Raw genomic sequence first — 57,671 nt, forward strand, 5'->3', positions numbered from 1 at the left:
TGAAGAAGAAGGCCGTGATGTTTTTATCTAGATGGTCAAACACCTTCAAAAGAACGCGTCGAAAAGGTTAACCGGTTTAATGACGGTGAAAAAGAAATTTTCCTTATATCTCTTAAAGCCGGTGGTACCGGGCTGAACTTAACAGGAGCTGACACCGTCATCCTGTATGATCTATGGTGGAATCCTGCTGTTGAAGAGCAAGCTGCTGGACGTGCGCACCGAATCGGTCAGAAAAACGTTGTCCAAGTGCACCGTTTAATTACGAAGGGCACGATTGAGGAAAAAATCTATTCCTTACAACAACGAAAACGAGAATTGATTGAAAACGTGATTAAACCAGGTGAAACGATGTTTAGTAGTCTGAATGAAGATGAGATTAGGGAGTTGTTAAGCATTTAGAGGCAATATCGACCCTTATTTGGAATTTATCGACCCCATTTTTAAAAATATCAGCCACGAATTCTGTCGACGAAGTAAAAAATTGTTAATTTATCGAACCCAAAATGAATTTTATCGAACCTTTTATATGATAAAAAGCTATTGCGAACACGTCGCAATAGCTTTTTTAGTTAAATCTTAAACTTAGCAGCTGTCTCTTGCAGTTCCACTGCCATTTCAGCGAGCACAGAGCTTGCTGATGTCACTTCTTCAACAGATGCTGTCTGCTCTTCTGCCGCACTTGCGACTTCTTGAGCTAAGCCTGATGTATTTTCTGTATAATTATTAAGTTCTTCCATAGTTTGAACTAATGACTCATTACGTTCTTCTATGTTGCTAATCGACTCATTAACTTCTTTCATTCTAGATGAAACTTGGGTCACGGCAGCTGATATTTCGTTAAAGGACTGTCCCGCTTGATTGACCAGTGTTCGCCCTTCATCCACCGTAATAACCCCTTTCTCAACAGACTCAACTGCCTGTGTCGTTTGAGTACGAATTTCATTAATAATTCTAGAAATCTCAACCGTAGAATTCGTAGATTGTTCAGCTAACTTCCTTACCTCATCCGCAACAACGGCAAAGCCTTTACCATGCTCACCGGCACGCGCAGCTTCAATCGCAGCATTGAGTGCTAGAAGGTTAGTTTGTTCAGAAATATCATTGATCATTTTAATAATGTCTTCAATTTCATTTGAACGTTGATCAAGTTCTTTAATCACACCGCCTATATTTGAAACATTTGAACTGATGCTTTCCATTTGATTGACAGCTTGATTAATGACTTGTTCACCTTCCGCTGCTTTATTCGATGTCTCAACGGAAGATTGTGTCACGCGCTCTGTCCGTTCTGAAATTTCGTTAATATTATTTGAAATCTCACCAACAAAGTTCCTTGAACGATTGACATTCTCAACTGTTTTCTCGTTACCATTTGAAACTTCCTGAATCGAACTTGAAATCTGCTCTGAAGCTGTAGTCGTTTCATCTGCATTGGCGCTTAATTCTTCTGATGATGCTGCCACTTGCTCAGACGTTTCAATCACGTTAGAGATCAAGTTCCGCATATTCTCCACCATTTGATTATAACTATCGGCAAGCTGGCCTAATTCGTCCTTACTATCTACATCAACTGGCTGAGTAAGGTCGCCATTTGCGACATTTGATAACCCTTCTTGAACTGCGTATAACTTTTTCGTAATTAAACGAACAAGAAAATAACCGCAAGTGTACCGATTACGATTGCAATAGCAGAAATAATAATGGTTGTAAGTAACGTCTGATTTCGCAATTCGGTTGCGAGTGCTCCCATCTTAAAATCAATTCCATAAACACCAACCACATCACCACTTGAATCCGTAACAGTTGTTGCTAGTGTAATGACTGACCCACCTGTCACTGCATCAAAATATGGTTCAGTCCAAATAACCTCTCCCTGCTGGTCCATTGCACCCTGATACCAGCTTCTTGTTGTTGCATCAAATTCCGATAAATCAGATTCACTTGATGGTACAGATGAAAAATAAATAGCTCCTTCAGGTGTTGCTAAATATGAATTTAATATGTATTCATGATCAGAAACTTGTTCAGATAAATACCCTTCGTAAAACTCAACCAACTCAGGTTCATTTGCTCCTGGTAAATGGCTATAAGTTTCACTCGTTTCAACACCTGCCTGATCTTCATGCTGCAATTCTTCAGACTGAGCGATTTGTTGTAAAATGCCTTCATACTCATCAAACGTTTGTTTGAAATCGTTGTCTGTTTGTTCTAAGACATTTTTAGGAATAATTGACTTCTCTAGAACGGCTGTCTGGCTATAGTTAATGAACCCTACAATGACTAAAGGGATAATTAACAATACCAACATCATAATAATTAATTTGGCTTTAATTGAATGAAAGATTTTCACCCTGACACCTCTCCCCCTTGATGGTCTCTATATAAATAAATATCGGTTAGAAATGAAGATCATTTAGTGAAAAAACGTAAATTGTTGTCGAAATTTAATAAACGAAATAAAAAAGAGCCCAATAATTGGATAACCGGTTCCGTTCAGGGGTGCAAACAGACAGAAACACATACTAATTCGCACGTGAATTCGCATTTGAATTTATGTGTATTATTTTGCTGTAATATCAGGGTTTTATAGGGTTTTACTATTATAATCGCACTCTAAAACACACAGCTATTCACAAGGGCTGAAATAAATATTGTAGTAGGTGTGAATCGGTTGTGATTTTGGCGTGAATTGTATTTTATATCCAGGTTAAATAGAAAATTATGTTAAAATAGATATCAGAATATAAAAAGTTTGTGAAGGATTGTACTTAAAGTAACGGGGCAGGAAAGTTTAAGAAGCTCTTAGGGAGAATAGTTTAAATTTTTAAGGGGATATCCGAATGAAAAATACTTTATTTTTAGTATTATTTTCTATATATCTAAGTGCTTGTTCTTCTTCTGTGAATGAAGATGTAGTTCCTTTTCAAGAACAAGTAAATGATACGTTTGATACAGATGTATATATTCCGCACTTGCAAGATTACTCCATTACATCAGCAATAATTGAAACAGGACCGTTTGGGAAACATAAAGATTTAATTATCGAATATTCGAAACAATTAGGGAATAAAAAAGACGAGGAATATATAGAAAAATATGAGGAAAATATGGGTTCTGAAGTTTTATATGGTATTTATGGTGGAGAACCTCTAGTCTTTAAATTAACGTTTAATGACGGGAAACAAAGTAGTTCGCCTAGTAACACAAAATGATTAATGATACTGAAGTAGAGTACCATAAAATAGAAAATAAAAACGTGCTTTTGTTATATTTAATCTGGATAGTGGTACTTATTCTGGGGAGTTTCGCTTAACAGAAATTTCTGAAGAAAGAGCTTACGAAATTGTAGAACAAATAATTAGAGTAGCAAAATAAAATTAATTTTAACAACAATTCCTTCTTCAACAAACGCGGACGTTAGTTGAAGAAGGAAAATCCATGCTAAAAAGGGCTTAGAATTTTTTCTAAGTCCTTTTTTGTGTGATTTCTAATGTGATTTGCATTGCGGTTTTAACTGCGATTTGACGTTTTACACCCCACAACGGAACCCGTTAATAATTGGACTCTCACTTAAAGTAATTCATTTGCTAATAATCGATAGACATTCAAACGCTTTTCCTGTGAATGAGGGATACTCACAATCATCGCTTCATCAAATCCGTACATCTCTTTTTCATCTCGAAGTTGTTGAGCGACGTCTTTCGCTGAACCGACTAAATGCAGCTTGCGAGCTTCTTGAATACGCATGCGATCCATCTCAGTTAGCGGGTACTCCTGCGCTTCTTCTGGTGTGATATTTTGGGTAATCTCACCTTTCATAAGCTTAAGTCTGGAAATATCTTGTGGTCCTGCTTGAAATTCAGCTTCTTCTTCCGTCTCAGCCACTGTCACCATATACGATACATTAATCTCAGGTTTGTCCATAAATTCAGTTGGAATAAAATTAATACGATAAGTATCTAAAATTTCTTTCGATAGCTCACCATTAAAAAATTGAGCAAACGAATAACCAACTCCCATCTCACCAGCTTTCATCGCACTATTCCCACTAGAACCTAGCAGCCACGCTTCAGGTAGCTTGATTCCTGATGGTGTTGCCATCGTTCGGCTATACAGTTCCTCTGTCGGAACTTGGTCACTAATGTATTGGAGAGCCGTTTCGAATTTCTCATACATATTATTTAACATCGGCTGGCGCCCTTCAGACATCGCATACATACTAAAGTGATCGCCACCTGGTGCTCGCCCTACTCCGAAATCAATTCTGCCAGGTGCAAATGCGCTAAGCGTTTTTAAATACTTCAGCAAGTTTAAGTGGTGAATAATGCATCATCATAACGCCGCCAGTCCCCAGTCGGATGCGACTCGTCTTAGCAGCCATATGTGCCGTTGTAATTTCAGGAGCTGAACTTGCGAGTGCGTTGGTTCCATGATGCTCTGCCATCCACATTCTATGATAGCCTAGCTCTTCTCCTAAAATCGCCAGTTCTTCTGCATTCTTTAATGCTTGCTCTGCTGTATTCCCTTTTGTCACAGGTGCTTGGTCTAATATGCTTAATCTCATATATATATCTCCTTACTTTATATTTACTCATTACTTTTTTATAGTAAAACAAATCTAAACGTTTCGTCTAATCATGAGTTTTATTTGTTTAATTTTGACATGAAATAAGATATAGTAAATAACGTTGAATATTATAGAAACAGAGGTTTACGTATGACAGAACAACAATCATTAACACCACTCAAAACCTTATTATTTGCATTTCATGCGACGAATACGATTATTATCAGCTATTTACCTGTATATCTTGAAGGAAAAGGATTAACGGGCGCTCAAATTGGCTGGGTTTTAGCCGTAGGTCCACTTGCTTCTATTATCGCTCAACCATTTGGGGATATTTAAGTGATAAATATAAAACCGTCAAAAAAATTCTTCTAATATGCGTGTTTGGCTTAATTATCTTCAGTTCGATTTTCTTAAGTATGTCTCATTTTCTATGGATTATGTTCGTAGGATTTTTCTTTTACTTTTTCGCAACACCAGTGGGGGCACTTGGAGATAGTTTAGCTCAAAGGCGGGCTGATGATTTAGGCGTATCGTTTGGAACCATCAGAACTTGGGGTTCTATCGGGTTTGCGACATCCTCCCTTGCGATCGGCCTCGTTTTAACCTTAACAGGTGTCGAATATATGATTTGGCCTTATTTAGCATTTGCATTTATCGCTTTATTTGTAACGTTTAGAGTAAAGGATGTTGAAGTCTCGAAAGAACCAGTTAGTTTTGCAGACTTTAAACGACTTTTGCAAAACAAACCATTTGTGATTTTCTTATTTTTTATGATGTTCTTAACCATTTCGCACCGTGCGAATGATAGTTTTATTGGCCTTTACATTAATCAGCTGGGCGGGACAAACTTTGTGATTGGTTCGGCATGGTTTATTGGAGTCATCAGTGAAGCCATTGTATTTGCAACAGCAGGTTATTGGTTTAAAAAATATCACACGCTAATCTTTGTCATTTTAGCAGGTGTGATCTATAGTTTCCGTTGGTTCTTATTTGCTTCAGCAGATTCTTACTGGGTCGTACTTGCCCTGCAATTCACACATGGTCTAACATTCGGAGTGCTATATTTAGCCTCACTTGATTACGTCACTCGACTCATCCCTAGCTAACGCAATCAACTGGACACTTGCTGTTCTATGCAGTGTTCTTCGGAATTTCGGGGATTATTGGATCGTTAATCGGAGGAGCACTAATCGATGTCTATGGCGGAGGTACATTATATTTTGTGATGGGACTAATCGCCGTAGCAGGTACCATCTTTATGACGCTTTATCACATTCTTCCGTATGGTAAAAAAGCTTAAATATATTAAAAATCGTGGGGTATCCCCACGATTTTTATTTTGTTGTAGACGTTTTAACGCTGTCCTACGTTTTGGTTCAACCTTCTGGTGTCCTAATGCCTTGGCCATTCCATAGATTGGCATGTTGCCATAGATATTTTCATATTGCCCTGGATTTAGCACAAACGTTTCATGGAAAATGCCTACATCCTTTGTATGACCAATCTTTTGATTAAACTTCCTCCAAGCTTCTAGGTGCAGATCACCTTTGGAGTACGCCAATAGTTCGTCCAATGATCGCCAATACTGAACAAGTTTAATCGTACGCGTCCCCATGGACATTTCATGCGAATAAAAACCTAATTCATCCTGATGCTCGTACAACTCTTTTAACATCTTCGGCATCGCACGAAATACCGGCCACCACTTATGTATTTTTCGGTACTTATTAATTCGCATTCCAATTGTAAAAACAACGATTTCTTCAGTATTTTCGGTTGTAAATCTCCCCGTATAGATCCGTTCCCCCATCAGACACCCTCCTCTATCACTAATATATAAACACAGGCGAGTTATTAGAATAATTTTTTTCTAGTAGAATGGTGAAAACAATTCTGATGAGCCTTTTCTTTTAAGGAATGGTCCTTTTTTGGTAGACAATGATTCCAAATTTCTCACGAATAGACTTAGTATGCTATTATATGGAACCAAAAACGCATTAATGGTTCTTTAAATAGAAAAAAGGAGTAAGGCACTTCCTTACCCCTACCAATGATAGAAATAACAACAGACTTTTTTAGTTTTTTTCTTGTGGCACTTATGGCATCCGCATCCATAATGATCATACTCTTCAATACAACAAACCTTTTTAACGTGCTTCTTCTTGTGACAAGAACATGTGCCATGTTTATAACCTAACAATAAATCAAGGTAATAATTATGATGATGATCTTTCTTTTTCTTACAATAATCACACATAGAGCATTTCCTTTCTACTAAGGATTATATTAATAATCTATGAATGCTCTATTAAATGGTAACGGCTTCCTACCTATACTCTATCCTATTCAACCTTCCTTAATCCATTACCATCTATAATGTCTTGAACACCTTCCTCGCAAACTCCATATGTACGCCAAGAACATGTATCGCAGATGGATGATAGATCAGACGGCACTACGTTCTCTTTAATCTGATTTTCTACCTCTGTCCAAGGTACAACTTGTCCTACCTCAAAACCTAATTTTTCTAATATGGTGGCATCCCGGTCATAAATGTGCTGATCCTCACAATGATAGTCTCCCGAATTGGGGTACTTTTCACATAGACAATCCGGACCTTTTACAAACTTTACTAGAGTCTTAGGTTCTTGTCTTAGCTGTTGGTGTAATTGAGTCATGTTTTCTACATATTCTTTTGAGTAGCCCATCCCTCTATATCCAAGTAAGCAAAAAAGATGATGACCTCTAAGTAAATACATGATAACGCCCCTCTATTGTTAACTTGATTTATTTTTCGGTTAACATTTATTCTAAGCATATAAAAAGGGACTTGGATTTTCAAGCCCCTAAGTAATTAGTGATTTTCTTCTGCTTCCATTGCATCTTGCTTTGTCTCATGCACGGTTCCAAATGGATGTTCAGGTGGTGCATAAATAGAATATAGTTTAAGAGGTGTGTTACCTGTGTTAATTAAATTATGGTATTTTCCAGCAGGAATCATGATCGCATCATCGGCATATACAGGCTGTCTGAAATCTAGTCGATTTTCGCTATCACCCATCATCGTCAAACCTTGCCCTTCTTCAATTCGTAAAATTGATCGGTGTCAGGATGAACCTCCAGTCCGATATCTTCTCCCACACCAATACTCATTAGTGTTACCTGTAAGTACTCTCCAGTCCATAACGCACGTCTAAAATAATCATTATTTGTCGTTGCCTTTTCCATATCAACGACAAATGGATTTCCACCAAAATCCTCTCGGCCGCTTATTAAGTGCTGTTGATTCATTTGATTAGGCATTTGTTGATTCGGCATCATGTTCCACGAAGCTTGATTCCAGTTATTAGGCCCCCAATTATTCGGTCTCGCTTGGTACCACGGGTTATATCCACCAGGGTAGTGATACATATTGTTTTCTCCTTTCTAATTCCATTATTCCACTTTATCCTATGCGAAGGCCTAATAAATGTGTAAGAATCATCCATGTGTTTCTTTAATACATGAAAAAATCACTGAAGTGAACATTCAAGAATTTATCGATCAACTGATGGAAACCTTTATGATGAGGAGAGCAACCAGTCTCCTTTTGAATTGTCTAGTATTAAGAAAAATCTTCTAGTAAAATCGCGAAATTGTCTAGTAAATGTTTAATTTTGTCTAGTAAATTTTTATTTTTGTCTAGTATTTGGATCAAATTGTCTAGTAACCGAGAGAATTGTCTAGTAAATATGTTGTTATTTTCACGTTATACTTATCAGTAAGCGAGCGGGACATGGTCACACATGCAGTAAGTCGCTATTGATTGTAAGTTTAAACGGGGTGACTAACCTATCCCCTTGTCTATTAAAAAATAGCTCAACTGAAATCCAGTTGAGCTACCTTTAACCTATCCGTTCGCTTGTTCACGAGCTTGATCAAATTCCTCTTGTATTTCTTGACTAGGCGCTTGACCTAGTAAGCTAACGATAATCGCAACAGCACCTGCTAAAAAGAATCCAGGCACTAATTCATATAGGTCACTTTTAACGAATTCAGACCACACCACAACGGTTACGGCACCTGTGATAATACCGAGCAGTGCCCCGTTTCGTGTCATGCGCTTCCAGAATAACGAAAGCAAGATAATTGGCCCGAACGCTGCTCCAAATCCTGCCCAAGCATAGGCTACTAGTTCTAACACTAGCTTCTCATTCGCTGAAGCGATCCAAACCGCTAATAGCGCAATTACAATAACCGATATACGAGCTACCCATACAAGTTCTTTATTTGAAGCATTTTTTCTAATAAAACCTTTGTAAAAGTCCTCAGCTACAGCAGAAGACGATACTAATAGCTGTGAGTCTACGGTACTCATAATCGCCGCTAATATAGCAGCTAGCAAAATACCCGCTACAATTGGGTGAGTTAATAATTGTGTTAAAGCTATGAATACAGTCTCTTCGTCAGCTAATACGCCACCAGATACTTCAATCCCTCTTTCTGCTAAGGCTGCAGATACATCATTTGTTGCGATATACGCATAACCTGCAATCCCTACAAAAACGGCACCGAATAACGATAATACCATCCATGTCATACCAATAAATCTAGCTTTCGGAACGTCTTTCGTTGATCGAATCGCCATAAATCTTACCAAGATATGAGGTTGACCAAAATAACCCAGGCCCCAAGCAAGCGATGAAATAATTCCAATCGTTGAGACACCTTTAACCATCTCTAAATTTTGACCATCAGTTAAATTTCCTACGACATTAACGGCTTCATTCCAGCCACCAGCATTTTGAATAGCCAGAATTGGTAATACTATAAGAGCTAAAAACATTAATAAACCTTGAATAAAATCAGTCCAGCTAACGGCAATAAATCCACCGAGAAATGTATAACCAATAATTACAATACTTCCAATAATAAGTGCATTCGTCATAGATAAACCGAAACTACTACTAAATAATTTCGCTCCGCCTACAAGACCAGAAGCAGTATAAAAACGTAAAGAATAAAAGAATAACTGATGCAGACGCAAGTCTCAGTGCACGAGAACGATCTCGAAAACGCTGTTCAAAAAAGTCAGGAATTGTAATCGCATTGTTTGATACTTCAGTATAAAACGCGTAATCGCTTCGCAACGAACTGCCAGTTTAAATAAGCACCAATCGTTAAACCTACTGCGATCCAAGCTTCTGCTAAACCAGAGAGATAAATCGCACCTGGTAAACCAAGAAGCAGCCAACTACTCATATCCGAGGCGCCTGCACTTAAAGCGGCAACACCTGGGCCAAGCTTACGGCCACCTAGAAAATAATCCGATAAGTTACTAGTTAATTTATACCCAACAATTCCTAGTAACAACATTCCAACTATGTAAATGATAAATGTTATTAAAGTCGCTGAATCCATTATTGTTTGTCACGCCCTCTCAACAAAGATATGAAAGAAAAATAACGACAATAGACATAGGCACAAAAAGCCAAAACCATGTCCAAAATGATAGACTGTACTCCTCCATTAATCCTTCCTCCTCCTTTTTGATTGTGTTAATATTCTACACTAAAATTCGGAAGATTCAAATTTTAGTCCTAGTATAAACTATTCATTAAAACCTTCGGACATACCTGTCATAAAATAACTACAACAGTTTAACACTCCAATTCTCACCTGACTGATCATAGAAAAATTCACTGATCTCATTAGAATCAAATACTTTGTACATGATTTCGAAATCATTTGCTAGTTGATAATCTTTAAGTTCATTTTTATGAATCCAAAATACCTCACCTTCATCCGATGCCTTTAATTCACCCTTATACTGATTCGTCTTATAAAATAGAACCATATAGCGCTCACCATTTTTCGTATAAAATTGTTTAACGCCGCAAATCTCTGGATTAAAAATCGTAAGACCCGTTTCCTCATAAACCTCTCTAATGACTGAATCAACAAAAGATTCCCTGGTTCAACATGACCACCAGGGAATGTGATACCTGGCCACGATTTTCCGACACGATCTTGTACTAAGATTTGTTCATCATCATAAACCATGCACATATTCGTTAAAATAACTTGTTCACTTTTTCCCATATCAAAAACCCCTTGTCATTAGCTCTTATAAACATATTATCATATAATATATGTATCTATTAAATTGACAGAAGACTAGAAGGAATCAAATTAGGGTGATAAAAATGAAAAAAACGCTTAAAAATAATATTAGTTATCCTGATATTCATAATCTTGGCAGGTTACGGTATTAATGAACTATCAAAATCACGAACCTTTCAATTAATCGGGGATCCAGTGACTCAAATTGAAACTGAAGATAAGGTTGTCGCTCTTACATTTGATGATGGGCCTGGGCCAAACGCGGATGAAATCCTATCTATACTAGATGAACACAATGTTAAAGGAACGTTTTATTTAGTAGGAGAGGCAATAGAGCAGAACAAAGAGGCAGCAAGAAACATTGTTGATGCTGGTCATGAAATTGGAAATCATTCTTACACTCATAAAAGAATGATCTTCAAATCTTATTCTTTTGTTGAAGAGGAAATTGAGAAAACAGATGGCTTGATTCGTGAAATAGGTTACGAAGAAGAGATTACGTTTAGACCACCATATGGAAGAAAACTAGTGACACTTCCGCTGTACCTATCGAATCATGACCGACAAGCAATTATGTGGAATTTAGAACCAGATTTTATGCCCGACATCTCTGATGACCCCGAGGCAATCGCCAATTATGTCTCTGAGAACATTGAACCTGGTTCTATTGTATTGTTGCATGTCATGTATGAACACAGAGATGCTTCTTTAAATTCCGTCGATGGTATGATTACACAGCTTAAGAAGAAGGGATATAAATTTGTGACGGTTAGTGAATTAAAGGAGAAAAGAGATAGAAGAAAATAAGAAACCTTAACTATTAGAAGAAGATGCTGCAGCAGTGGCAGCAACAACGGCTTTACTGTGAGCGTTGATTTTCATAATGTGTTTAATGTGTTTTTGGCTTGTAGAAGATCACTTTTTGAAAAATCATTGTGTCTAAACTACATGCTTTAATGAGCCCAATAAGCACAGCTGTTTTTCATCAGCTTCTTCATGCAGAACAACATTATGAACGCGCTCACGTATGGCATCCTCTTTATCTATCGTCTAAACCAATCTTTTTTAACTAAAACGGCTAATCCCCAAATTATGCTTAGAATCATTATCCCAAAACCTATAAAATAAAATATACTAGCTTCGGAATAATCAGCCGCAACTAATATCGCAATAGATAGAGCTATGGTTAACACGATTTTACCTGTGAATTTTGAGAGTTTAAATTCGTCTATTTTTCACGTTCTGTTTCGGACAATGTATTGTAGCCAGCAATAAGAAAAGTGGCTTTCCCTTTTAATAATAAAACACCGATTGTAATTAATAATATGATGACAATGATTCCTGAAGCCATTTTCTAAACCTCCAAACGTCCTTTTTAATCATTACGATTGAACAAATAAAAGTTCAAGTAACGTTACGTATAGACATTTGTGGTAAGCAGAAAATTGGTAATCTAATGATATTAAGGGGGAAATGACATGAAATATATTCTAGGAACCATGCTTGGATTTTACCTACTTATCTTTTGGATTTTGCCATTCTTTTATCGATTTTTACCAGGAGATGGAGCCTATGCATCATACTTTCATCCAGCTTATATGGGAATGATTCTACTTGCTGGGTTAATTGTGGCGTGTACTATTATATTATTAGAAGAAATCAAGTCTCTTAAAGAGGAAAAAATAAATGAGCACTACCTCGATTTAGAGGTAACGCCCATTTAATATAAAATTCTATAGTCGATGTGCCCCCATGTGATCTTTCATATCAAACAATAAATGAATTAAAGAATGATAGTACGGTAGAAATGAACCTTCCTCAATTTTTGTTAGGATTGTATCTTTAGAAGCCCATTTAACCTCTTGCACTTCCTCTGTAGGTATAGGTAAACTACAGATGTCAACGTTCGTTTTTACTATAAAAATATCATCAAAACCATGATCAAAATTGATTGTTAAAGACGGACGCTGATTGGTTAAATCAATCTCATATCCTAGCTCTTCTTTCACTTCACGTTCAGCTGCCTGCTGAGGGTCCTCACCAGCAATGGCACTTCCGCCAACAGTTAAATCCCACATACTTGGCCAGTGGTCACGATTTGTTTGACGCTGTTGAATAAGCATTTCACCTTTATCGTTAAATAGGCATACATGCACAACTAAATGATAATCTTCAAGACCAAAAGCATCACCACGTCTCATTTGCCTCTCAGTTTTATTTCTTTGTTGATCGTAGATATCCCAAATTTCCAAATTCATTCTCCTTTTATATCAGTTAAATTAATTCCAATCAGTAGAAAGTGATTCAACACGTTTAAATAATTCATGATAGGTATTTGTTAATTCAGTATGAAATTCAGCTTCATAATCATGCTCGATAAATTTCATATCTTCAAATTTATCAAACTCATTTATTGTTGGAATGCCGTTTGCGGATTTTGCGAAATAAAAAGTCCGTTCCAGTGAACATCATTGAAAATAAACACATCTTCATAGAGTTCGATTAAATTCGTCACTTGTACGTTAACTTCTTCTTTTACTTCTCTAATCGCACATTGAAGAAGCGATTCACCTTTTTCGAGTTTACCTCCAGGAAAGTTCCACTCCCCTTTTCGATCTTGAACCATTAACAAGCGATGATTTTTGTCTTTTATTAAAACACGAGAAAATGACTTAGACATAACTACCTTCCTTTATGTAAAGTTAACTTTTAAAACTTATTGTATTAGTGAAAAATATTATTAAATAAATAAAGACTGGTCTTAACCAACAGCCTCTTAAAAGTTATTTTCTCCAAAAAGTCGTATAATCCTTTTTATCCCAAATATTAAAGTCAATTATTTTCTCGAGTAACGAATAATCTACTTTCTCGTTCCAAGGAATGCGTATGATTTCCTTTGTATAATCATAGCAAACTTGTTGATATCATCCTCGACATGTTTTATTGTGACACCTTCTGGGGCAACAGACATATGTTTTTTAGCAACACTAAAAACAATAATAAATGTATCATGATTTCAATTCTAAGAAAAAAGAAGCCCTAACGAATTAGGACTTCCTTCAGGTGGATTCTAAAAATTAAATCAAACGTTTTGTTTGAAAGTTTGTAACTTTATTAACCGACTATTTTTCACCTTTTTTTCTTTACAGCATACCAAATTTCACTATATACATTAGACCGATCAGATAGATCACCTGTAAATGATATATTGGGTGCTTCCACCAATTCATAATCTGAAGAAGGTAGCCATTCAGAAGCAATTTTTGCCCAAGTGTCCTGCATGACTTTTGGAAATTCACCTTTAGACGAAAAGATGGCCCAATTTAAAGCGGGCACTTCTACTACTTCAAATTCACCTTCGTCTACTTCTTTAGTCGTTAACACACCAATCATATGATCAAGACTTCCTTGTTCTTCCTGCATATCACCTTCAAAATTATAAGAGGCGTTCACGACTTGATAAGGTTCTACATTTGCATAGTTATTCAACTTTTCTCTTTGTTCAGGTGAAATACTTCTAGCTAATTTTAAAATCTCCTCATTTTCTCCTTCAAATTGTATTGGAACTCTTTTCTTCACTCCTACAATCTTAAACGGTTCTTTTTTCATAATCTTATAGTCCATATCTATTCCTCCTTGTATCGTTAATTGGAAGGAGAGTTTTGGGAATGCTTTAAGTGTATTTTCTATTTTAACTTTAGAAGGATTAATACCAGACCAATCTTTAAAAGCACGTGAAAATCCATCTACCGATTCATAACCGTATTTAAAGGCTGCTTCAGTTACACTCATTCCTTCGTTCAGTAAGTCAAAAGTGGCGTTAGAGAACCTTCTATTACGTATATACTCACCTAACGTCATGCCTGAAAGAAAGGTGAACATCCTTCTGAAATGATATAAAGATGTTCCAGATATCTTCTCAAGCTCTTTGTAGTCTATCTCTTCATTTAAATGATCTTCAATATACTCTAACGCTTCGTTCATACTTTTAAGCAATTCATTCCCTCCTTCATGAGTTGATTATATAACCCATTCAACAACGATACCCGATGAAAAAGAAACGGATTTAGTTGGATTTAATTTAATTATACATGATAAAAAAAGAGCAAATCCCACCGGACATGCTCTTCTATAATCGTTATATTAACGCACAGGTTCTTTATAATTGCTTGCGTAAGCATCTAGCAATTCGCGGACTTCATCAGTCGTTTCCGTGCTCATCAGTTTATTTCTAAGCTCACTCGCCCCGCGAAAGCCTTTAACATAAATTTTAAAGAAACGGCGAAGTGGCTTAAACACTCGCGGTTCAAGTTCTTCAGAATATTTGTCATGAAGATCGAGTTGCAGTCTCAGAAGATCAAGCAACTCCTCGCTTGTGTGCTCTTTTTCTCTTTTTCAAACGCAAAAGGATTATGGAAAACACCGCGACCAATCATAACACCGTCAACACCATATTCTTGAGCGAGCTCCAGCCCCTTTTGACGATCTGGTATATCACCGTTGATGGTGAGTAGTGTGTGTGGTGCTACTTCGTCACGAAGTTTTTTGATCTCAGGAATTAGCTCCCAGTGTGCCGGCACATTACTCATTTCCTTCTTGGTACGAAGGTGAATGGATAAATTCACGATATCCTGTTCCAACAAATGCCTTAACCAATCGTGCCACTCATCGACTCTTGAATATCCAAGTCTTGTTTTGACACTAACAGGGAGTCCGCCGGCTTTAGCTGCTTGGACGATTTCTGCAGCAACATCGGGCCTTCGAATAAGTCCACACCCTTTACCTTTTGTGGCTACATTTGGTGCCGGGCAGCCCATGTTAATATCCACTCCACGATAGCCCATTTCTGCCATCCCAATACTCATTTGACGGAAATATTCAGGTTTATCTCCCCAAATATGAGCTACAATGGGTTGTTCATCTTGTGTGTATGTCAAACGACCACGCAAGCTATTGCGCCCTTCTGGATGACAATAACTTTCGGTATTCGTAAACTCTGTAAAGAACACATCAGGCCTTGCCGCTTCTGTAATCACATGGCGAAACACCACGTCCGTCACAGCTTCCATTGGCGCCAGCACAAAAAAACGGCTTCGGCAACTCATGCCAAAAATTATCCTTAATCATACTTCGAACCCTTTCCTTACAAATCTATATCAAAATAATTGTTTGTGTAATCTTTAGCCATTATATAATGTAATAGCAATCGCCAAAAAGTGCAAGGAAATTTAATTAGGAAAATATTGAAAGCTTAGTCTACGATTGTTTTGTTAAGAGAGCAATTGACTCTATATGACTCGTCTGTGGAAACATATCAACTGGCTGCATTCGTTTAACTTCATAGCCTTTTTTGTTAAGTACTTTAAGTCACGTGCTTGAGTCTCAGGATTACAAGAGATATATACGACCCGAGACGGTTTTAATTTTACTAAACTAGATAAAAAGGCTTCATCACTTCCGCTCCGAGGTGGATCTAAAAAGACAACATCTATATTCTCACCTTGCGCAGCTAATTGTGTCATGTACTCGCCAGCATCAGCTTGATAAAACCTAGCATTCTGTATTCCGTTGCGCTTGGAGTTTCGTATCGCATCTCGAACTGCATCATTGTTTAATTCAACACCAATCACTTTTCCAGCTTTTTTGCTTGCGACAAGTCCGATTGTTCCAATTCCACAGTAAGCATCCACCACTTTTTCTTTACCAATCAATCCTGCCATTTCAATAGCTTCGTTATAAAGCTTTTCGGTTTGAACAGGATTAATTTGATAAAAGGATTTAGCAGAGATCTCAAATTCAAGACCACATAACGTATCTATAATCGTTCCTTTACCAAATAAGACTTTTTCTTGATCCCCAAGTACCATGCTGTCATTTCTTTGATTAATGTTTAGCAAAATAGTCGAGATTTCAGGATGGTCTTTTCGCAAGGCTTTCACAAAGTTCTTCTTACCTTTGAACATAGGTGAAGCAGCGACGATCACAACCATGATCTCTCCGCTCTTTTTACCGACTTTGACCATGACGTGCCTTAAAAAGCCTTGACCTGTATCTTCGTTGTATGGTTGGAGCTTAAAGGACTTAGCTAAATCCGTGACCGTTTGGATAATCTCATCGGCTTTCGGGTCATGAATGATGGACCCCATCATTGGGATAATTCGATGAGAATTTGGTGCGTATAGCCCGCTGATTATTTGCCGCTTTTTATTTAGGCCAAACGTCATCACATTTTTATTTCGGTAATCATAAGGGTGGTCCATGGTTATAATCGGTTCTGGCTTACCGAATGGTTTCATAAGGTCATCGACGACCTTTTGCTTGAACCGAGTTTGTGCTTCATAGGTCATGTGCTGAATCTGACAACCACCACATTCATCATCATACTTTTAGGTTGCCTTGCTCTGTCATCTGAGAAATTAATCAGACGCTTAATTTCTGCATTGAAAAAGCGTCCCTTTTTATAAATCGTAACTTCAGCCTTTTCACCCGGGAGTAACTGTTCAACCTCAAGCTGCTTCCCGTCCCATTGAACGATTCCTTTACCTTCACTAGTAAGACCCTGACAAGTGACTTCAGTAGTGGCAATTTTCTTACCTTGGCTTTGTTTGCCCGTCCCGGCCTGTCTATTTTGGTTTTTGAATTGTTTATTAGGTCTCTTTTTGAACCCATTATTTTTACGTTTTGACATTTGGAACCTACCAACTTTTCTTTTGTGTTTGACACTCTATTATAAGCTACCCATAGCTTTCAGTAAAATATACTTTAAAAAGAACCTTTTAATCAACATAATTAGCTCGATACCTTACTCGACAAATTTAGTCGGACTGCTTTACGCACAGTAAAGTAACCGTAAACAAGATGATCACCATTCCAAGAAGTTGAATGATGGACAAATGATCTCCAAGAATCAGAACACCAAATAATGAAGCCGTCACTGGTTCTACCATAGCAACCATAGAAGCAGTTGTTGGTGTAGTTCGCCTAATTCCAATCATATAGAGTATAAATGATAGACCTGACCCCACAATTCCTATGAGAATAAACCAACCTAGATCATTCGATGTCAACACAGCAGCTGCTTCACTATTATCCGAAAAGATAAAAAGTATTAAACAAAATGTGATAAAGGCGATGAATAACGATGGCTGTGGTTTTCCTTTAGAAGAAGCATTTTTAAAGCCAAAAATGAATACAGCATAGGAAAGACCAGCACCAATTCCTGCAGCCACCCCTATAAAACTAACGGAAATCGAATCGGTGTTATAGGCACCTGTAAGGAGGACGATCCCTAAAATGACGCCTGCAATACTACCCCATTTAAACCAAGTAGAACGCTCTATTCGAAATATAAAAGAAATTAAAAGAACGATTACAGGTGCAGTGTACATTAGTGTAGCTGCCACAGCTACACTTGAGGCTTGAATACTTAAAAAATAAAAAGTAAAGTTTCCAGCTACACCAATACCCGCCAATATGGACCAGAAATATAATTGAGGTGAGTTGATCCAATTTTGTCTAAAGCGCATAAGAAACCATACAAAAAACCTAAAAACCCAACAGCACCACGGTAAAATGAAATCACAAGAGGGTCCCAGCCCTTGCTCATTAAAATATCAGCAATCCCACCAGTAATCCCCCAGCATATAGCAGCGAGCATAACTAAACCTACACCTGCAAATCTCATTTTGTGCCTCCTTACGTAATGATACAACTTTAAGCTCACCCTTTTGAAAACCTTAAGTGAATTTAGAGGGCATTAAGCGAATTTTTCTTACCATCAAACATATGATTTCTAAAAAGGTGTTAATACATTTCCTTTATTTTTCTTATCCAAACCTCAATTTCTAGTAAAGATGAGCACTATTACAACATTTTTTTAAAATGGTAAAATTTTAATTTTTGTGTAGGCGCATTTTATACGAATACAAAAAAAGAGCATTAAATTGTTTTACAATTCAATGCCCATATTTTAATACATTTTTAATATTTAATTAGTTTATTAAGCTAATTTTGACTAATTTTCCAACACCAATTCTGTCACGCTCTCAATATGATTACTCTGAGGAAACATATCGACTGGTTGGATCTGTTTAGCACTATAACCGCCATTAGCCAGAATTTTGATATCACGAGCTAATGTTGATGGATTACATGATACATACACAATTTTCTCTGGTTTCATATCTATCATGGCTTTTAGTAGTTCTTCATCACAGCCCTTACGCGGAGGGTCAACAACAATGACATCTGGCTTTAGTCCTTGTGCTTTCCACCAAGGCATCACTTTTTCTGCTTCACCAACAAAGAACTCTGCATTATCAATATGGTTTCGTTTCGCGTTGTCCTTTGCATCGTCAACTGCTTGTGGTACTACTTCTACGCCATAAACTTTCTTCGCATGTTGAGCTAAGAAAAGTGATATGCTTCCAATCCCGCAATAAGCATCAATGACCGTTTCCTTACCGGTTAAATTCGCAAATTGTAAAGCTTGGTCATAGAGGCGCTCAGTCTGTTCAGGATTCACCTGGAAGAAAGAATGCGCTGAAATCGCAAATTCCAACTCTCCGATTTTATCAATAATGACATCTTTTCCCCATAACATTTTCGACTCGCGTCCTATGATGACGTTCGTCTGCTTAGGGTTATAGTTCTGGATAATACCTTTAATATTAGAGTCAAATGCTTTAATTTTTTCAACAAGTTTGTCTTGGTGTGGGATGTCCTTCGTTCGCGTCACAAGAACGACCATCATCTCGCCTGTATGATAACCGGAACGAACGACGATGTGTCGAATCACACCACGATGTGTTTCTTCATCATAAGGCTCGATGCCAAGTTCTTCTATAATACCGCTCATCTCTCGTACGATATGATCATTCGCCTCGTTTTGAACTGGACAAGTATCCATATTGATTATACGGTGACTGCGTTTTTGATAAAATCCTGTTAATACCTTCCCATCACGTTTGCCAACAGGAATTTGAACTTTATTACGATAACTCCACGGCTCGTCCATTCCAATAACAGGGTGGACAGGTACATCCGACATGTGGGCAATTTTGTGCATCACATCTTGCACTTGTTTTTGCTTCATCTTAAGCTGGCGCTCATATGTCATGTGCTGAATTTGACAGCCACCACATTGGTAAAATACTTCACAAGGTGGTTCAATGCGATCTTCGCTTGGTTCAATTAACTCAATTAGCTTGCCAAAAGCTATATTTTTCTTAACTTTAACGATTTTTACTTTAGCTTTTTCACCAGGTAATCCGTACGGGACAAACACTGGATAACCATCAATTTTCCCGACACCATTTCCTTCATGGGTCAAATCAACAAATTCTAAATCTATGTATTCATTTTTCTTAACTGGTGCAGCTTTTTTCGCCATTTAAATCCGTCCTTCTATCTTCATTACTTTAATATTATACGTTAAGACATGTACCGATTTAAAGTAAGAACCGCTACATACCATTAAAATAATTGACAATCACTTAGTCTTGATTATAATTATAAGTAAATAGTTGTATGTGTCACATTTATGTGGCATATACTTAAATAAGGTGGGATGCTCCAACATCCCACCCCACGCAGTCCTTGAGCAAGATAAGGCTGTTTACTCTAATAGTTGTTTTTTTCTTCACTACCTTGCTTCCCTTTTAAGCAAGGTAGTTTATTTTTGTCCAAAGTACTGATCCAATTAAATTAAATTGAACAAAATAACGAACGTATATTCGTGTTTTTGTAATAAAAAAGCAATTCATTCGGGACACCATTTCCCCAAAATGAATTGCTCTATTTTATTCTATCTCTTCTTTTGGTAAGAAAAATTCAATATGCTTATGAAGTACTTCAAATGTGCCAGGCAAATTCCCACCGTATTCTCCATCTAAATTCAACTGCATGGATGGATCTTCTGGGGTGACTTTAATTTGATTAGCGTGTGCATATACAATGTGTTCATCTTCGATATGTTGTCCTCGAAGTGCTTTGTTTGCTAACAAGACAAACTCAGCTAAATTTAACTTCTTTAAAATCATTAAGTCAAAGTAGCCATCATCCATTGTCGCATGTGGCGCTAGCTTTTCAAATCCACCTACTGAATTCGAATTAGATACGAGGAACATCATAATCTCTTCTTCCATCACTTGGTCATCATATTCGATGCGAACTTTAGTTGGCCTTAGTGACGGAAGCATCTCGATTCCTTTTAAGTAATAGGCAAGCTGCCCTAACACCGTTTTAAGCTTGCTTGGTACTTCATATGTTAACTCTGTGAGTCTGCCGCCACCAGCAATATTCATAAAGTGATGGTCGTTCACTCGGCCAATATCAAGTTTCTTCGTATGGCCTTCAACAATGATTTTTAATGCGCGCCTGAAATCACGTGGAACACGTATAGCCCTCGCAAAATCGTTTGTTGTCCCCATTGGAAGAATCCCAAGTCTTGGACGGTAATCTGCCCTTGCCATACCATCTACGACTTCATTGACCGTTCCGTCTCCGCCTGCAGCTACAATAAGATCAAATTCACGATCGCAGGCCAATTTTGCAGCGTCTCTTGCACAACCATCCCCTGTAGTTGCGTGAGCCGACGTTTCGAACCCTGCGATTTCTAATGTTTCAAGGACCTCAGGTAATGCTTTTCGCATTGCCTCTCGTCCTGATGTTGGGTTATAAATGACACGAGCTCGTTTCATACTCTCACCTTCTGTAAATTGCTTATCTAATTCAAGCATACTCCTCTTTGATAAATAATGGAAGTACTTTTTACTGCCATTCTAAAATTTCAATACGATTCCCGAACGGGTCAGTTACATAGATTCGGTCAGCGCCTGGCAGCTTGTTATCTTGTTTATAAGCAACCCCTTTTCCTTCAAGGTGTTTCATGAGCTCATCAAGATTGGTAACTTCTAGTGCTGGATGTGCTTTCTTAGCTGGGTTAAACGGTTCTTCTACACCAATATGGATTTGAATATCACCACGTTGAAACCAGACGCCTCCGTTTTTCTTAAGAGCTTCTGGCTTTTCAACTTCTTCAAACCCTAAAGCATCAATAAAAATGCTCTTGCTTCATCTTCTGAACCTCTTGGTGCGGCTAATTGTACATGATCAATTTGCTTGAACGTAAAACTCATTCCCCAGCATCTCCTCTCAAGATTAACGTTTATCAATCTCTTCAACTAAAATTTTGTTAACCATTGGTGGGTTGGCTTGCCCTTTAGTTTTCTTCATCACTTGACCGACTAAGAATTTAATAGCTCGGTCTTTACCATTTTGTAGTCAGTAATTGACTGTTCGTTTTCATCTAAAACGCCAGTAATAATCTCGCGAAGCTGACCTTCATCAGAGATTTGAACGAGACCTTTTTCCTTAACAATCTTCTCTGGGTCGCCGCCATTTGTCATTAACTCAGTAATGACCTTTTTCGCAAGCTTAGAAGATAATGTTCCTTTGTCGATAAGTTCAATCATCTTCGCTAAGCTCTCAGGCGTAAGAACTAAATCCTGAAGCTCCACTTGTTTCTTATTCATATAACCTGAAATGTCACCCATCAGCCAGTTCGTCGCCTGTTTTGGATCTGCGCCTTTGGCAATCGTCTCTTCAAAGAAGTCCGACATTTCTTTTGTATTCGTTAAAACGTGCGCGTCATACTCATCAAGTCCTAATTCGTTAACATAGCGTTCACGACGAGAGTCAGGTAGTTCTGGAATAGACTGACGAACGCGCTCTTTCCACTCTTCATCGATATAGAGTGGCACTAAGTCCGGCTCTGGGAAGTAACGGTAATCATCCGAACCTTCCTTAACACGCATCAAGATTGTCTCTTTTGATTTCTCATCATAACGTCTTGTTTCTTGTAAAATTTCGCCGCCTTGACGCAGTACTTTTTCTTGGCGTTTTTTCTTCGAATTCAAGCCCTTGGCGTACGAAGTTAAATGAGTTTAAGTTTTTAAGCTCTGTCTTCGTTCCAAACTGTTCCTGTCCAATTGGTCGAAGTGAAATGTTCGCATCACAACGAAGTGACCCTTCCTGCATTTTCACATCAGATACGCCTGTGAACTGAATGATGTTGCGCAGTTTTTCTAAGTACGCATAAGCTTCTTCAGGTGTTCGCATATCTGGTTCAGATACGATTTCAATTAACGGTGTTCCTTGACGGTTGTAGTCGACTAATGAATAGCCGTCATCACCGTGAGTTAATTTCCCCGCATCTTCTTCTAAATGAAGGCGAGTAATTCCGATTCGTTTCTTCTCACCGTTAACTTCAATTTCGATCCAGCCGTTTTCACCAATTGGCTTATCAAATTGCGAAATCTGATACGCTTTCGGGTTGTCTGGATAGAAGTAGTTTTTGCGGTCAAATTTAGTATCTGTTGCGATTTCACAGTTAAGCGCCATCGCGGCACGCATCGCATAGTTAACCGCTTCTTCATTCAATACGGGTAAAACACCTGGATACCCTAAGTCAATTGGGTTCACGTTTGTATTTGGCTCATCACCAAAAGCATTCGAGCTTGGGCTGAAAATTTTAGATTTTGTTTTTAACTCTACGTGTACTTCTAAACCTATCACTGATTCAAAATTCATTATTTGGCACCTCCAAGCTGTGGCTTTTCTTTATAATAACCGGCTGCCTGCTCATATGCATGTGCCACTCGGTAGACCGTGCTTTCATCAAAGTGCTTACCGATAATTTGTAGACCAATCGGCATGTTGTTATCAGGGTGGAATCCGCATGGAACTGAAATTCCTGGTACGCCCGCTAAGTTAACCGGGATGGTCATAATATCGTTTGCATACATGGTTAACGGATCGTCGATTTTCTCACCGACTTTGAAGGCTGTTGTCGGTGCAGTTGGTCCAATTACGACATCATATTTTTCAAAAATTTGATCAAAGTCCTGCTTAATTAGCGTGCGGACTTGTTGGGCTTTTTGTAATAAGCATCGTAATAACCTGAGCTTAACGCAAAACGTTCCAAGCATGATACGACGTTTTACCTCATCACCAAAGCCTTCACTACGTGACATTTTGAACATGTCCATCATGTCTTTAGCGTTCTCTGAACGTTTACCATAACGAACCCCGTCGAATCGAGCTAGGTTCGCTGATGCTTCTGAGGATGCGATCATGTAATACGTCGCAACGGCATATTTTGAATGCGGAAGTGATACCTCTTCCCATTCAGCACCTAATTCTTCTAATTGACCTAATGCTTTTCGGACGCTTTCTTTAACTTTCTCATCGACACCTTCGCGGAAATACTCTTTTGGCACCGCAATTTTAAGGCCTTTTACATCACCTGTTAAGGCATCGCTGTATTTAGGTACGTCAACGTTCGCACTAGTAGAATCCATTTCGTCTTGACCTGAGATCACTTCTAAAATGCGCGCATTATCTTCAACCGTTCTCGTGATCGGTCCAATTTGGTCTAGCGACGACGCAAATGCGACTAATCCAAAACGAGAAACGCGTCCATATGTAGGCTTCATTCCAACAACACCGCAGTACGATGCTGGCTGACGCACCGAGCCACCTGTATCAGAACCAAGTGTAAACGGAACTTGTCCTGCTGCAACGGCTGCTGCCGAACCACCACTTGAACCGCCTGGTACATAATCCGTATTCCAAGGGTTACGTGTCTTTTTCATGCTTGAGTTTTCAGTTGATGAACCCATCGCGAATTCATCCATATTTAACTTTCCAATATTAACGGACTCCGCATCATTAAGTTTCTTCACCACTGTCGCGTCATATAACGGATCTTCTAAATTGGATAAGATTTGACTCGCACACGTGGTGCGTAATCCTTTTGTGACGATGTTATCTTTGATTCCAATTGGCATTCCGAATAATGGGAACTGTTCAGCATCTACTCCCGCTTCATCTAATTCCTTTGCGCGGTTTAGCGCTTCTTCTTCATTTAAAGTTAAAAATGCCTGAACCTCATCATCTGTTTTACTAATTTGTTCATAGGATTCCTTAACTAAATCTGTAACCGAGATTTCTTTATTAGTTAACTTCTCTTGTAGTTCTTTAATAGTGTAATCGAATAACGACATCTCACCTTAACCTCCTTAATCTAGGATGGATGGTACGCGGAACTGACCATCTTGTTTATCCGGAGCATTCTTAAGAGCATCTTCTTTTGAGATCCACTCTTTCGGCTCATCTTTACGCATCACATTTTTCATATCTAACACATGGGTCGTTGGTTCAACATTCGATGTGTCGAGTTCATTTAACTGCTCACTGAAATCTATAATGGCACTCAGCTGCTCACTATACTTCTCAGCTTCTTCTTCATTAATCGCCAGTCTCGCAAGGTTTGCTACGTGCTTGACCTGGTCTTTAGAGATTTTTGACAATGTTCTGCACCTCCGTACAAATTAACTCACAATACTATAAAGTAAACTCGTCGATTGACAAGCCTTTAGGCAAAGTCAGAGACGTAGTTGCCCTTATGCAGGTAGATTAATTTTTTTGCACTTCCCTACCTGCTAAATAATAGCAAATCATGACTTGCTGTGACAATCTTTTCCCCAATAACATTCTAACACTAATCGAGGATTAAATAACATGATTTGCTGTACAATTTAATTGTGGGTAAAAACTGTCTTTCTTTTCTATAGGTGTTAATTTAAGTTCTATGGGTGTTAACCTCGTTCCTATGGGTATTTCCCCACTAACGATCCTTAAGGTCATAAGAAAAGCTTTTGCGCATTTACGCAAAAGCTTCATCTTAATCCTATTCACACGTAATAGCTAATTGTTTCACCAGTAACGACGGCGCGGCTGCACCATGTCCTTTCGCAAAATCTATATCATTCGCTATATCTTCAACATCTTTTAATAAGTCAAAAAGTTCCCGGCGATTGTGAGCTGGTTTGTAGCTGATTTTACTTGACCTTCTTCAATGACAAATCCTTTCGCTGCAACCGAGAAGTCACCTGAAATTTCACTGACTCCAGAGTGAAGTCCTGACAATTCAGTAATCATAATGCCATCGCCTAATTCTAGCAATAACTCATCAAGGCTATTTTCATCTGGTTCAATATAAAAATTTGATGGCTGAACAGTTAAGGCATCTTTATATGATTCACGGAACCCATGCCCAGTTGATTCAACGTTACTCTTCTTAGCCGTTTTCAAATATGAAGTAGAGTTTTTAATTTACCTGACTCTACTACGCTTACTTTTTTAGACGCGACACCTTCATCATCAAAATTGCGACCCATCAATGCGTCAGATGATTTTAGTGGGTCATCAGTGATATTGACTTTGGAGTTTGCAATCGTTTCACCCACTTTTTTTACCTAAAAGGGACAATCCTCTCTGTACATTTTCTGCAGAGAAAATAGGCGTGAACGCTTGAAGAATTGATGAAGACGCGTCGTTCCGTAACACGACTGGGTACGTTTTATTTGCGATTCGCTCCGAGTTCAAGTAAGATAACGCTTCTTTGACCATTTTCTCCGCTATCTCCTGGGCCCTCTCTGTAGATAATTCTTTCAGATACTCATTGTGAGAACAGGTTTTCGTGACTTCGCCCTCTTTCACAATCACAGCTCCACCGAAGGTCAAATGACTTTTTGCTTCATTTAATCCCAACCCTTTACTGTTAAACAAGGCTTTCTCGCACTTTTCTTTAAACGCTGCGATATAGTACGTTCTCGACACTCTAGGGTCTACTTTATAAACTTTCCTTTCAACTTCTTTAGTAAATTCAACGATCTCATCATTACCGGCATTCACCATGTCATTTTCAAAATTCTCATCTGGATAAGACGAACTACCTTCAAATACGGGTGAAAAATCCTCTTCCTCGATGATACCTGCATTTTCTTTAGCGCTGTCTAGTAAAAATTCTACTGACGATTCATCGAGCTTTTCACTATAAGCATAGCCCATTCTCCCATTATAAAATCCTCTAAAAGATACCCCCGCCTCTTCAGACATCGTATATTGATCTACTTCACCTTGATCAATCATACAAACAAAGCTTTCAGACTTCTGATAAAATAACTCATAATCTTTGAAACCGAATTCACTAGCTTTTGAGAATAATTGATTTTTAAACTCTTGAATAATCATCTACGCTTCCCCCTTTGTTCCACCGACAGTGAGTTCACTCACTCTTAATGTCGGCTGACCAACGTTGACTGGAATCAAACCTGATGATGCACCACACATACCAGCTCCGTGACCAAGGTTGTTCCCGACCATATCTACTTTTTAAGCGTATCTGCACCGTTACCAATTAACGTTGCACCGCGAACTGGACGGTCGATTTTTCCATTTTTAATCAAGTAAGCTTCTTCAGCCGCAAAGTTATAATCACCAGTAGCAGGGTTCACTTGCCCGCCACCCATATACTTGGCGAAAATGCCATACTCTGTATTCGAAATAATGTCATCAGGATTAAATTCTCCTGGTGCAATAAATGTATTAGTCATTCTTGACGTTGGGGCAAAGCGATACGACTCACGACGGCTTGAACCCGTCACATCTTGTTCCATGATTCTAGCATTTAATTTATCTACTAAGTAACCTTTTAAAATACCATTTTCGATTAATACATTGCGCTTCGCAGGCTCACCCTCATCATCGATATTAATAGAGCCCCATTCATTTTGAAGTGTTCCATCGTCAATATATGTCACTAAGTCAGAAGCGACTTTCTCGCCTACCTTATTAGAGAAAATAGATTTATTTTTCGCAACAGATGTTGCCTCTAATCCATGACCACATGCTTCATGGAAAATAACTCCGCCAAACTTATTATCAATGACAACCGGAAAGTTTCCACTCGGACACGGGTCAGCACTCAAATTTGTTACTGCGATCCGTGAGGCTTCATTGCCGTAAAAATCAAGATTCAAATTTTCTAAATGCTCCATTCCACTTAAAGCACCTGAGTTAATATATCCTTCTTCCATTCGACTCCCGTTAGAAGCAACTGATTGCACGACAAGGATATTCCTCACACGTTGATCCTCAACGAATGTTCCTTCAGAGTTTGCGATCAAAACGTTCTGCTCCTCGTCTTTTAATCGAATCCGAACTTGTGAAATCGATTCATTATACCGTTTGGACGCTTCATGGACTTTTTTCATCACATTCACTTTACGTGCTTTATTAACAGACTGTGGCATTTGTTCAATTGGATGAAGCACCTTTGCTTTATGATAGTCCAACTCTGTTAATGATAGTTTAGCGTCACCCTTAACCGTCTGCGCAACTTTTTCGCTGCCTTCAATAATCCTTCTTTTGCAAAATCTGTTGTGTATGTATATGTGCTCTGGATTCCTTTAAACACGCGAATGCCAACTCCAAAGTCTCGACCTGACAAGCTATTTTCAACTAATCCACCTTGTAAGGACAAATTATTCGTTAATCGATCCTCGACAAAAACTTCCGCGAAATCGCCACCAGTACTTAACGCTTCATTCAAGATATCTTGAACGACTGTTTTGCTTAGCATTAACCTTCCCCCTTTTCCCTAATACAACCTATTATAACTTATTTTTCCAAAAATTCAGCCGTTTTTAGAACGAATCATTCTCCGACTCAAGACTGAAATTGACTTGAATATTTATTTTCTTATAAAAATTCTGTCATATTTAACACAACAGACTCATTTTGTTTTATAATACTTAGTATTCCGAAATAAATTTTACGGGGAGGAATTCAAATGGCAAAAACAAGATTACAACGTCACGAAGTACCAGTCGAACAAACTTGGAAATTAGATGATTTGTTCGTAACAACAGAAGATTGGGAAGCAGCTCTTAAGGAGATTGAAGGTTCCGTATCCAATGTATTGCAGTACAAAGGGAAGCTAGGTGAAGGACCTGATGTATTGTACAATTGCTTAGAAGAGCAAGCTAAACTCCATGAAAAAATCGTTCCTGTCGCAACCTATGCCAACCTTCGTTCATCTGAAGACGGTACAAACCCTGACAACCAATCAAACTCAGGTAAAGTTGCCTCAACACTTGCGCAGGTTGGAGCAGCATTGAGCTTTGTCGACTCTGAAATTCTAGCATTACCAGATGGCACGATTGAGAAATATCTCAAAGAACATGATGAATTAAAAGAATATGAAAATTTCCTTAAAGATCTACTAAAATATAAACCTTACACTCTATCACCAGAAACAGAAGAGGTGTTAGCTTCTTTAAGTGAAGTCCATAGCGCACCTTATACCATTTATCAGCGCAGTAAATCCTCGGATATGCAGTTTGATGACTTTGAGGCAAATGGCGAAACTTATCCGAACTCTTTTGCGTTATTCGAAGATGAATATGAATTATCTTCAGATACAACTCTCCGTAGAAGTGCTTATGATTCATTCGTTAACACATTAAAACAATACCAAAACACGTACGCGGCAACTTATGCAACAGAAGTTAAAAAGCAAGTTCAATTATCTAAAGCACGCGGTTATAAAAACGTTACTCAAATGTTACTTCAACCCCAAAAAGTTAACGAAGAGATGTACCACAATCAATTAGATGTCATTCAAAAAGAACTAGCTCCGCACATGCGCAAGTTTGCCAAACTAAAGAAAGAGGTTCTTGGTTTAGATAAAATGACCTTTGCGGATTTAAAAGCACCACTTGATCCTGAATTTAACCCGACAACAACTTATGAAGAAGTAAGCGAGACTATTTTAGAAGCCTTATCTGTCATGGGGCCTGAGTACACTGAGATTATGAAAAAAGGACTCAGTGAACGCTGGGTGGATTACGCTGATAACGTCGGTAAATCAACAGGTGCATTCTGCGCAAGCCCTTATGGTTCACATCCATATATTTTATTAACATGGACAGGTGCCATGCGTGGTGGCTTCATTCTAGCACACGAACTTGGCCATGCTGGACATTTCTATCTAGCTAACCAAAATCAGCGAATCTTTAATACACGTCCATCAACATACTTTGTTGAAGCACCATCGACGATGAACGAAATGCTTCTTGCAGATCATCTTTTATCCAAACATAGTGATGATGACCGTATGCGTCGCTGGATTATCTTGCAATTACTTGGTACTTACTATCACAACTTTGTGACTCATTTATTAGAAGGTGAATTCCAGCGCCGAGTATATGACCTAGCTGAAAAAGGCGTCCCGCTTACAGCTAAAGTGTTAAAACAACAAAACGTGAAGCACTCGAGAACTTCTGGGGGGGATACTGTTGAGCTAGATGAGGGTGCTGAGCTTACTTGGATGCGCCAGCCGCATTACTACATGGGATTATATCCATATACGTACTCAGCTGGATTAACCGCTTCAACGTTAGTTTCACGAAAAATCAAAGAAGAAGGCCAACCTGTTATTGATCGCTGGTTAGAAGTTTTAAAAGCAGGTGGCACTAAAACACCACAAGAACTAATGGAGTATGCAGGCGTTGATATGACATCGCCTGAACCAATTAAAAAAGCCGTTAATTATGTCGGATCGTTAGTTGATGATTTAGTGAAGAGCTATCAAGAGTCTGCTACAAAATAAAGTTCTACCCTCTGCATAAGCAGAGGGTTATTTTATCTCTTCATATTGATAAGTAATAGCATCATTGGATTCTTTTATAGAACAATTTAACACTCAGATGATAAACTAAAGATAAAATCAACCTCGAGGTGAATTTGATGAATAAAGTGATGCTATCTTTTAGCGGCGGAAAAGACTCCGTATTAGCGCTTCATAGATTAATAAATAATCCTAATTATGAAGTGTCTAACCTGTTAATTACAATGAGTGAAGACTATAATCGTAGCAGTATACACGGCATTCGTAATGAATTGATTGAGGCACAAATAGAAGCTCTTAACCTACCCGCTAAAAAGGTATTCTTACCTGACCCGTGCCCAAACGAAGTATACGAGAAGGCCATGTCAGATGTGATGAATGAAGCGATTCAAGATGGAGTGACCCATGTTGCATTTGGAGACATTAATTTAAAAGATATTAGAGATTATCGCGAAAAGCAGCTTGAGGGATTACCAGTAGATGTTTTATTTCCATTATGGGACGAACCAACGAGCGGTCTAATAGAAGAATTTATTCAATTGGGTTATAAAACCGCCATCACAACACTTGATCCGAATAAAGTCCCTAAGGCGTTTTTTAGGTAGAGTCATAGATAAAAGTTTGTTAAATGAACTTCCTAAAGACGTTGACCCTTGCGGGGAGAATGGTGAATTTCACACCTTTACGTATGATGGGCCATTGTTTAAACAAAAAGTCGACTTGAAATTGACTGATAAAATCGTTAAAGGTACTTATTATTGGTATCGAGATTTTGTTTTATCGTAAACAAAAATATCTTAAAATTAAAATTTTACCCTAACTCAACCAATAAACCAATACCTTTTTAATCAAATAGGTCTATCGATACAAAAACTTGAACAAGTAAATATGAACTAGTTAAATTAGTTACATTTAACTAAAGTATTTCATTTATGTAATGAACAATCATTGAAACGCCTATAAATCAACATTTTATCACCGATTCAAAATATAACGCTAGTTATATCACCCCTATGGTTATATTTTACCGGTTAGTAAAATCTTTAAATATAACCATACTATTTTATCATGTTTAATTATCTGAATATTGTTATAATTATGGCAAGCAGTTTATAAAGCAAGGTAGTGGTTAGCCCTGGTCCTGTCGTTGGCGAATAGGAACGATGAAAGGAGGGGTATAAAGTGAAGTATTACGAAAGTACTTTTGTAATACTGGCGGTGGTAGGTGGGCTGACAACTATGTCGGATACACCTGTGATCGTCTTGCCAATGTTCGTGTTTATTGGCAAAAAGAAGCTGCCTTGCTTTTGGCGGAAGCAAGACAGCGCGTCACATTTGCGTAATGGGTTTCCGTTAGCCACATTCCTTGTGGCATAAACTGCGGGAAGGGTACGGAATTGAGTCTTCAATTCCTACCCTTTACCCATTTTATACATCTATATTTAAGATATAACCTAAATTTTTAGTTTCTAATCTTTTTTATAACATCTCTGAAACTGTTTTACCTTGCATGAAGTTGTAAAGGTAATCTGGTCCACCAGCTTTAGAGTCTGTACCTGACATGTTGAAGCCACCAAATGGATGGTAACCAACGATTGCTGCTGTACAGCCACGGTTGAAGTATAGGTTACCTACGTGGAAGTCTTCTCTAGCTATTTCTAAGTGGTTTCGGTTGTTAGAGATGACTGCACCTGTTAGACCGTAATCCGTGTTGTTTGCAATGTCTAAAGCTTCATCAAAGTCTTTTGCTTTAGTGAAAGCCACAACTGGACCGAAGATCTCCTCTTGCATAATGGTTGCTTCAGGATCCACATCAGCAAAGATTGTTGGATTAATGAAGTAACCTTTCGAGTCGTCTCCTTCTCCACCGAATACTAACTTTCCTTCATTTTTACCAGTGTCAATGTAACCCATGATCTTATCATAAGCACCTTGGTCGATAACTGGTCCCATGAAGTAGTTCTTATCTGTTGTATTTCCAACTGTGATATCTTGAGTCAGTTCTTTAACACGCTCTAATAAATCATCGTAAACGTCCTCATGCGCTACAACACGTGAACATGCTGAACATTTCTGTCCTTGGAAACCAAATGCAGAGTTCATAACTGATTCAGCTGCTAATTCTAGGTCACTATCGCTATCTACGACAATCGTGTCCTTACCACCCATTTCAGCAACTACACGTTTTAGCCATTTTTGGCCTGGTTGAACTTTTGCAGCTTTCTCAAAAATACCCGTACCAACATCACGAGATCCTGTGAAGCTTACGAAACGTGTTTTAGGGTGTTCTACTAGGTAGTCACCGATTTCGCTACCGCTACCTGGGATATAGTTAATAACGCCAGCTGGCATACCTGCTTCTTCTAATACTTCCATTAGTTTGTAAGCAATAACTGGAGTTGCACTTGCAGGTTTTAATAAGACAGTATTTCCTGTAACCATTGGCGACACTGCAGTACCACACATAATAGCGAATAGGAAGTTCCAAGGTGAAACGACTAAACCTACACCTAATGGAATATATCCGAAACGATTATTTTCAACCGGACGGCTATTAATCTCTTTATCTTTCGCAATTTCTAGCATTTGACGACCATAGTATTCTAGGAAGTCAATACCTTCTGCGATATCTGCATCTGCTTCTTTCCACGCTTACCGCCTTCGTGAATAATCCAAGCATTGAATTCATGCTTACGACGACGTACGATTGCTGCTGCGCGGAATAGAATATCAGCGCGCATTTCTGGTGTCGATTTTCTCCACCATTCGAATGTTTCATCCGCAACTTGCATCGCCTTTTCTGCAAGCTCTTTGTCAGCTTTAGATACATAACCAACTACTTCGTCTTTCTTAGCTGGGTTAAATGACGTTAATTTATTGTCTGTATAGATACGTTCTCCGCCAATGATTAGTGGGTACTCTTTACCGAGTTCACTTTTTACAAGGCTTAGAGCTTCTTCCATTGCTTTTTTGTTTTCTTCAAGAGTAAAATCTGTAAATGGTTCATGACGATATGGTTGTACCATATTAAAAGCCTCCTTAATTCGTTTTTGACCGCTATTGTAGCGCTTCCATTGTCTATTTTAAACGAAATGTGTCAGTCAATCAAATCAAAAATTTTAGATTATTCGTAAATGTGTACACTCGGATTCTCTTCGCCGGCCTTCCGATAAATTAACGCCTCTTGCTGGTTCGGCGATTCCACAGTTATTTCAACATCATAAGAAGTAGGGAAATATTCAATAATTAAGCTATACAAGTGTTGTGAAAAAGCCACAACTTCTTGTTGACCATAAAATTCAATTGGAATATTAATAGACATATTCCGTAATTGATCCCCTTCATAGAACCCTCGTCCAATGACACCTGTATAATTTGGAAAAATGTTTGAACTTGTTGAGTGAATTCATTCATTAATTCATATTGATCATAGTAGTTCTCTTGAGCTTCATCAGATGGAAACAATACATGGTTTTCATTTATGCTGTCCCAATCCTGAACTTGTTGTGATAACGGCTCAACTACTGTTTTGGCAACAAAATTACCTGGAATAATCGCATTGTTACTATTTTCACGGTATAAAGCAACCATTACTGGAACATTTTCTAGTTCTTCAATATCCCTAATTCTAGATAAAAGAGAATTCGTTACCTCTTTACCTTTTGACAACATTTCATCATAGCTAATATCAGTTGAATAAGAGTTTCCTTCGATGCTGAATGAGTATTCAGATTTTAACGCAATCCCTATTGCAATGCCGCCTAATTCAACTCGGTTATCTTTTGTCCGCACGAGATAATTGTGTTCTAAAACGTGCGAGAAAATCCTAGGATTCTCTTCATGATACTTCTTCTTTTTACTGTTCTTATTCGGAGGATTTAGTGAGTCAATCCAGTCAAAGATCGTTCCTTCATCTAGATACTGTCCTTCTTGAAATAAATAGTCATCCGGACTAAAACGTATCTTTCGCATGTCTAATTAACCCAAGTTCTAATTCATCCACATCGTACCCATTTGCAACCTGGCCTGTAATCGTACCTCTAGCTGCACTTGGCTTATAAGGAACAATAGTTTGATAGTCGTCCTCATTATACCGATTCGGAATAATTTTAGTTGTTTGTTCTTCTGGATTCGTTTCTTCCTCTTCCTGCACGACTTCTTCATCCGATTCGTATTGTGGTGTACAGGCGGATACGATGAGAAGAACTGATAATAATATTGCTAACTTCTTCATGTCTTTCCACTCCCTATGCATCGAGTGCATCCATCAGTTGTTGCTCATTCCACACTTCAACGTCTAGCTTTTTCGCTTTATCTAATTTAGAACCTGCATCTTCCCCGGCAATTAAAAGGTCTGTCTTCTTACTGACACTTCCTGTTACATTACCACCTAAAGCTTCAATACGCTCTTTCACTTCTCCTCGAGTCAGCTGCTCAAGCTTTCCAGTTAAGACGACTGTTTTTTCGTAAAAGATTGAGTCCGTACTGACGTCCACTGTTCCACCTAAATATTCCATATTTAGTCCTAAGTTCCTCAGTTCGTTTATAAGCTCTTGAACTTGAGGTTTATCGAAGTACGTCGCAATTGATTCTGCCATTTTTGAACCGATTTCTGGTACTTCCTCAAGGTCCTCAGCAGATGCATCTATGAGCTGGTCCATTGATTTAAACTGAGAGGCTAATGTGTCGGCCGCTTTACTACCTACGTAGCGAATACCTAAGCCAAACAATAAGCGCTCCAGTGAATTTTCTTTTGAAGCTTCAATGGCAGTTAGTAAATTCGATACCGATTTTTCACCCATTCGTTCAAGCTCTAATAGATCGTCTCGGTTTAATTTATATAAATCCGCAATGGTATGAATTAAGTCATTATCAAAAAGCTGTTCAATCACTTTCTCACCCAAACCATCAATGTTCATCGCATTACGCGAAACAAAATGGATCAGCTTCCTTGAGCTGAGCTTCACAGTTCGGGTTTAAACATCTATAGGCAACTTCGTCGTCGACTTTTTCGATTTTACTTCCGCAAACCGGGCAATTCTCAGGCATTCTGAAAACTTTCTCATCCCCTGTACGTTCGTCTTCAACGACACGCACGACTTCTGGAATGATGTCACCTGCTTTTTAATGACCACAGTATCTCCAATACGAATATCCTTCTCGATAATCAAGTCTTCGTTATGTAACGAGGCACGAGATATTGTTGTACCAGCCACTTGTACGGGTTCTAGAATTGCTGTAGGTGTAATGGCACCTGTCCTGCCAACGCTTAGTTCGATATCATGAAGTTTTGTTACGGCCTCTTCAGCCGGAAATTTATAAGCGATTGCCCAACGCGGACTTTTCGCGGTAAAGCCTAGCTCTTCTTGCTGATCAATTGAATCAACCTTAATCACGATGCCATCAATTTCATAATCAAGTTCACTACGTTTTAACGTCCACTCTTCCGTATACTTAATCACATCTTCAATATCTTCAAATGTACGCGTCTCTGGATTCGTTTTAAACCCTAGCTTGTTTAAGTATTCTAATCGTTCACTATGGCTTCCTATTGAACCTGCTTCCCATTTGCCGACACTATAGACGAACATACTTAAGTTACGCTTAGCCGCAATTTTAGGATCTAACTGCCGTAAAGACCCTGCAGCTGCATTTCTAGGGTTCGCAAAAACTTCAAGTCCCTCTTGTTCTCTGGCTTCATTTAAAGCGAGAAACGACCTCTTAGGCATGTAAGCTTCCCCGCGAACTTCTATCGTTTCTTCTTCTTTTATTTTTAGAGGAATACTTTTAATCGTTTTTAAGTTATTCGTAATATCTTCGCCTGTTTTCCCATCGCCACGGGTTGCCCCTCTAACAAATTTCCCGTTTTCGTACGTTAATGAAATAGCTAGACCATCAATTTTCAGCTCACATACATAGCGATAGTTATTGACCTGCTCACGTATGCGCCTGTCAAAATCACGCAAATCATCTTCACCAAAGGCATTACCTAGACTGAGCATCGGCACCTCATGGTCAACCTTTACAAATTTATCTAACGGCTCACCACCAACTCGCTGGCTTGGAGAATCTTCCGTTAAAAGATCAGGGAACTGTTCTTCAAGTCCAATTAACTCATGAAGCTTCTCATCATAAATATGATCGGGTACAGTTGGGTTATCTAATACGTGATACTCATAGTTATATTGATTAAGTTCATCTTTAAGATACTCAATTTTCTTCGCAGCTTCTTCACGGTTCATGAATGGCCACCTCTTTTATTCAATTTTATTAACCGGAGCAAAATTAGCTAACAAACGCTTCACGCCAACTGGAGATGGAAATGCGATATCTAATTCTTGGTTATCACCATCACCAACAACCTTGACGATCGTACCGACTCCCCACTTTTTTATGCTCAACTTTATCTCCAGGATTCCAGTTTTGTGGGGTGGTTGGAGCTGGGTTAATTTTCTTTGCGTAACGTTTTGGTTTCGGTTGTTCTGACCTTGACGATAGCTGGTTCATAGCCTGTTCTAAACTTCCACCAGATTCAAACGCATATTACTTAGCGTGCCTTCTCGTTCTATAAGCTCAGATGGAATTTCATCTATAAAACGACTAGGCTGATTACTTTGCCTGCGTCCAAAGAACGTACGTGATGATGCATAGGTGATATATAATAACTGCTCAGCACGAGTAATACCTACATAAGCTAAACGACGCTCTTCTTCCATCTCCTCTTCATCAAATAGTGAACGACTGTGAGGAAAAATATTCTCTTCTAGCCCAATTAAGAAAACAATTGGAAACTCTAGCCCTTTAGCTGAGTGTAGCGTCATAAGCGTCACTTTATTATCTGTTTCATCATCTGCTTGATCTAAATCAGATACTAATGCTAAATCTGTTAAAAACGCAATTAATGACTGGTCTTCCTCATTTGTTTCTTCGAACTGTTTAGTAACGGTTTTAAATTCATCTAAGTTTTCTAAACGGCCCTGAGCCTCTAGAGACTTATCCTTTTTCAGCTCCTCTTCATAGCCTGAGCGCGTTAACACTTCTTGCACTAAATCTGTGACCGTTAAAAACTCTTGTTGCTTGCGCCACTGTTCAATTAGCTGTCTAAAGTGATGAAGCTGATTGACTGCCTTTTTTGATATACCGGCAAAATCTGAATCTCGAATAGCATCATATAACGATTGATCAGTCATTTCAGCATGTACTTGTAGTTTTTCAATTGAAGACTTACCAATCCCTCGTTTAGGTACATTAACCACTCTTAAAAAGCTGATATCATCATGGGGGTTTGCGATTAGTCTCAAATATGCAAGTAGATCCTTAATTTCCTTACGGTCATAGAATTTCGTCCCGCCAATGATTTGATACGGAATGTTTGATTTCATCAAAACATCCTCCATCGCACGTGACTGTGCATTCGTACGATACAGAATAGCGAAATCACGATAATCCCTTTTACCTTCATCTAAAATTTCTTGGATTTGATCTATGACATAACGAGCCTCCTGACGCTCATCATACGCTTCATAAAGTCTGATTTGTGTCCCATCAGGGTTGTCCGTCCATAATTCTTTAGGTTTTCTTGACGTATTGTGTTCAATCACAGTATTTGCTGCACCTAAAATCGTTTTGTTGAACGATAGTTTTGTTCAAGTAAAATCACCTTCGCATTCGGGTAATCCTCTTCAAACGATAAAATATTATAAATATCCGCCCCGCGCCATTTATAAATCGACTGATCGGAATCACCAACAACGCATAAGTTTTTAAATCGAGAAGCCAATAGTTTAACAAGTTGATACTGCGCTCTGTTCGTATCTTGATACTCATCGACATGTATGTACTGGAAACGGTTTTGATAAAACTTAAGAGTCTCTGGCACACGATCAAATAAATGAAACGTCTCCATAATTAAACCATCAAAATCAAGCGCCTGATTCTTCCTTAAAATAGCTTGATACGTTTCATATAGTTGTGCAATGACTTCTTCGTAATAGTTATTAGCCTCATTTTTCATTACTTGAGGTGTTTTAAGCTGATTTTTGGCAGCACTAATCGCAAATAAAACAGCTTTAGGATTATACTGCTTAGAATCAACATTATTCATACGTAATGACTCTTTCACGGCCTGAAGCTGATCAGTCATGTCATAAATAGCAAAGTTACGGTCAATGCCGATTCTGTCTCCATCACGGCGCAAGATCCTAACGCAAAGCGAGTGGAAGGTGGACATGATAATATTTTTTGCTTCATCACCAACTAAACGTTCCACACGATCCTTCATCTCACGAGCTGCCTTGTTCGTAAACGTAATGGCCAAAATGTTGTATGGATTTACATCTTTTTCAGCTAATAAATATGCAATGCGATGTGTAAGAACACGTGTTTTACCACTACCAGCACCTGCCATGATTAGTAATGGCCCTTCTGTATGTTGCACCGCTTCTTGTTGCGGTTTGTTCATGCCACTTAAAATTTCATTGGCTGTTAAACTCAACTTTGACCCACCTTTATTTCGAATTCACTTTCTTAACAGCATGTACCGTCCGGAGTGCTGCTTTGATATCTTCATAAATGACGTTACCGACAACCACAATATCTGACCGTTCCGCCATTTCAGTTGCTTGTTGCTTCGTTTGAATACCGCCACCATAGATTAACACAGCATTATCCAAAGCTTCATGAACGTTTTGGACTAAATCTGGATTGCCATAAGTCCCGCTATATTCTAAGTAGACGAATGGAAGCCGCATGAGTTTCTCAGCAGTTTGAGCATATGCCACGACGTCATCATCATCTAATGGAATTGAATTGGTGTACCTATAAGCTTTTGAATTAGAATTGAGCATAATATAGCCCTCTGTTAATAATTCTTCCCATTCGATAAACTCGCCATAAGTTTTAACCGCTTCTTGGTGCAGTCCAATAATCCATTTACGATCTTCACTGTTCAGCACCATTGGGATAAAATAAAAATCAAATCCAGGAGTTACCGACTCAATATTGGATACTTCTAAAATACACGGAACAGTATACCGTCTAACTCTAGCTAGCATATTGATGACATCATCTAGCGTCACATCATCCGTTCCGCCGACTATGATGGCATCCGTTCCCGACTCGCAAATCGCTTCTAAATCTTCATCTGATATTTCCTTGTTTGGATCAAGTTTAAATATATGTCTCCACGTGCTAAAGTCTTCGATCACGATTTCATTCCTCCAACTGACTACTTCACCTTCTCATTATATCAGAAATTAAAGCTCAATTTGAGGGTTTCATATAGTGTTAATATTTTGTTTATAAAAGTTGAGAAGCGTGGTACAATATGCTAATATAAGATATCAATTACATAAAACGTTGAAGGGTTAATAGTAGCTAAGCTCGATGCTCATAGCGATTCAGGGATGGTGAGAGCCTGAAAGTATAGTTTAGTGAAAAGGCAACCTGGAGTTTTCGTTCTGAAAGAGGGCATGCTTGGCATGTCAATCAGGGTGGAACCGCGGGAGATACACTCTCGTCCCTGGGCTGGTTAAGCCCATGTGGACGGGAGTTTTTTAGTTTATAAGCATTATTGGTTCTATAACAATGGTGCGTTGTAAGTGAAGCGAAAGGCGGCGACTCCTAGAGGATTAGCGCGAGGCGAAATCACGCGAAACGAACGATGTGAGTTTCGTGAAGTTAAGACCGCGCCCTCAGGAAAGCGTCCGCCTGTAGCGAAACAAAATGATATCACTTAAAAGGGAGGCCAATTACAATGGCAAAAGATATGGAACAATTAGTCAATCACGCTAAACATCGTGGATTTGTTTTTCAAGGCTCTGAAATCTACGGAGGCCTAGCCAACACTTGGGATTACGGCCCATTAGGTGTCGAAGTCAAGAAAAACTTAAAAGACGCATGGTGGAAAAAATTCGTCCAGCAGTCACCTTACAATGTCGGATTAGATGCTGCTATTTTAATGAACCCAAAGACTTGGGAAGCATCAGGTCACTTAGGTAACTTTAACGACCCTATGATTGACTGTAAAGACTGTAAATCACGCCACCGCGCTGACCACCTCATCGAAAACCACTTTGAAGCGAAAGGTGAAGAACGTGTAGTCGATGGGTTACCTTTGACGAGTTAGAAAAAATTATTAAGAAAGAAGGCATAACGTGCCCGAACTGTGGTTCAAGCAACTTTACGGATATCCGTCAGTTCAACTTAATGTTTAAAACTCATCAAGGTGTCACAGAGGATTCTTCAGATGAAATTTATATGCGTCCTGAAACAGCGCAAGGTATTTTTGTTAACTTTAAGAACGTTCAACGTTCGATGCGTAAAAAACTGCCTTTCGGTATCGCACAAATCGGCAAAAGTTTCCGTAACGAAATCACGCCAGGTAACTTCATTTTCCGTACACGTGAATTCGAACAATGGAGATGGAATTCTTCTGTAAACCAGGTGAAGAGATGGAGTGGTATAACTACTGGTTAGACTTCTGCCACAACTGGTTAACAGATTTAGGGTTAGATAATGACAGAATCCGCCGTCGCGAACACGATTCTGAAGAGCTATCTCATTATAGTAATGCGACAACTGATTTAGAGTATCAGTTCCCATTCGGTTGGGGTGAGTTATGGGGAATCGCCTCTCGCACAGATTACGACTTAAGCAAGCATGCTGAACACTCAGGTGAAGATATGCAATACATCGATCAGCAAACAAATGAGCGCTATGTACCCTATGTCATTGAACCCGCATTAGGCGCAGACCGCCTTGCATTAGCTTTCTTAGCAGATGCATATGTGGAAGAAGAACTTGAAGATGGCACATCTCGTACGGTAATGAAGTTCCATCCAGCCGTTGCACCATTAAAGCATCAGTCTTTCCTTTATCTAAAAAGCTAAGCGAAGAGGCTCAAGAAGTATTCGCTGATCTATCTCAAGACTTCATGGTCGATTATGATGAGTCAGGATCAATCGGTAAACGTTACCGACGTCACGACGAAATCGGAACGCCATTTTGTATTACGTATGACTTTGATTCAAAAGAAGACGGCCAAGTCACCGTACGCGACCGTGACACGATGGAACAGAAGCGTATGCCAATATCTGAACTAAAAACTTTCTTACAAGACAAAGTGAAATACTAAACTTCAAAGCCTCTACATCAAGTAGGGGCTTTAAGTATACGGAGGAATCATGATGAAAGCACGTCTATCGGATTGGCTGTGGGTAGGCTTAGGTGGTGCTACAGGGACACTAGCTAGAGGAGGCATCGCTGAATTTTTTAGCTTTTCCTCTTTCCCAACAGGCACCTTAATCGTCAATCTAGTCGGAAGTTTACTATTAGGAGGTTTTACGGCCTACTTATTTTTCAGAAAAATAACACGCTTCATTTATTATTTGGCGTCGGGTTTTGTGGTTCTTTTACAACCATGTCGATGTTCGCTGCCGATGCCACTATATTGTTATCAACGTCGGCCTTTCAATTTTTAGCATATGTTCTAGCTTCAGTAATTGGTGGTATTTTATTAGCCATGCTCGGCTTTTGGATTATTAAAAACATATACGAAAGGGGCCAAGCAGCATGAACCTATTGATTCTGGCCCTAGGCGGCGCACTTGGAGCCATTAGCCGTTTTGAAGTCGTCAACTTGTTCGAGAAAAAGCACCCCTTCCCTTTTTCGACACTTGTTATTAACCTAATTGGCTCAGCACTTCTCGGCATTGTAATGGCCATTTTCATAGAAACTCAATATGTTTATACATTTTTCGCAGTTGGCTTTCTAGGTGCGTTTACAACCTTTTCAACCTTTTGCGTTGAGTCCATGAAGCTCATTCAAGAACAACAATGGATCACCTTCATATTATATCTCACCACTACTATTCTAGGCTCAATCCTATCCTTCACCCTTACATTTTTCCTATTTTAAGCAAAACACTTACCACCCAGGGTGAAGTGTGTTATTATTTATTTATAATAATTATAAAGTAATAATTTTTTATAAAAAAGTGTTCACCTGCATGCTTTTTGATTTAGCTACAGGTTTTAACGATTTGCCTGCGAGTTAATTGAAATTACCTGTAAGTTTTCCGAAATTAGCTACAAGTCATTATCTGCAAGTTTCAAACACTTACACATGAATTGGGAGGGGAATGTGATGGAATTATCCAATACTTATAAACAACCGTTTTTGGAGAAATTGTCGATTCACAGAGAACTTATTTTTGCTATTGTTGGTGGACTTTTACTATTACTTGCTTACTTAAGTGAAATAAATCAAGCAAATGGCGTTTGGGTAGCGATGCTTTATGTTCTGGCCTACATAATAGGCGGATACTATAAAGCAAAAGAAGGAATTGAAGATCTCATTTATGATAAAAGCTTAAACGTTGAGATTTTAATGATTATTGCAGCTGTCGGGGCTGCATCAATTGGCTACTGGCATGAAGGTGCTATCCTGATTTTCATCTTTTCATTAAGTGGAGCACTGGAAACTTACTCTCTACAAAAAAGTGAAAAAGATCTATCCAAACTTATTAAACTAGCACCAGAAGAAGCAAACCTAATAACCGAGCATGATACAGTCACTCCAGTCAGGGTTAGTCAGCTTGAAATAGGAGATAGAATTCTAATTAGAATGGTGAGCGTGTCCCTGCAGATGGAAAAATTATGAGCGGGATTACATCCATTGATGAGTCTACAATTACAGGTGAATCGATGCCTGTCAATAAGACGTTGGGGATGAAGTGTTTAACGGGACAATGAATGGAAGTGGTTCAATTGTTGTTGAAGTGACCAAAAGGATGAAGATTCGCTATTTCAAAAGATGATTCGTCTTGTTGAAGAAGCTAAAGGAAATCGCCCTCCCTCCCAACAGTTGATAGAAAAATTGAAGGCCCGTATGTTATTACTGTATTAGTCGTCGTATCACTCATGCTCGTCATACCACCCTTCGCTTTTGACTGGAGTTTTGACCAACCTTTTACCGAGCCATGGTGTTACTAGTAGTTGCATCACCTTGTGCAGTCGTCGCCTCCATCATGCCTGCATTATTATCTGCAATCAGTTCAGGAGCAAGAAATGGTGTTTTAATGAAAGGTGGCACCTACTTAGAAAAGCTATCTAAAGTTAAAGCTGTTGCTTTTGATAAAACAGGAACAATTACAAAAGGCGAGCCAGAGGTTACGGACTTTGAAACTGTAATAGATGACGAAAATATTTTACAAAACATCCTAGCGATTGAAAAACAGTCGAGTCACCCATTAGCACGTGCGATTGTCTCGTTTGCTGAAACTCGTGGCAGTACTAGGCAAGTGTCTGTACAGTCAACTGAAGACATACCTGGACAGGGAGTTAGAGCAGTGATTGGTGACAATGTATGGATGCTCGGAAACGAACGACTTATTGAGAAGGTGGAGGTTTTTCCAGATTTATTACGTAAAAAACGTGAATTACTTCAAAGCGAAGGGAAAACTGTTGTCTATGTGGCTAAAGATGATAAGTTGGTTGCTGTGATTGGCGTCAAAGACCAGATTAGACCAGAAGCCAAGGCGCTCATTCAATTTTTAAATCAACAAGGTGTTAAACAATCATGATCACCGGTGATCATGAACAGACTGCCGCTTCAATTGGTCATGAAGCCGGCTTGAAAGAATGGATTTCGGAATGTTTACCAGAGGAGAAGGTTTTACAAATTGAAAAACTTAGAGAAGCTTACGGGTCTGTCGCCATGGTCGGCGATGGTGTGAATGATGCACCGGCTATGGCGAAAGCCGATATTGGAATCGCAATGGGCAATGGAACAGACGTCGCCATTGAAACATCGGACTTAGTCTTGATGAACAGCGAACTACACAAAATTGAACGCTCTTACAAACTATCAACAAAACTGAACCGAATCATTAAACAAAATCTCGTCTTCTCAATTGCTGTTATTATTCTATTAATCACAGCTAACTTTGCTCAAAGCTTAACACTTCCATTAGGCGTCATCGGCCATGAAGGTAGTACAATTCTCGTGATCTTGAATGGTCTTCGACTATTAAGAGGGTAATAGGTAAGGAACCTCGCGCGCGAGGTTCCTTTTTATATGAGATCTGACACGGGTATCAACGAGTTTATTAAGGATAACCTTTTAAAGAATAACATAAAGTTTAAAAGTAACTAACAAATAGTTTACTCAGTAAATACTCGTTTAGATGCATTTTTTAATGATATAATTAGTGAAATGCTAGGAGAAGGGCGATGGTTAAAATAAAACGTTTAAAAGCCGGTTATGGTCTAGATGATCATGGTTATATAGTCAGTGATGTTAGCAAAGACAAAATTGGTGATATCTATGCTTCTTGCATACAAGATTCTATCGTGAGCCTCAAGAGTTCATTCCGCCAACACTTGCACAGTGTTTATGTGTACGGTAGTGTAGCAAGAGGTGAAGCCATCGTAAAAAAGTCAGATTTAGATCTTATTGCCATGTTCAATTCTAAACTGAGTTCTGATCAATTAGGTGAGTTAAAGAAACTTGCTGGGATATTGTCTGAAAAGTATCGTTCTTTAGTTCGTGATGTTGGTATAGCTGTAGCAGATTACGACTACATAGTTGACCCTACTAATTATTATGAAAATGCATTCCTTAAGGAACTCTGTGTTTGTGTGTATGGTGAGGATTTAGGAGAACGGTTTGATCCATATAAACTTACACCAGAAATTGCCATCCGTTTTAATGGTGATATTAATGATGTTCTAAACAGGACACTTAATAGATTAGAAACAGCTTCTAAGAAAGACTTTAAAACATTTACACAAAACTTCGCTCGTAAACTCATTCGAACATACTACACAATGGTGATGGTACGTTCTCAAATTTGGACGACACGACTTGACGAACAGTCCAAAGTCTTTCTTATTTACTTTCCAGAAAAAGAACCGATCATTCGCACCCTGCTCGACTGGATAGATAATCCGCCGAAGGATCAAAAGGTTGTCATTGAGTTGTTTAAAAATGAAGGAGAATGGGCTGGTGCAAACTTTACAAATGAAGCCCAAATTCATTAATAAATCCAAAGTATTTTAAAAATAAATAACATACATAAGCTTGGGTCTTACCCAAGTTTTTGTGTTTGATTAAGTCAATAAATTAATAGTAATTTCGTAATTTTATTCAATAACTTTTATTGATAAACGATAAAAAACATACTATAATGAACCTACAACAAAATGTGAGGTGTGTGTGATGAAAAATGGTTCAACGCTTTTCTTACGTTTAGCTGTCATCCTACTTGGTCTTCCAGTTTTAGCTTTGTGTATCTTTTTAGTTCCTAATATTGGAGACTTCGCAGCTGAACTATACCCTGAAATGGAATTTATAAAATATCTTGTCATTGTGTTCTTTTATGTGACGGCCATACCTTTTATTATGCTTTATACCAAGCTTTTAAACTGTTAAACTTTATTGATCAGAATCTTGCTTTTTCTGAGTTATCTGTCCACGCTTTAAAAACGATTAAGTTAAGTGCTGTCACTCTTGGGACCTTGTATATATTCGGAATGCCTTTATTTTATTTAGTAGCTGAACGGGATGACGCACCTGGAATAATTTTAATTGGTATGATTATTATAGCTGCGTCAATAGTTGTTGCAGTTTTTGCGGCTGTTCTACAAAAGTTGTTACAACAGGCAATTAATTATAAAAAAGAAAATGAATTAACGGTCTGAGGTGAATACACATGGCGATTATCATAAACGTTGATGTCATGCTGGCTAAAAGGAAAATGAGTGTAACCGAACTGTCTGAAAGAGTTGGAATCACGATGGCTAACCTTTCTATATTAAAAAATGGCAAAGCAAAAGCCATTCGTTTCTCAACTTTAGAAGCAATTTGTAAGGCATTAGATTGCCAGCCTGGGGATATATTGGAATATCGTGAAGATGAAGAAACTCCGGACCAGTAGGAATGAGCGTTATGGGGATTACATTAATTTTGTTAAGTCTGTTTGTCTTATTGTTTTTAATCATGATTGGATTACCGATTTATTCATTTATAAAATACGGTAAAGGCGCATCACCTAATAAATGGACCTTATTCGCATTTAGTTTAATCCTTTTGCACTGGACCTTATTCTTATCAGGCTTTTATACTTTACTTCCTTATCATGTCACAGATGTAATATTCCTTCCATTATGGATAGGGTTATCTGTAATAGGTGCTACAGTAGCATTGTTCGAACTAAGAAATAACATGTCCTTTGCTATTCCATTAGGTGGACTATCATTCATAAGCTTTGCTTTCTCTATATTCATACACGGGATTACTCGGATGTAAAAAAGTCAGATAACCAAAACGTTATCTGACTTTTTTGTTTACCTAAGTTGAATTTCTTCATCGCAGGCCGCACCTAACTTCTGGACTTGATGATTAAAATGATTAAAATCTAGCTCATCCATATTTTCAACATCTACTGCCTTAATCATATACTTTCCAAACCGCCAAACATCATGTTTAATTCGATCTCCATGGACATGAGCCATCTTATAAAGAACTTCAATCACACTATTCATCACTGAAATATCGTGATATCCGTACAGTCGAATTTGATAGAAGCTTTTATACAGATACTCTTCAAAAGTCAATGGATCTACTATGATTCTTAGATTTTCATCATCATCTGCGAAATACCGAATAGGTTCATATACAGACCCTAGTTCGATAAGCAATGACCCAATGCGGTTAATACAGTTAGTTGCCGTATGCGGATCATTTAAACTTGGGGATATAGCCCGTACAGCAATCTCGACCAGCTTTTGAATGGAAAACTCGACGTCTTGAGTATCTGCTCTTTAATTACCCACCAAGACATACTCCAGACATTCATGTAAATTAGATATTTCATTTTCTCCTTGGTCCCAATAGTAAAATAAATCCATTCCCTTTTGAATATATTCTCCGACAAAAAAGTTTGCCTCAAGGACTACATTGTTCTGCTGTGCCCAATCGATTAATGGTTTAAATTGGATGCTTTGTACGTAGCCTGATTTCTTTGCTTTGATTACTTCTGATGACTCTTTCTCTAATTGATTTAAATCTGATTCGTTCCAATCACAATATTCATGATACTCTTTCTCCTGAAAAGTCCTTTGAATGAGTTTTGAAGTATCTGAACGTATAGAACCAATTAAATTATTCACCTTCAAAAATCGTGATGAGTGGTGAATGAATAGTAAAAAGAATGCCAAACAAATGATGGATACAACTATTGCAAAAATGGACTGAACAAAGCAGAGCTTGGGTCTTTACCTACTAAAAATAAGTTCACAAGAGAAAAGATAAACCCAAATGAGAAAACTCCTAAAACGTGCTGAGTCACCCTGCTTTTCATAAAATCTTGTAAAGTTCGCGGTGAAAATTGCGTGCTATACGTAGACAACACGACCATAATAGTAGAGAAGCTAATCGTTGTCATGGTTAGAATAGCTGTAACCATTGATCCATAAATCGTCTGAGTAACTGATTTTTCGGTTAAAAAGATCGTTGGAATATCGTTTTTTATGGCTGATAAAACCCATTGATCCATTAGACTGATAATTGCTACAGCTAATAACGATAAAATGCTATATATGGCTGGTAGAAACCAGAAACTGTCCCTTACATTAATCCATAACTTGCCTTTATTCATTTTAGTCCTTCTTTCTTAACTTTGACATAGTTGATTTATTCCCTACACGAAGCCATTTTAAAAGTGAAATTTTTTTCCTATTTAGTTGTTAAATGAATTTTGTCTAGTATTTCAAAAATCTTCTAGTAAATTTCGAACTTTGTCTAGTAAATTCACGGTTTTGTCTAGTAAAACTTTAAAATTGTCTAGTAAATTCGCTGTTTTGTTTAGTAAAAGCGCTGAATTGTCTAGTATACCGAAAAATTGTCTAGTAAAATTCCCTTATAAAATGCTGGTGGCGAAAGTTCACCGGCGCTAGATCTAACTCAATAGATCAGGATAAAAAAAGCTTTTGCGTTTATACCGCAAAAGCTTTTCTACTCTTATTTATTATCTTCATCATCTTTACTATATATACGATCAAGTACTAATTCATAAGCATCGTTGCCATAATTCAAGCAGCGTTTAACACGTGAAATCGTTGCCGTTGAAGCGCTTGTTTCATCCTCGATTCGGTGATACGTATGACCTTCACGTAGCATGCGAGCAACATCAAGGCGCTGAGCTAACGCTTGAATTTCATTAACAGTTGCTACGTCGTCAAAGAACCGATAGCACTCCTCAACATCTTTTAGAGTTAATATTGCTTCAAATAACTGGTCTAATTCACGTCCGCGTAATTTATCAATTTGCATGATGTGTTCCTCCTTATTATTCGTAGGTTACGCCTTTGTCTAAACCAGGAGATTTTGGTATGACATTAATCCATGTCTTACCGGGTGCAAGTTTTGCAACTTCTCCATCTATAAATGGTTTCATCAAACCATCAACATTTTTCCATTTAATCTTTTTAATCTTACCTTTTGGATTAGATAGCCGTCGCCACCCGACTCACGATCAATAAATCGTCTCCCTACATTGTCAATAATCTCATGTTCGGTTTCATAAACTAAAATATTCGAAACTTCAACAGCTTCTTCTGTGTTTAGATCAGTCGACTTTATTCCATCACTATAACGCGTATAGCGCTCTGTTGAAGGATCATAAACATATGATACTTTTAGATTATCAAAATAACGAATCTTAACTTCTTTTGCAGCTTTACCATCAACTAGTTCTTCGTCAGATAAAAAGTCCCAAGCTTCATGTTTTTTCTCAGTTTCAATATTGTTTCGCGAAGCTACTTCATACACATTTGGCAGCATAACATAAGAATTGTGAGGAGCTTGTCTAAAAGATTCACGCTTAAATAAGAACTGATCATTATCGTAATAGGCTCCATTAATATTATCGACAACACCTGCTCTTAAGTCTTTTTCAATGAAATTAGCAGCACCATGATAGACGTAAATCGCTTCATGTGCATCGGCTGTTTCATAGTAATATTCACGTGCACTTCTGACAGGTCCGACTACATCTGGAATCTCACTTTGGTAAATCGCCAAAAACCTTGAAATAGGTCCTTCCGCTAAAAACTCATATACCATATCTGCTTTCACTAGGCCTGTTTTGTGGTCTCGCCTTATTATGGTTATTCACCATAACACCTATAGCTCGGTTCGTCGGCTCTTCTTCAGCTGGTAGTCCCGTTAATGGATAAATAAATTCCGGTTCATCTTTTTCTGGGTCAGTTTCCTCAGCTTCTTCTTGCTCAGTTGGTTCTTCGGTTTGTTCTTCTACAGGTTCTTCTTCAACTGGTTCCTGGCTTTCTTTATCAGAACAGGCTACCAAAAAGCCGAATAAAGCTATTAATAATATTATCACAAACTTTCTCATATTCCACATCCCCTAGACTTTAGTCTTTTTCTATTTTAACGCATGATTGCTGGAAAGAGTATGTCTTTTTTCAAGACATCCATAATTCCGACTGGCGTAATACGAATATACGGTAAATGTGTTGAGGATAAAAACAGCAACGTATAAACTGGATCGCTGTGTGCATACCCAAAATCTTGCAAAATCTTCTTTAATTCTGTCTCTTGTTTAATGAGTTCTTCCATTGGGGCGTCCGTCATGACTCCTTTTATTTCAAGAGGCATCTCGAAAATAATTTCACCTTCATGAGCCAGCACGATTCCACCACCCAATTCTTGCATACGATCAAAAGCTAATTTCATATCTCGTTTACTTTTTCCAATTAGAATGATATCACCCGTGTTTGAATAGGAACTAACTAGTCCACCTAATTGGTTAGTAAAACCTTTCAAAAACGTCGAAACGCGCCACTCGCCATCTCGGTCCATTAACATCACATAAGCTTCGTTTTTAGACCTAGCTAACATGTTTTGATCCGCTTCAGATTTGATTGGATAAGGTTTCATGATGACGTCATTAACCATTTCCATACCAATCGGCATTGAGAAACGTAGTTCATCAGAGTCTAGCGTCCAGTCTAATGACATCTTAGTTAGAGTGAATTGTTCCCAATCAATGGATGGCAGTTGATTAATCGTTTTTCCATCTTTCAAAGCCCATTCGCCTTTTGCCAGAACCGAAACAGGGGTTGGTTGATCTTTATCTGTTAGGAAATTAATATGTGCTACGCGCCCTGGTGCAATGCTACCTAAGCGGTGCTCTAGCGAGAAGTACCTTGCCGGGTTTAGCGACGCCATCGCGTATGCTTCTTCAACAGGAACTCCCTCTTCTATAGCAATTTCAATACACTTATTAATAATTCCTTCTTCATAAAATGAAGGAGTCGACCCGTCTGTTGTATATAAGACCTGCTCCCACACGTTTAAGTTTAAATCTTTTAAATCCTGTAGAATGTTTCGTAAATCGGGTCTAATGGAACTGTTACGAATTGCTGCATAGTAACCTAGTTCTAATCGGCGATATAATTCTTCACCTGAGATGGACTCGTGATCCCCGTCAGCCCCTAATAATTTCATTTTCGTTAACGTTTTCTTAGACGCGCCTGGAAAATGCCCTTCTACAGCTTTTCTTAAACGCTTTGTCTCCTGCATCCAATACAAACCTCGTTCATCTTCATGCAATATATCAGGCCAGTTCGTAAGCTCGCCTCCTTGAATGACGGCTTCGTGATTTAGCCAATTTAAGACTTCTTCATCATCTAGAAACTCTGACTCATCACGTAGCTCAGATTGTGAACTAAAACGTGACCACCAGAACATTGAAACAGGCAAGTTCTGCATTTCATCTAATAAAGAAAACGCTTTCTTTTGATTTAATAATAAAAGCCACATTAGATTATCATTCACTAAAGTGGTTGTTCCTGTTTTAAGTGCATATTCAGCTAAGGAATGGGGATTATATAACTGAAATGGGTGAGCATGTGGTTCAACGTAGCCTGGAACTAAATATTGTTCTTGACAATCAACAATCTCTGTTGATTGCGACGTCCGTTCAGGCATATCATCGCCTACATAAACAATGCGATCTTCATAGATCCAAATATTTGCCGTTAACCATTTCTTTAAGTAGACGTTTAAGTAGGTTGCTTGTTTCAAAATTTTTGTAGGTGCGAGATGGCCGTCAATGACAGCTACATGTTCTCGTAGTTGCTTATTACGCCATCTATATAAATGTTCATTCATTAAAATCCCCCGTTTCAAAACTATCTATAGTCAAATTTTAATACATTAAAACTGTGAAGGGAAGGGGTAAAATGGGAAAACAAAACATTGGTACGATTAACGCATTAACACGAATTACGTTAGGGTTATTCTTAACCGTTTATGGTGCTGTAAAGTTAGTTAAGCGTCCTTGGAATCAAAGCTACTGGATGATTGTGTTAATGTCGTCGATGAAAGTCGCTGAAGGTATTGTTCGTTATTGTCCCGTTACTGATGTGGTTCAGCAAAAGATGAATCAAGAACAACACCATGAGCAATCAGAGTCAAAATAGCTACACCCTTTATCAAAAATGCCCTGAACCCAGGGCATTTTATTCTTCCACTTTTACCGCTTCAAATATGATGTCCTGTCTGACTGGTTCTGGGTCACCTTTTGTTTCTTTGAACACTGGTTTCTCGAACCGTTTCACAGGCATATATCCATCTTTTTTAATTTGATCGACACATTCATTAATCGATTTATAATCACTCACTCTGTATTTTTCTTCTTCACGTTTAATTTACTCCCTTTAACTTTCTTAACCCAGAAGCCTCCAAAGATTTGGCGCGGTTCATAAGCAATGATAAATGCTTTAGGGTCAATGTCTTTGATGGTCTCATAAAGCATTAACTCATATTTCCTTGGAGTTAACACCTGCATCGCCAGGCGGTCTCCTTCCATTCCATATGCATACCAACTCGTAACTCCATAACCTTTTTCTCTTAAGGTTTCAGTAAACGGTATATCTGGATTAGATGAGATAATGTTAACTGTAATATAACCAATTGCCAGCTTTTCTTCAATCTTCATCCCTGTGATGACCCCAATACCAAATCCTAACGCATAAGCAATTAAGTTTGTATTTGATCTAAATTTTCTAAAACAAGTCCTAATCCCAGTGTATACGTTGTAATTTCAAATACACCAACGGATGCAGCAATATACCGTTTTCCTTTTAATGTAAAGATCATACGTACGGTTAATAATGAGACGTAAATGATATTAACACTTAAAATAATTGCGAGCATCACGATGCCATTTTCCAACATATGGACATCACCTCTTTTGTAATAGCTATTATATCAACTGTTCGCCTATTTGCATATGTTAATGCAGAAGAATTAAGAAAAGGAATGATCGACTTGATGAATTCGTTTAAACATATGCATGACTGGCGAAAGAACATTGATCAATTTTTCGGAGAACCTTTTTGGAATGAATTTGAAAGTATTTTAAAACCGAATATCCCACAAGTCAATATATTTAAAAAAGATTATGAAATTTTATGTGTCATTAACATTCCCGGAATTAACCAAATCAAACAGATTCACTGTGCAATCGATGGTTACCATTTAAAAGTTGAAGGTGAGATTAAGCTGTCAGCGAGTGGTTATGAACTTATTCAAGAGGAAATAATACAAGGGAGCTTCAACCGGTCGATTGAGCTCCCTTATAAAGTCAGGGAAGACAAGATTCACGCCCGCTACGAACATGGCCTTGTCTATATTCATTTGTATAAAGATGTTCATGATTCTCATCGCTCTAAATCGATCCAAATCAAAGAAGGCGACAAATAATTACTCCGTTAAGAAAATGAAGTAAAGAATAAAGATGACGAATAATCCGTACATGATCGGATGAATCTCTTTACCTCGGCCTTTTAATAACATTGTAATCGGATAGAAAATAAATCCTACGGCAATCCCTGTTGCAATGCTATAAGTTAACGGCATGGCAATGACTGTTAGAAAGGCTGGTACAGCAATTTCAAATTGATCCCAATCGATATTCTTTAAGTTGGCAGCCATTAAAATACCGACAATAATTAATGCAGGTGCTGTTACTTCTGATGTCACAACACTTAATAAAGGTGAAAAAAGCAATGCTAGTAAGAAGAGTGCTGCGGTCACAATGGATGCAAACCCAGTACGTCCTCCTGCACTAACCCCTGTTGTTGATTCAATAAATGACGTTGTTGTCGAAGTACCTAATACAGATCCTGCAACCGTTGCCGCTGAATCCGAGAATAGCGCACGGTTAGCACGAGGTAATTTTCCATTTTTCATTAAACCACCTTGCGTCGCAACAGCAACTAATGTACCAGCTGTATCGAAAAAGTCAACGAACAAGAACGTTAAAATAACGACTAACATATCTAACGTGAAAATGTTTCCGAAGTGCGTAAGTGCAGCACCGAAAGTAGGCTCTAAACTAGGAACAGAGCCAATAACGCCATTAATCCCACTTGGCGGATCAATCAGGCCTACTACCATTCCAGCTATAGATGTCAGAATCATGCCATAGAAGACTCCACCTTTAAAGCCTAAAACGAGTAAGATGACTGTCGCAAACACACCAAAAATAGCTAGTAGTGTATGTGGTTCTGTTAAATCACCAAGCGTTAAAAACGTCGCGGGATCCGCTTCAATGATCCCGACATTTGTCAATCCTATAAAGGCAATAAATAAACCAATTCCAGCACCAACCGCTAGTTTTAAATTATTAGGAATGGCGTTAATCACTCGTTCGCGTACACCTGTAACGGTTAAAACGACGAAAATCAATCCTGATGCAAGCACTCCTGCTAGTGCAGTTTCCCACGGGATTCCAAATCCTAAAACAACTGTGTAAGCAAAGAATGCATTTAGACCCATACCCGGAGCGAGCGCAATCGGGTAACGTGCAACTAATCCCATAATAAGTGTACCGATGGCAGCAGCTAAAGCTGTTGCGGTGAAGATCGCACCAGGGTCCATTCGCGTTACACCTGCTGGCAGCTCTTCAATATCAGCTAAAGATAAAACATTAGGGTTAACAAATAAAATATAGGCCATAGCTAGAAAGGTCGTTAACCCTGCCATCGTTTCTTTACGATAGTTCGTACCGTATTCGTCAAACTTAAAATACTTCTTCATTGTGGTTCCTCCCCCAAAGAAGAAACACCCTCGATGTTAAAGACGCTTAAATACAAAAAACTCTTGGCATCTGTACCAAGAGTTTTTAACGAGGAAAATTGCAAATGAGACGTGTGTGGATTCACTCCACGAACACGACATAATATATATGCAATCCCCGTAGTCGAACCATTTACGGTGGTTCGGTAGAAACTCTTGGGCCGTATCCCCAATATTATACGAGGTGTTTCATTTAATTTTTGTACAATAATACTGTACACCCGTTTAACTTGTGCGTCAAGCTAAGATTTCATTTACTAGACGATTCCATAACCGGTACACTTCACGATGATGTTCATCCATTGGTTCATCACGGTATATGACTCTTTCATAATAAGTGGTCAGCTTTGACATCTCCCCATGGCCAAACCAAAGATCTACATCTGAAGCGTATTCACGAAGTGTCTGTCCCTCTTTCAAAATTAAGCCTTTTTTAGCTAGTGCTTGAAGTAAAAATTGATAGCCCTCTGTAAACGTGTCTACATCAGCATGCTGCTCTAGCCTCTTGCCCTTCCATTTACTCATGATGACGAGTCGCTTTCTTATAATTAACCAAATGACGAGAGCTAATAGGACGACCGCAGCACCTATTAAAGTAAATTGCATCGGTTTTGAAATAGACCAGCCTGCAGCTGCTTGACTGTCGTCTTCTTCCTGTTCTTGACCTTCCTCAGGCTTCGGCATTTCAGGTGTTTCAGGTTGTTCAAGCTCCTGATCTTCCTGCTCAAGTTGGTCATCTTGTCGCTCCCCATAGTTAAAGCTACTATTGTTATCAAAACCAACTGTTGGCTCAAATGGTACCCAGCCAACATTAGGGAAATAAACTTCTACCCATGAGTGAGCATTGTTATTAGTCACTTCATATTCGGGCTTACTACCCTCAAAGATATTTTCACCTGATAAGCGCTCACCTTCAGTAAAGCCTTTTGCCCAACGAGCAGGTATATCAACAGCTCTTAATAAAACGACCATGGATGTTGAGAAGTTATCACAATAACCTGCCTTCGTTTCAAATAAAAATTGATCCACATAATCTTCATCTTCACCAGGCACTGCAACATCCTGCGTCTCATAGATAAAATTGTTTGTTGAAAAATATTCTTCAATAGCCTTCGCTTTATCATAACGATTATCGTGCTCAGACGTAATCTCCTCTGCTAACCTTACAACTCGTCTGGTAAACCCTCAGGAAGTTGTAAATACTGATCATCTGCTTCCCCTGCTTCCGTCACTGAGCGCATGTCTTCAACTGGGAATGATGGCCGCTGCAGATCAATACGATAAGCATCAGGTAATGCTGTCTCACCATTTACAACTGGAATTACTTCACCTGTAATCGCATTAACATCGAAGTTCATACTATCTTGAACATAAGTCACAGCCTCAGCGCCATAAGTATAAACCAATTTATCTAGCAAACCTGGGTCTTCAAATTGAATACTCGCATAATCCTCATTCAATTCAACAAGATCAGAATAAGGTTGGAGCTCCTGTAAAGTGCCTTCAGTCCGTTCAAACTGACCCTCTTGACTTCTAACCCAGCCCTTTCCGGTGTATGTATCCTTCGTTTCCACCTTCCAGTACTGAGTACCTGGCGCTTCAGCATAGAAGACCGTTGTATCGTCTTGTACAAAGCCGCCTCCTAATCGTTCATCATTTTCACCATACCCTATCTTTTGGACACCGGCGCCTGGTCCATCCCCAAAACCACTACCTTCAGCAGTACTTTGAATAAAAGGTACAGGGTCTGGCCAAATCGGGTCAAACTTTGGCGCAGCATAACCAACCACGGTACTAAAGCCAATCACCAATAATAGCGGAGCAATCCACATCATCAACGTTTTCATCGCCGGCATACGCATATTTTCTTTCTCTAATAGATGCTGCAAATATGCTACACCCATGATACCAACACCGATGACGAACGCTCTAATAATCGCCGTACTAGCGTCAAATGTGGTAAATGTATCAAGTACCGTTAAATAGACGAATGTAAACAATATAAACGAAAACGGTTTTTTCCGAACCGCGAACCAATAATATAATAAGTAACTTAACATCCATAGTAAGATTAAAAATAATAGAGTTCTAAAGAATGGCGTTAATGACACCCAATCTGCCGTCAATAAAAGGCAACATTCAACTGTATTTGATCCCAAAATAACGATACCCATTCCTTAGATAAAAAACTAGGCTGAAAGAATAATTGATGAAGCACAAATAACAGACCGAGAAATTTAATTGGTGACACAATCCAAAATGCTAATTGAGTGGCAGATAATATAAAGCATAATGCAATGAACATCACAAACGTTGACGTATAGCCTGTTTGGTTACTTCATCAAGCGGATAAATCCACTCAAGCAGTAACAACATACTTCCACCATATAAAACTATTGAGATCCATTCCCCCGCTTTACCATTAAGCATTATGTGTTCACCTCAATTATTCTCCCTGTTAATTGATCCTCATTAAGCCATGTCACGATGACACCTTCTTGCTTAAGTTGATCTAACCCTTGTCTTTCACGAGAAGACACTAGGTGCTTACTACGAATATAAATCAAACTCACCTTCGCATCTTGTTGATTAATTCGGCTCATCGTACGATGCAAATGAGGATCTAGTTCATGCGTAATGACAACAATATTTCGATCTTTCGAAATGAGCATTCCTTCTTTTAATAGTTTAGATGAAAACGGCTTAGATTCATCTACTAGTTTCACTTCTGCTAAAAAGCGAGTTAAGCGATCTAAATCTCTTCGGCCTCGTTCTAGCTGAATCTCATGACGATTCTCACCAATTGCAACAAATGACACTTTCCCATGATCGTCAATAGATTCACGAACGATTGAATTCGCCATTTCCACTGAACCTTCAAAAGCTAACCAGTCATCTTCCTCAGACTGAATCCCATTTAGAACGACCGTTAAATCCTTATGCTTTTCCTGTTCAAATTCTTTAGTTACAAGCTTCTGCTTTCTCGCCGTTGTTTTCCAGTCTAACCACGATACCCTGTCACCTGGCGCATAATCCCTAACACCAGAGACTAGATTCGTATGATTCGCTTTTATAGAATAGGCCGTTTGCTCTCCTTCTTCAAAATAAGAGATATCATTTTTTAATCTTAGTGGAACTTCCCTAGGCTCACTTAATATACTTACTCGATTGGAGTACACATGTTCTTTACTCACTAGACCGAGAAAGTCTCCCGTCACTAAACGAACATCCGTTAATTCATGTGAACCACGCGGAACAGAGGTAATCTCATATTCATAGACTACTTGCCTTCTA

45 protein-coding genes, 24 pseudogenes and 1 riboswitch (2 of these 70 cut by a window edge) are annotated in these 57,671 nt (G+C 38.5%); of the genes and pseudogenes, 21 read left to right on the forward strand and 48 right to left on the reverse strand.

Going from position 1 to position 57,671, the window contains the following annotated elements:
• The 3 genes and pseudogenes from JCM13188_RS05155 to JCM13188_RS18020 form a co-directional block, all read left to right on the forward strand.
• On the forward strand, positions 1–31 hold the 3' end of the coding sequence (locus JCM13188_RS05155; RefSeq protein WP_054752595.1) for an SNF2-related protein. The gene continues 377 nt to the left of window position 1, outside the view; the window shows 31 of its 408 coding nt (coding positions 378–408); the start codon falls outside the window, past its left edge; its stop codon occupies positions 29–31.
• Positions 32–78: 47 nt separating this feature from the next.
• Positions 79–168 (forward strand): annotated as a pseudogene (locus tag JCM13188_RS20435) (helicase-related protein); the annotation flags it as partial.
• A gap of 78 nt (positions 169–246) precedes the next feature.
• Positions 247–399, forward strand: coding sequence for a hypothetical protein (locus JCM13188_RS18020; protein WP_279401416.1), 153 nt, complete (start codon positions 247–249; stop codon positions 397–399).
• A 170-nt stretch (positions 400–569) separates the two neighbouring features.
• Here JCM13188_RS18020 and JCM13188_RS05160 read toward each other — a convergent pair whose 3' ends face one another.
• The 3 genes and pseudogenes from JCM13188_RS05160 to JCM13188_RS05165 form a co-directional block, all read right to left on the reverse strand.
• On the reverse strand, positions 570–1,505 hold the full coding sequence (locus tag JCM13188_RS05160; protein ID WP_054752597.1) for a methyl-accepting chemotaxis protein: 936 nt from the start codon (positions 1,503–1,505) through the stop codon (positions 570–572).
• Positions 1,506–1,559: 54 nt separating this feature from the next.
• A pseudogene (locus JCM13188_RS20440) lies at positions 1,560–1,640 on the reverse strand (hypothetical protein); the annotation flags it as partial.
• Positions 1,640–2,350 (reverse strand): PDC sensor domain-containing protein, encoded by a 711-nt coding sequence (locus JCM13188_RS05165; RefSeq protein WP_054752599.1) that lies wholly within the window; start codon positions 2,348–2,350, stop codon positions 1,640–1,642. The pseudogene JCM13188_RS20440 and the gene JCM13188_RS05165, both read right to left, overlap by 1 nt.
• A 490-nt stretch (positions 2,351–2,840) precedes the next feature.
• Here JCM13188_RS05165 and JCM13188_RS05170 point away from each other — a divergent pair, with 490 nt between their 5' ends.
• The gene (locus tag JCM13188_RS05170; RefSeq protein WP_054752601.1) at positions 2,841–3,212 is read left to right on the forward strand and encodes a hypothetical protein; all 372 of its coding nucleotides are present in this window, start codon (positions 2,841–2,843) and stop codon (positions 3,210–3,212) included.
• Between the two features lie 358 nt (positions 3,213–3,570).
• Here JCM13188_RS05170 and JCM13188_RS05175 read toward each other — a convergent pair.
• A pseudogene (locus tag JCM13188_RS05175) lies at positions 3,571–4,564 on the reverse strand (MsnO8 family LLM class oxidoreductase).
• A 153-nt stretch (positions 4,565–4,717) separates the two neighbouring features.
• Here JCM13188_RS05175 and JCM13188_RS05180 point away from each other — a divergent pair.
• Positions 4,718–5,676: pseudogene (locus tag JCM13188_RS05180) on the forward strand (MFS transporter).
• Between the two features lie 125 nt (positions 5,677–5,801).
• Here JCM13188_RS05180 and JCM13188_RS05185 read toward each other — a convergent pair.
• From JCM13188_RS05185 to JCM13188_RS20445, 5 genes and pseudogenes are all read right to left on the reverse strand, one after another.
• Positions 5,802–6,380 carry a DUF4188 domain-containing protein gene (locus JCM13188_RS05185; RefSeq protein WP_369404839.1) on the reverse strand — a complete coding sequence of 193 codons (579 nt, stop codon included), beginning with the start codon at positions 6,378–6,380 and terminating at the stop codon, positions 5,802–5,804.
• 532 nt (positions 6,381–6,912) lie between these two features.
• Positions 6,913–7,329: a DUF1284 domain-containing protein gene (locus tag JCM13188_RS05190; RefSeq protein WP_054752603.1), complete on the reverse strand. Its 417-nt coding sequence runs from the start codon at positions 7,327–7,329 to the stop codon at positions 6,913–6,915.
• Positions 7,330–7,424: 95 nt separating this feature from the next.
• Positions 7,425–7,981: pseudogene (locus tag JCM13188_RS05195) on the reverse strand (cupin domain-containing protein).
• Between the two features lie 478 nt (positions 7,982–8,459).
• Positions 8,460–9,970: pseudogene (putP, locus tag JCM13188_RS05200) on the reverse strand (sodium/proline symporter PutP).
• Positions 9,971–10,199: 229 nt separating this feature from the next.
• A complete protein-coding gene (locus JCM13188_RS20445; protein WP_500796491.1) occupies positions 10,200–10,499 on the reverse strand; it encodes an 8-oxo-dGTP diphosphatase in 300 nt (99 codons plus the stop codon).
• A gap of 305 nt (positions 10,500–10,804) precedes the next feature.
• Between JCM13188_RS20445 and JCM13188_RS05210 the strand changes: the two genes are divergently transcribed.
• On the forward strand, positions 10,805–11,479 hold the full coding sequence (locus JCM13188_RS05210) for a polysaccharide deacetylase family protein (protein ID WP_279401417.1): 675 nt from the start codon (positions 10,805–10,807) through the stop codon (positions 11,477–11,479).
• Between the two features lie 421 nt (positions 11,480–11,900).
• Here JCM13188_RS05210 and JCM13188_RS18035 read toward each other — a convergent pair whose 3' ends face one another.
• Positions 11,901–12,023 carry a DUF3784 domain-containing protein gene (locus tag JCM13188_RS18035; protein ID WP_279401418.1) on the reverse strand — a complete coding sequence of 41 codons (123 nt, stop codon included), beginning with the start codon at positions 12,021–12,023 and terminating at the stop codon, positions 11,901–11,903.
• Between the two features lie 127 nt (positions 12,024–12,150).
• On the opposite strand from JCM13188_RS18035, the gene JCM13188_RS05215 reads away from it, so the two are divergent.
• Complete coding sequence (locus JCM13188_RS05215) at positions 12,151–12,396, forward strand: hypothetical protein (protein WP_054752607.1); 246 nt, start codon at positions 12,151–12,153, stop codon at positions 12,394–12,396.
• Between the two features lie 9 nt (positions 12,397–12,405).
• Here JCM13188_RS05215 and JCM13188_RS05220 read toward each other — a convergent pair whose 3' ends face one another.
• From JCM13188_RS05220 to JCM13188_RS05290, 18 genes and pseudogenes are all read right to left on the reverse strand, one after another.
• Entirely contained in the window at positions 12,406–12,924 is a 519-nt protein-coding gene (locus JCM13188_RS05220; RefSeq protein ID WP_279401419.1) for an NUDIX hydrolase, read from the reverse strand.
• Positions 12,925–13,082: 158 nt separating this feature from the next.
• Positions 13,083–13,352: an NUDIX hydrolase gene (locus tag JCM13188_RS05225; RefSeq protein ID WP_054752610.1), complete on the reverse strand. Its 270-nt coding sequence runs from the start codon at positions 13,350–13,352 to the stop codon at positions 13,083–13,085.
• Positions 13,353–13,455: 103 nt separating this feature from the next.
• Positions 13,456–13,688 (reverse strand): annotated as a pseudogene (locus JCM13188_RS18040) (iron chaperone); the annotation flags it as partial.
• Between the two features lie 113 nt (positions 13,689–13,801).
• Positions 13,802–14,668 carry an AraC family transcriptional regulator gene (locus tag JCM13188_RS05230; protein WP_279401420.1) on the reverse strand — a complete coding sequence of 289 codons (867 nt, stop codon included), beginning with the start codon at positions 14,666–14,668 and terminating at the stop codon, positions 13,802–13,804.
• Positions 14,669–14,815: 147 nt separating this feature from the next.
• Positions 14,816–15,796: pseudogene (locus tag JCM13188_RS05235) on the reverse strand (tRNA dihydrouridine synthase).
• A gap of 164 nt (positions 15,797–15,960) precedes the next feature.
• A complete protein-coding gene (rlmD, locus tag JCM13188_RS05240) occupies positions 15,961–17,019 on the reverse strand; it encodes a 23S rRNA (uracil(1939)-C(5))-methyltransferase RlmD (RefSeq protein WP_279401421.1) in 1,059 nt (352 codons plus the stop codon).
• On the reverse strand, positions 17,016–17,360 hold the full coding sequence (locus tag JCM13188_RS18045; RefSeq protein ID WP_279401422.1) for a hypothetical protein: 345 nt from the start codon (positions 17,358–17,360) through the stop codon (positions 17,016–17,018). Before JCM13188_RS18045 ends, rlmD (JCM13188_RS05240) begins: the two co-directional genes overlap by 4 nt.
• Before the next feature lie 127 nt (positions 17,361–17,487).
• Positions 17,488–18,356, reverse strand: a pseudogene (locus JCM13188_RS05245) (DMT family transporter).
• A 330-nt stretch (positions 18,357–18,686) separates the two neighbouring features.
• Positions 18,687–20,063 (reverse strand): 23S rRNA (uracil(1939)-C(5))-methyltransferase RlmD, encoded by a 1,377-nt coding sequence (rlmD, locus tag JCM13188_RS05250; RefSeq protein WP_054752613.1) that lies wholly within the window; start codon positions 20,061–20,063, stop codon positions 18,687–18,689.
• Between the two features lie 409 nt (positions 20,064–20,472).
• Complete coding sequence (locus JCM13188_RS05255) at positions 20,473–21,372, reverse strand: diacylglycerol kinase (protein WP_054752701.1); 900 nt, start codon at positions 21,370–21,372, stop codon at positions 20,473–20,475.
• 70 nt (positions 21,373–21,442) lie between these two features.
• A pseudogene (locus JCM13188_RS05260) lies at positions 21,443–21,810 on the reverse strand (VOC family protein).
• 22 nt (positions 21,811–21,832) lie between these two features.
• Positions 21,833–22,590: pseudogene (locus JCM13188_RS20450) on the reverse strand (Asp-tRNA(Asn)/Glu-tRNA(Gln) amidotransferase subunit GatB).
• The gene (gene gatB / locus JCM13188_RS20455) at positions 22,514–23,263 is read right to left on the reverse strand and encodes an Asp-tRNA(Asn)/Glu-tRNA(Gln) amidotransferase subunit GatB (RefSeq protein ID WP_369404840.1); all 750 of its coding nucleotides are present in this window, start codon (positions 23,261–23,263) and stop codon (positions 22,514–22,516) included. The pseudogene JCM13188_RS20450 and the gene gatB overlap by 77 nt, the downstream one beginning before the upstream one ends.
• Positions 23,263–24,738 (reverse strand): Asp-tRNA(Asn)/Glu-tRNA(Gln) amidotransferase subunit GatA, encoded by a 1,476-nt coding sequence (gene gatA / locus JCM13188_RS05270; RefSeq protein WP_279401423.1) that lies wholly within the window; start codon positions 24,736–24,738, stop codon positions 23,263–23,265. Before gatA ends, gatB begins: the two co-directional genes overlap by 1 nt.
• A 15-nt stretch (positions 24,739–24,753) precedes the next feature.
• On the reverse strand, positions 24,754–25,044 hold the full coding sequence (gatC, locus tag JCM13188_RS05275) for an Asp-tRNA(Asn)/Glu-tRNA(Gln) amidotransferase subunit GatC (RefSeq protein WP_054752615.1): 291 nt from the start codon (positions 25,042–25,044) through the stop codon (positions 24,754–24,756).
• Positions 25,045–25,525: 481 nt separating this feature from the next.
• Positions 25,526–25,983 (reverse strand): annotated as a pseudogene (locus JCM13188_RS05280) (metallopeptidase TldD-related protein).
• Positions 25,976–26,770, reverse strand: coding sequence for a metallopeptidase TldD-related protein (locus tag JCM13188_RS05285; protein ID WP_054752620.1), 795 nt, complete (start codon positions 26,768–26,770; stop codon positions 25,976–25,978). The pseudogene JCM13188_RS05280 and the gene JCM13188_RS05285 overlap by 8 nt, the downstream one beginning before the upstream one ends.
• Positions 26,771–28,160: pseudogene (locus JCM13188_RS05290) on the reverse strand (TldD/PmbA family protein). It lies immediately after the preceding gene.
• 210 nt (positions 28,161–28,370) lie between these two features.
• Here JCM13188_RS05290 and pepF point away from each other — a divergent pair.
• The 4 genes from pepF to JCM13188_RS05305 all read left to right on the forward strand — a co-directional run bounded on the left by pepF (position 28,371) and on the right by JCM13188_RS05305 (position 31,586).
• Positions 28,371–30,191 carry an oligoendopeptidase F gene (gene pepF / locus JCM13188_RS05295; RefSeq protein WP_054752622.1) on the forward strand — a complete coding sequence of 607 codons (1,821 nt, stop codon included), beginning with the start codon at positions 28,371–28,373 and terminating at the stop codon, positions 30,189–30,191.
• Between the two features lie 137 nt (positions 30,192–30,328).
• Entirely contained in the window at positions 30,329–30,814 is a 486-nt protein-coding gene (locus JCM13188_RS05300) for a Dph6-related ATP pyrophosphatase (RefSeq protein WP_279401425.1), read from the forward strand.
• Between the two features lie 16 nt (positions 30,815–30,830).
• A complete protein-coding gene (locus JCM13188_RS18055) occupies positions 30,831–30,995 on the forward strand; it encodes a Dph6-related ATP pyrophosphatase (protein WP_279401426.1) in 165 nt (54 codons plus the stop codon).
• Between the two features lie 396 nt (positions 30,996–31,391).
• Positions 31,392–31,586, forward strand: a complete 195-nt coding sequence (locus JCM13188_RS05305; RefSeq protein ID WP_054752623.1) for a hypothetical protein — start codon at positions 31,392–31,394, stop codon at positions 31,584–31,586.
• Between the two features lie 102 nt (positions 31,587–31,688).
• Here the strand turns inward: JCM13188_RS05305 and pruA are convergent.
• From pruA to pcrB, 6 genes and pseudogenes are all read right to left on the reverse strand, one after another.
• Positions 31,689–33,235 (reverse strand): annotated as a pseudogene (pruA, locus tag JCM13188_RS05310) (L-glutamate gamma-semialdehyde dehydrogenase).
• A 98-nt stretch (positions 33,236–33,333) separates the two neighbouring features.
• Positions 33,334–34,181, reverse strand: a pseudogene (locus tag JCM13188_RS05315) (CamS family sex pheromone protein).
• Entirely contained in the window at positions 34,162–34,443 is a 282-nt protein-coding gene (locus tag JCM13188_RS05320) for a CamS family sex pheromone protein (RefSeq protein WP_054752627.1), read from the reverse strand. The pseudogene JCM13188_RS05315 and the gene JCM13188_RS05320 overlap by 20 nt, the downstream one beginning before the upstream one ends.
• 13 nt (positions 34,444–34,456) lie before the next feature.
• A pseudogene (ligA, locus tag JCM13188_RS05325) lies at positions 34,457–36,451 on the reverse strand (NAD-dependent DNA ligase LigA).
• Between the two features lie 15 nt (positions 36,452–36,466).
• Positions 36,467–38,670, reverse strand: a pseudogene (gene pcrA, locus JCM13188_RS05330) (DNA helicase PcrA).
• Between the two features lie 46 nt (positions 38,671–38,716).
• Complete coding sequence (gene pcrB, locus JCM13188_RS05335) at positions 38,717–39,412, reverse strand: heptaprenylglyceryl phosphate synthase (RefSeq protein ID WP_054752703.1); 696 nt, start codon at positions 39,410–39,412, stop codon at positions 38,717–38,719.
• Positions 39,413–39,963: 551 nt separating this feature from the next.
• Between pcrB and JCM13188_RS05340 the strand changes: the two are divergent.
• The 8 genes and pseudogenes from JCM13188_RS05340 (at position 39,964) to JCM13188_RS05375 (ending at position 46,517) form a co-directional block, all read left to right on the forward strand.
• Positions 39,964–41,343: pseudogene (locus tag JCM13188_RS05340) on the forward strand (glycine--tRNA ligase).
• A 219-nt stretch (positions 41,344–41,562) separates the two neighbouring features.
• The gene (locus JCM13188_RS18060) at positions 41,563–41,784 is read left to right on the forward strand and encodes a fluoride efflux transporter FluC (RefSeq protein WP_279401437.1); all 222 of its coding nucleotides are present in this window, start codon (positions 41,563–41,565) and stop codon (positions 41,782–41,784) included.
• The gene (locus tag JCM13188_RS05350; protein WP_054752632.1) at positions 41,781–42,125 is read left to right on the forward strand and encodes a fluoride efflux transporter FluC; all 345 of its coding nucleotides are present in this window, start codon (positions 41,781–41,783) and stop codon (positions 42,123–42,125) included. Before JCM13188_RS18060 ends, JCM13188_RS05350 begins: the two co-directional genes overlap by 4 nt.
• Positions 42,126–42,332: 207 nt before the next feature.
• Positions 42,333–44,249, forward strand: a pseudogene (locus JCM13188_RS05355) (heavy metal translocating P-type ATPase).
• A gap of 191 nt (positions 44,250–44,440) precedes the next feature.
• Positions 44,441–45,250: a nucleotidyltransferase domain-containing protein gene (locus JCM13188_RS05360; RefSeq protein ID WP_054752633.1), complete on the forward strand. Its 810-nt coding sequence runs from the start codon at positions 44,441–44,443 to the stop codon at positions 45,248–45,250.
• Between the two features lie 178 nt (positions 45,251–45,428).
• Positions 45,429–45,910 (forward strand): annotated as a pseudogene (locus JCM13188_RS05365) (DUF2975 domain-containing protein).
• 11 nt (positions 45,911–45,921) lie between these two features.
• Positions 45,922–46,146 carry a helix-turn-helix domain-containing protein gene (locus tag JCM13188_RS05370; RefSeq protein ID WP_054752635.1) on the forward strand — a complete coding sequence of 75 codons (225 nt, stop codon included), beginning with the start codon at positions 45,922–45,924 and terminating at the stop codon, positions 46,144–46,146.
• Positions 46,147–46,157: 11 nt separating this feature from the next.
• Positions 46,158–46,517, forward strand: a complete 360-nt coding sequence (locus tag JCM13188_RS05375; protein WP_054752637.1) for a hypothetical protein — start codon at positions 46,158–46,160, stop codon at positions 46,515–46,517.
• Positions 46,518–46,555: 38 nt separating this feature from the next.
• Here JCM13188_RS05375 and JCM13188_RS05380 read toward each other — a convergent pair.
• From JCM13188_RS05380 to JCM13188_RS05400, 6 genes and pseudogenes are all read right to left on the reverse strand, one after another.
• Positions 46,556–47,428 (reverse strand): annotated as a pseudogene (locus JCM13188_RS05380) (DUF2254 domain-containing protein).
• A gap of 17 nt (positions 47,429–47,445) precedes the next feature.
• On the reverse strand, positions 47,446–47,868 hold the full coding sequence (locus JCM13188_RS18065) for a DUF2254 family protein (protein WP_279401427.1): 423 nt from the start codon (positions 47,866–47,868) through the stop codon (positions 47,446–47,448).
• Between the two features lie 362 nt (positions 47,869–48,230).
• Positions 48,231–48,542 carry a YerC/YecD family TrpR-related protein gene (locus JCM13188_RS05385; protein ID WP_054752639.1) on the reverse strand — a complete coding sequence of 104 codons (312 nt, stop codon included), beginning with the start codon at positions 48,540–48,542 and terminating at the stop codon, positions 48,231–48,233.
• Positions 48,543–48,558: 16 nt separating this feature from the next.
• A pseudogene (locus JCM13188_RS05390) lies at positions 48,559–49,334 on the reverse strand (DUF3048 domain-containing protein).
• A complete protein-coding gene (locus tag JCM13188_RS05395; RefSeq protein ID WP_054752642.1) occupies positions 49,324–49,623 on the reverse strand; it encodes a hypothetical protein in 300 nt (99 codons plus the stop codon). The pseudogene JCM13188_RS05390 and the gene JCM13188_RS05395 overlap by 11 nt, the downstream one beginning before the upstream one ends.
• Positions 49,624–49,658: 35 nt before the next feature.
• The gene (locus JCM13188_RS05400) at positions 49,659–51,404 is read right to left on the reverse strand and encodes an adenine deaminase C-terminal domain-containing protein (protein ID WP_054752644.1); all 1,746 of its coding nucleotides are present in this window, start codon (positions 51,402–51,404) and stop codon (positions 49,659–49,661) included.
• 71 nt (positions 51,405–51,475) lie between these two features.
• Between JCM13188_RS05400 and JCM13188_RS05405 the strand changes: the two genes are divergently transcribed.
• Positions 51,476–51,715, forward strand: a complete 240-nt coding sequence (locus tag JCM13188_RS05405) for a YgaP family membrane protein (RefSeq protein WP_054752646.1) — start codon at positions 51,476–51,478, stop codon at positions 51,713–51,715.
• A 39-nt stretch (positions 51,716–51,754) separates the two neighbouring features.
• Here the strand turns inward: JCM13188_RS05405 and JCM13188_RS05410 are convergent, their stop codons facing one another.
• Both JCM13188_RS05410 and JCM13188_RS05415 read right to left on the reverse strand, forming a co-directional pair.
• Positions 51,755–51,916: an NETI motif-containing protein gene (locus JCM13188_RS05410; RefSeq protein ID WP_279401428.1), complete on the reverse strand. Its 162-nt coding sequence runs from the start codon at positions 51,914–51,916 to the stop codon at positions 51,755–51,757.
• Positions 51,913–52,472 (reverse strand): annotated as a pseudogene (locus JCM13188_RS05415) (DUF2179 domain-containing protein). The gene JCM13188_RS05410 and the pseudogene JCM13188_RS05415 overlap by 4 nt, the downstream one beginning before the upstream one ends.
• Here JCM13188_RS05415 and JCM13188_RS05420 point away from each other — a divergent pair.
• Entirely contained in the window at positions 52,473–53,000 is a 528-nt protein-coding gene (locus tag JCM13188_RS05420) for an Hsp20/alpha crystallin family protein (RefSeq protein WP_279401429.1), read from the forward strand. It abuts the pseudogene before it with no gap.
• On the opposite strand, the gene JCM13188_RS05425 is transcribed toward JCM13188_RS05420, so the two are convergent.
• The 6 genes and pseudogenes from JCM13188_RS05425 to JCM13188_RS05445 all read right to left on the reverse strand — a co-directional run.
• Positions 53,001–54,338, reverse strand: a complete 1,338-nt coding sequence (locus JCM13188_RS05425; protein ID WP_054752650.1) for an NCS2 family permease — start codon at positions 54,336–54,338, stop codon at positions 53,001–53,003. It abuts the gene before it with no gap.
• A 140-nt stretch (positions 54,339–54,478) separates the two neighbouring features.
• Positions 54,479–54,580, reverse strand: a riboswitch (purine riboswitch).
• Between the two features lie 34 nt (positions 54,581–54,614).
• On the reverse strand, positions 54,615–55,061 hold the full coding sequence (locus JCM13188_RS20460; RefSeq protein ID WP_369404841.1) for a DUF4129 domain-containing protein: 447 nt from the start codon (positions 55,059–55,061) through the stop codon (positions 54,615–54,617).
• A 114-nt stretch (positions 55,062–55,175) separates the two neighbouring features.
• Positions 55,176–55,529, reverse strand: a pseudogene (locus JCM13188_RS18075) (transglutaminase-like domain-containing protein); the annotation flags it as partial.
• 11 nt (positions 55,530–55,540) lie between these two features.
• The gene (locus tag JCM13188_RS05435) at positions 55,541–56,503 is read right to left on the reverse strand and encodes a hypothetical protein (RefSeq protein WP_054752654.1); all 963 of its coding nucleotides are present in this window, start codon (positions 56,501–56,503) and stop codon (positions 55,541–55,543) included.
• A 178-nt stretch (positions 56,504–56,681) separates the two neighbouring features.
• Complete coding sequence (locus tag JCM13188_RS18080) at positions 56,682–56,807, reverse strand: hypothetical protein (protein ID WP_279401430.1); 126 nt, start codon at positions 56,805–56,807, stop codon at positions 56,682–56,684.
• Positions 56,807–57,671 carry the 3' portion of a DUF58 domain-containing protein gene (locus JCM13188_RS05445; protein WP_054752658.1) on the reverse strand. It continues 299 nt past the right edge of the window, so only the last 865 of its 1,164 coding nucleotides appear in the window; its start codon lies off the right edge, out of view; its stop codon occupies positions 56,807–56,809. The genes JCM13188_RS18080 and JCM13188_RS05445 overlap by 1 nt, the downstream gene beginning before the upstream one ends.

This window comes from Piscibacillus salipiscarius JCM 13188, assembly GCF_001311865.1.
In the GTDB taxonomy this organism is placed as follows: domain Bacteria; phylum Bacillota; class Bacilli; order Bacillales; family Alkalibacillaceae; genus Piscibacillus; species Piscibacillus salipiscarius.

Excerpts from the sequence above, each read along its gene's own strand:
- JCM13188_RS05160 (WP_054752597.1), bottom strand. The coding sequence starts at position 1,505 with ATGCGGAACTTGATCTCTAACGTGATTGAAACGTCTGAGCAAGTGGCA.
- JCM13188_RS05170 (WP_054752601.1), top strand. The coding sequence starts at position 2,841 with ATGAAAAATACTTTATTTTTAGTATTATTTTCTATATATCTAAGTGCT.
- JCM13188_RS05185 (WP_369404839.1), bottom strand. The coding sequence starts at position 6,380 with ATGGGGGAACGGATCTATACGGGGAGATTTACAACCGAAAATACTGAA.
- JCM13188_RS05190 (WP_054752603.1), bottom strand. The coding sequence starts at position 7,329 with ATGTATTTACTTAGAGGTCATCATCTTTTTTGCTTACTTGGATATAGA.
- JCM13188_RS18035 (WP_279401418.1), bottom strand. The coding sequence starts at position 12,023 with ATGGCTTCAGGAATCATTGTCATCATATTATTAATTACAATCGGTGTT.
- JCM13188_RS05215 (WP_054752607.1), top strand. The coding sequence starts at position 12,151 with ATGAAATATATTCTAGGAACCATGCTTGGATTTTACCTACTTATCTTT.
- JCM13188_RS05225 (WP_054752610.1), bottom strand. The coding sequence starts at position 13,352 with ATGTCTAAGTCATTTTCTCGTGTTTTAATAAAAGACAAAAATCATCGC.
- rlmD (WP_279401421.1), bottom strand. The coding sequence starts at position 17,019 with ATGACCTATGAAGCACAAACTCGGTTCAAGCAAAAGGTCGTCGATGAC.
- JCM13188_RS18045 (WP_279401422.1), bottom strand. The coding sequence starts at position 17,360 with ATGTCAAAACGTAAAAATAATGGGTTCAAAAAGAGACCTAATAAACAA.
- rlmD (WP_054752613.1), bottom strand. The coding sequence starts at position 20,063 with ATGGCGAAAAAAGCTGCACCAGTTAAGAAAAATGAATACATAGATTTA.
- JCM13188_RS05255 (WP_054752701.1), bottom strand. The coding sequence starts at position 21,372 with ATGAAACGAGCTCGTGTCATTTATAACCCAACATCAGGACGAGAGGCA.
- gatB (WP_369404840.1), bottom strand. The coding sequence starts at position 23,263 with ATGAATTTTGAATCAGTGATAGGTTTAGAAGTACACGTAGAGTTAAAA.
- gatA (WP_279401423.1), bottom strand. The coding sequence starts at position 24,738 with ATGTCGTTATTCGATTACACTATTAAAGAACTACAAGAGAAGTTAACT.
- JCM13188_RS05285 (WP_054752620.1), bottom strand. The coding sequence starts at position 26,770 with ATGATTATTCAAGAGTTTAAAAATCAATTATTCTCAAAAGCTAGTGAA.
- pepF (WP_054752622.1), top strand. The coding sequence starts at position 28,371 with ATGGCAAAAACAAGATTACAACGTCACGAAGTACCAGTCGAACAAACT.
- JCM13188_RS05300 (WP_279401425.1), top strand. The coding sequence starts at position 30,329 with ATGAATAAAGTGATGCTATCTTTTAGCGGCGGAAAAGACTCCGTATTA.
- JCM13188_RS05320 (WP_054752627.1), bottom strand. The coding sequence starts at position 34,443 with ATGAAGAAGTTAGCAATATTATTATCAGTTCTTCTCATCGTATCCGCC.
- JCM13188_RS05350 (WP_054752632.1), top strand. The coding sequence starts at position 41,781 with ATGAACCTATTGATTCTGGCCCTAGGCGGCGCACTTGGAGCCATTAGC.
- JCM13188_RS05360 (WP_054752633.1), top strand. The coding sequence starts at position 44,441 with ATGGTTAAAATAAAACGTTTAAAAGCCGGTTATGGTCTAGATGATCAT.
- JCM13188_RS05370 (WP_054752635.1), top strand. The coding sequence starts at position 45,922 with ATGGCGATTATCATAAACGTTGATGTCATGCTGGCTAAAAGGAAAATG.
- JCM13188_RS05375 (WP_054752637.1), top strand. The coding sequence starts at position 46,158 with ATGGGGATTACATTAATTTTGTTAAGTCTGTTTGTCTTATTGTTTTTA.
- JCM13188_RS18065 (WP_279401427.1), bottom strand. The coding sequence starts at position 47,868 with ATGAATAAAGGCAAGTTATGGATTAATGTAAGGGACAGTTTCTGGTTT.
- JCM13188_RS05385 (WP_054752639.1), bottom strand. The coding sequence starts at position 48,542 with ATGCAAATTGATAAATTACGCGGACGTGAATTAGACCAGTTATTTGAA.
- JCM13188_RS05395 (WP_054752642.1), bottom strand. The coding sequence starts at position 49,623 with ATGAGAAAGTTTGTGATAATATTATTAATAGCTTTATTCGGCTTTTTG.
- JCM13188_RS05400 (WP_054752644.1), bottom strand. The coding sequence starts at position 51,404 with ATGAATGAACATTTATATAGATGGCGTAATAAGCAACTACGAGAACAT.
- JCM13188_RS05405 (WP_054752646.1), top strand. The coding sequence starts at position 51,476 with ATGGGAAAACAAAACATTGGTACGATTAACGCATTAACACGAATTACG.
- JCM13188_RS05420 (WP_279401429.1), top strand. The coding sequence starts at position 52,473 with ATGGACATCACCTCTTTTGTAATAGCTATTATATCAACTGTTCGCCTA.
- JCM13188_RS05425 (WP_054752650.1), bottom strand. The coding sequence starts at position 54,338 with ATGAAGAAGTATTTTAAGTTTGACGAATACGGTACGAACTATCGTAAA.
- JCM13188_RS20460 (WP_369404841.1), bottom strand. The coding sequence starts at position 55,061 with ATGCCGAAGCCTGAGGAAGGTCAAGAACAGGAAGAAGACGACAGTCAA.
- JCM13188_RS18080 (WP_279401430.1), bottom strand. The coding sequence starts at position 56,807 with ATGCTTAATGGTAAAGCGGGGGAATGGATCTCAATAGTTTTATATGGT.